This is a genomic window from Streptomyces sp. NPDC005303 (genome assembly GCF_040607335.1).
Lineage (GTDB): Bacteria > Actinomycetota > Actinomycetes > Streptomycetales > Streptomycetaceae > Streptomyces.
Window position 1 is genome coordinate 229,211 of sequence record NZ_JBEXGM010000006.1, and the last position, 55,734, is coordinate 284,944.

Below are 55,734 nucleotides of genomic sequence, written 5' to 3' on the forward strand. Positions count from 1 at the left end.
GCAGCGGACGGCCTCGGTGTCCGGATGCTCGGGACGCGGGCCCAGGCCGTGGACGTAGGAGACGGCGAGCGCGCGCTGCGGCTCGGAGTACGGGGAGCGCTCCGGGTCACGGGCGAACATCGACACCAGCTCGCCCTTGCCCGCCGAGACCAGCACGAGGTCGTACGTACGGGAGAAGTAGTCGAGGTCACCGACGGCCGCGCCGTGGATGACGAGCTGGCCGCCGCGCTGGGCGAACGTCTCCATCCAACCGGCCATCTTCACCCGCTGGTCGACCGACTGCGCATACCCGTCGAGCCTGCCCAGCCAGTCGATCGCGCGCTGCGAGGGCCCCGGGTCGAACGAGCCGGGGGCCGCCACCGAGACGCCGAGTCCCTCGATCTTCGGGGCCTGGGACTCCCAGAAGTTCAGCTGGAGATCGCGCTCGTGCTGGAGTGCCGTGTGGAACATGCACTGCGTCGACATGACCCGGCCGGAACGGATCTCGTCCGCCGTCCGGTTGGACATCAGGGTGACCTCGTACCCGTGCGACTGAAGGCCGAGGGCGAGCTGGAGTCCGGACTGGCCGGCTCCGACGACGAGTATCTTCCGCATGCGGGTGATGGCTCCTAACCAGGGCTACTCGGGGGTGACGTCCAGTGCGTGGCCGACGAGGGACAGGAGGGTCTCGACCACCGAGATCTTCCGCCGCGCGTCCATGATCATGACAGGTATGTGCGGGGGGATCGTCAAGGCCTCCCGCACGTCCTCCGGTTCGAAGCGGTCACTGCCGTCGAAGTGGTTGACCGCGACGACGTAGGGCATCCCGCAGCCGTCGAAGTAGTCCAGCGCCGGGAAGCAGTCCTTCAACCGCCTGGTGTCCGCGAGGACGACCGCGCCGATCGCGCCGCGCACCAGGTCGTCCCACATGAACCAGAACCGCTCCTGGCCCGGCGTGCCGAAGAGGTACAGGACCAGGTCGTCGTCGAGCGTGATGCGGCCGTAGTCCATGGCCACGGTGGTGGTGACCTTCTCCGGGGTGCCGGTGAGGTCGTCGACCTGCTCGCTGGCCTCGGTCATCAGCGCCTCCGTCTGGAGGGGCTCGATCTCCGAGACGGTGCCGACGAGGGTGGTCTTGCCGACGCCGAAGCCGCCGGCCACGACTATCTTCGTGGCGATGGGGGCCCGCGTGCGGTCCGTCTGCCATGACTTCAGGTTGTCGTCGGTCTCGACATCGACGAACGGGGTGACGCCGTACCCGGAGGAGGCGGCGGCGTCAGAGACGACGGAGTCCACTCAGCACCCTTTCCAGCAGAGCGCGGTCGGGACGGCCCGTACCGTGACCGGTCCCGGTGCCGTACACACGGATCTTTCCCTGGTCCGCCAGGTCGCTGAGGAGCACGCGGACCACACCGAGCGGCATCTTCAGCAGCGCGGCGATCTCGGCCACCGTGCGCATACGGCGGCACAGTTCGACGATGGCCCGCAGTTCCGGCATGACCGACCTCAGCGAGCCGTTGGTCAGCTCCTTGCGCTCCTCCGGGGCTTCGAGAGCCGCCACGAAGGTCTCCACGAGGAGGACGTGGCCGAAGCGGGTCCGGCCGCCGGTGAGCGAGTACGGGCGGACCCGGGCGGGCTTGCGGTCGCCGCCGCGGACCGGGAGCTCGGGCCTGTTCGTCATCGGGCGCTCCCTGTCGCGTCGTTCTCCAGCGACTGGCGTAGCTCGCTGCGGAGTTCGGGGGTCAGGACGTGGCCCGCGCGGCCGACGAACAGCGCCATGTGGTACGCCACCACGCTCATGTCGCAGTCCGCGGAGCCGTGCACACCGAGCAGCGAACCGTCGCTGATCGACATCACGAACAGGCTGCCCTCGTCCATCGCGATCATGGTGTGCCTGGTCGCGCCGAAGTCCATGAGCTTCGAGGCGCCGAGAGTGAGGCTGCCGATGCCGGACACGATGGTCGCGAGGTCGGCGGAGGAGCCGCGCGGACCGGAGGGTTTCCCCTCACGGGCCTCGCGTGCCTGCGCGTTCCGGTCGGCGTCGGAGGAGAGCAGGAGCAGGCCGTCGGAGGAGACCACGGCGACGGACTGGACGCCGGGGACCTCCTCGACGAGGTTGGTCAGCAGGAAGTGGAGATTGCGGGCTTCACGACTCAGTCCGAAGGTACTGGGCGCGGTCAACTGCTTGCCTCCTCGGCTGTGCCCCCCGTGGCTTCTTCGGATGCGGTGCGTTGTGTGCGGTGTTCTGCGGTAGGCAGCTTGGTCTCGCCGGTCTGTTCCTTGATCTCCGCCGCAACGTCGCGGTGGCCGGCCTCCGCCCCCCGGTGGAAGCCGCCGAGCCTGCGGCGGAGTGCGTCGGCGTCCACGGACGCGTTGCGCCGGCGTGGGGCCGGGGCGGTGGGTGCGGTGATCTTGGGGGTGCGCTTGGGGAGGCCCTTGTCGGTGAGGGGCTCCTCGTCGGCTCGGGTGTGTTCGGTCTCGGCCTCGCCGTCGGCCGCGGGGTCGGGCGCCGACGGCTCGTCCGGTACGGGGTCGGGCCGCACCGGGACGGGCACTTCCTGAGCCGGGTCGGGCATCTCCTGTGCCAGGACCGGCTCTTCCTGTGCCAGGACCGGCTCTTCCTGAGCCGGGTCGGGCTCCTCCTGTGCCGGGACCGGGGCCAGGAGTTCCATCGTCGTCTCGGCCGGGGATTCCGCCTCCGCGTGGCGTACGGCCTTCTCGGCCATGGCGACCAGGGGGTCGCCGTGCTGCGAACGGCCGTTCAGGACGTTGGAGTTGACCTCCGCGTCGGCGCCGGGAAGGGAGAAGGAGTGGGTCGCGCCGGTGACCGGGCCGGTGTCGGAGGCCGGTACGGCGGACGTGGGCGCGGCCGTGAGCAGGGTCTTCGGAAGGACCACCACCGCGGCCACACCGCCCTGTTTCTGCTCGCGCAGCTGCACGCGGACGCCGTGCCGGTGGGCGAGGCGGGCCACGACGTACAGACCGAGGCCGAGGCCCTCGTCGCCCTCGTCGTACGACTCGTAGGCGGCCTCGGGATCGAAGTCGGCGAGACGGGAGTTGAGGGTGGCCATCCGCTCGGCGGTCATGCCGATGCCCTCGTCCTGGACGGAGAGCATGACCTCGCCGCTCTCCAGGAGCCAGCCGGAGACCTCGACGGGCAGGTCGGGCGGGGAGAACGAGGTGGCGTTCTCCATCAGTTCGGCCAGCAGGTGCGAGAGGTCGTCCGCGGCGAAGCCGGCCACATGGGCGTGCGGGGGCAGTGCGGCGATGCGGACCCGCTCGTAGCGCTCGATCTCGCTGACCGCGGCGCGGACCACGTCGACGAGCGGCACCGGCCCAGCGCTCTGCTGCACGTGTTCGGTACCGGCCAGGACGAGGAGGTTCTCGCTGTGGCGGCGCATGACCGTGGCGAAGTGGTCCAGCTTGAAGAGGGTCGCGAGGCGCTCCGGGTCCTGCTCGCGCTCCTCCAGGCTCTCGATGACGCCGAGTTGACGCTCGACGAGGCCGAGGGTGCGCAGCGCCAGGTTGACGAAGGTGGCGCCGATGGTGGTGCGCAGCCGCTCCAGCTGGGCACTGGACTCGGCGAGTTCGCTCTTGAGCTGCTCGCGGGCGTCCGCCATCCTCTGCCGCTGGCCGACCAGGTGCTTGCGGTCGGACTCCAGGGTGGTGATGCGCTCGGCGAGCGCGACGGCGTGCGCGTGCAGGGCGTTGACGGAGCGGACGACCTGGGCGAACTCGTCGTTGCGGCCGGTGAAGGCGACCGCTTCCTCGGCGGTGGGGTCCTCGGCGCCGGCCAGGCGGGCGGAGCCGCGGCGCAGCACGGAGAGGGGGCGGGTCAGGGTGCGGGCCATGGCGGTGGCGACGCCGACGGCCAGCAGCATCAGCGCACCGAGGATCGCGACGCGCAGCTCCAGCGCGGTGACGTCGTCGTCGCGCAGCTGGGCGAGCTCCTTGACCCGGCGGTCGAAGAGCGCGGACTCCGCGCCGCGCATGAGGTCCACGCGGGCCGAGAGGGCCGCGTCGAGCTTGCCGGTGCCGGTGCCGAGTTCGCCGTCGGTGAGGGTGGGCTGGTCGGTGAGGGCGGCGAGGTACTTGTCGGCGGAGTTGACCTCGGGACCGGTGACCGTGGAGTCGTAGCTCGCCTTGGCGGCGGCGGGCGCGGAGTCCTGGAAGTCGGCGAGGGCCGCGTCGGAGCGCAGCCGGGCCTGCTGGGCGGCGGCGCTGAGCGCGTCGCGCTGAGCGGCATCGGCCTTCGAGGAGACCTTCTCGGTCTTCGTCAGGCCGGTGATCGGGTCGTAGACGCTCTGGGCCGTCGTCGGCACGCTGAGCGCCGCGAGCAGCAGTCCGCGGGTGGCGGCGGCCTGCTGTACGGCGGAGTCCAGCTCGGCGAGGGAGTAGGCGCCCGAGCCCGCGCGGGACGGCATCTTCTCGGCCAGTTGCTCGGCGAGCCGGTGCAGTTCGGTGATGGCGGCCGAGTAGGCGGTGTGTGCCTGGAGCGCGTTGTCCTTGCCGGTGAGCGCGGAGCGTCGTACGGCGGCGATGTCGTCGAGGTCGGCGCGCAGGGTGGCGGACAGGTCGCTGTCGGCGCGCAGTTCCTCGACCTGGCGGTCGACCCGGGCGCTCGACTGCTCGCCGGGCGCCTTGGACTTGGGACGCCCGGCCGCGATGTAGGGGGTGACCTCGTCGCGTTCGTCGGCGAGCGCGTGGGCGAGGTCGAGGGCGTCCTGGGTCTGCTCGGCGAGCGTCACCAGGTCCTGGGAGTCGTGGAGTTCACCGGAAGCGGTGACGAGGGAGGGGGCGCCGGCCCCGGCGATCGCGGCGGCCACGACGGCGACGGCGAGAATCAGCCGGGTACGGACGTGGGTGGGGCGGCCCTTGCCGACGGGAGTCTCGGGGGCGCCGGGCGTGGCGGCTGTGTGCTCCGCGCCGTTGCCGGAGGCCGTCTGCTTGCCTGTGCGACGAGGCCGCGTCTTCTGCACCGCTGCTCGCATTCCTGAACTCGTGATACCCATGGGCCCGGGGTGACGCTCAGTCAACTGGTGTGCACACCGGGGTACGGTTCCCGACCCTCCCAGCGCCGGTGGGCGGCGGGCACGCATCGCCTGAGCCGCCACCCGAAGGAGTGAACCCCGGACGGGAGTTGGCGGGCAAGTTCCTGCGGCACACGCGGAGACCCTGTGCGGCAGGCCGGTTGGACGTCGGCGAAGACCGATGGCAGTATTCGCCACCACGCTTGCGCACAGCCAGCCATTCCGTCCCAAACCTGGCGTCTGACCTGCGCAACTGCGTCAATTCCGCGACCGTTGCCATGCTTTGACGGAGCTTGTGAAGGGCTCGTGCAGACTGGCTGAATGCGTACGGAACTTGTCTCGGAACCCGGCGATGTCCAGCGGTCCAACGAGGACTTCGCGAGCGTCGCACTCCCCGCTTCCGGACGGGGCGGCGTACTGGTCGCCCTCGACGGGGTCACCCCGCCCACCGGTCCGACGGGCTGTCTGCATTCCGTCCCCTGGTTCACGGCCCGTCTCGGTGGTGCGCTGACCGAACTGGCCGTTTCGCTCATGGATGTTCCCCTGGCCGAGGTGCTGGCCCGGGCGATCGTGCGCACAGCGGAGACACATGGTGAAGGTTGTGACCTTTCTCACCCACGTACACCGCAGGCGACGGTGGTGATGGCGCGGTGGTCCCCCGAGTCGGTCGAGTACCTGGTCCTGTCGGACTCGGCACTGCTGGTGGAGGGGGCGGGCGGGGTGGTCACGCCGGTGCTGGACGACCGGTTGTCCCGTCTTCCACGCGCCTCGCTGACCACGGACGCGCTGATCGACGCCAACCTCCGCAACAAGGAGGGCGGCTTCTTCACGGCGGCGGCGGATCCGTCGGTGGCGGGGCGCGCGGTGACGGGGGTGCTGCCGCGGTCGTCGGTGCGCGGACTGCTGGCCCTGACGGACGGGGCGGCCCGGTGGGTGGAGAAGTTCCACGAGGGCGGCTGGGGGGACTGCTTCACCTTCGTACGCAAGCAGGGGGCGCAGGCTCTGGTGGACCGGGTCCGGCAGCTGGAACGGGCGGACGCGGAGACCCGCACGTATCTGGGCCGCGCCAAGACCCACGACGACGCGTCGGCGGTGTACGCGGAGCTGTGAAGGGCGGGCGGTGCGCTGCGGGCCCCCGGGCGTGGACAGGGTGAGCGACACCGGGTGCGGCAGATGATCTGCACGACCGTCGCCGCGTACGACTCCCTCCGCACGGCGGATCGCAAGCGGCCTGCGACCGGGTCACCGACTGCGTGACCGACTGCGCCGGCCAGGCACCGGCCCTACGCGACGCGGCCGAGGCGGACGCCCGCACGGCGCACTCGCCGGCATCGAACGGGCCCGGTCACGGCGGGCCCCCGTCCGGCGCAACATCACAACCCGCTCCGCTCGACCGCACCGGCCCGGCGCCACCACACCCACCCGCACGGAGCAGCCGGCGGCGCTCGACGGCATCGACCCGGCGCCACCACACCCACCCGCACGGAGCAGCCGGCGGCGCTCGACGGCATCGACCCGGCACCAGCAAGACGGGCATGACCGCAGCGGACCGTCACATGGCCTACTCGACAGCGCCCACCCGGCACCACCGCAACACCCACCCGGCCGAAGCAGCCGCCCGCCCTCGACGGCGTCCACCCGGCACCCCCACCACACCCGCCCGCCCGCCCGCCTTGCTCGACGCCTCGACCCGGCACCACCGCGAAGAACACCCGGCCGGAGCAGGCCCCCGACCGGCTCGCTCACAGCGCCCACCCGGCACCACCACACCCGGGCCCCCGGCCGGAGCGCACGCCCACGCAGTGCGCTCGACAACGCCAACCCCCGCCCGACCGAACAGCCACCCGCCATGCTCGACGCACCAGCACCAGCACCAGCACCGGCACCGCGGACGCCTGCCGGAGCACACCACCACCTGGCCCGCACGACAAGGCCCACCCGGCACCACTGCAACGCCCACCCGGCACCACCGCAACACCCACCCGGCCGAAGCAGACGCCCGCCCGGCTCGCTCGACGCCTCGACCCGACACCGCCGCGACGGGCACCCATAGGAACGGACCGCCGCCCGGCCTGCTCGGCCGCGACACAGCATGCGTCCGATCGGAGGAGCCGTCCGCCCCGCGCGCTCGACGGCTCCGGCCCGGCACCACCACGACATCCGCTCGGCCGGAGCAGCCGCCCGCGCTCGGCGGTATCGACCCGGCTCCACCCCCGCCGGGGCCCGAGCCACCTCGCCCGGCGGAACACCGTCCTCAGGGAGTGGCCTACCTCTCCATGCCCCGGTTCAGCTGGTGCAGCAGTCGGGCCAGTTCGGTCACCTCTCCCGGGTCCCAGTGCGCGAGGCGGCCCGCGTACCGGGCCCGGCGTGCGTCGCGGACCCTCTGTACCCGGGAGCGGCCCTCTTCCGTGAGGTCCACCAGCCAGGCGCGGCCGTCCGCCGGGTCGGGTTCGCGGGCGACGAGGCCCAGGTCGTCCAGGGCACGCAGCTGACGGGACATCGTGGCCTTGCCGACCCCGATGTACGCGGCCAGTTCGGTGGCTCGCTGGCGGCCGCATTCATCCAGACGGACGAGCAGCCCGTAGGCCGCCGACTCCAGGTCGGGGTGGACCTCCCGGGCCATCTCCCCCTGGTTGGCCCGGGCGCGGCGCAGCAGGACGGTCAACTCGCGTTCCAGCGCCAGGAATCCGGGCTGGTCCACACCGCTCGGCGCCGCGTCGGCCGCGCCCCGGCCACCACCGCCGTTTCCGTCTTCGTGCACGTCAGCCCCTGCCTGAATGTCCCGGTCGTGAAAGTTTCCGCCAAATTGCGACAGCACCGCAGCTCCGTAAGTATTTCGCAGGGCTGGACCAATGGCAGTCGCCGGTCCCTCTTCCCACCGCCTCGTCCCCGTGCGTGGCGTCCCCACCGAGCGGTGGCTGGCATGCCCACGTCAGCCCGACATGGCCTTCCCCTGTCCCCCCATCGGAACCACCGAGCACCACCGAGCACCGCCGTCGCATCACCGAGCACCACCGTCGCATCACCGATCTTCCGGAGGCACGCCATGCCCGCGCACAGACCCGAACAGATACGTCCCCGACGCCTCTTCCTCGTCGGACTCCTGCTCACCGCGTTCTCCCTGCTCCACACGGCCCCCGCCTCGGCCGCGGAATCCCCCGAGGCCACCGCCACCCCGGCCCGCGGCTCCGCCCACATGGGAATGGGCGTCGTAGCGCATGACGGCCAGGGCGGTCTGCCCGCCGAGACCCGCGCCACCCAGGCCGAGGGGGTCGACGTCGCCAGCTACCAGGGCAACGTCGCCTGGTCGACCCTGTGGAACAGCGGCGTCCGGTGGGCGTACACCAAGGCGAGCGAGGGGACGTACTACACGAACCCCTACTACTCCCAGCAGTACACCGGCTCCTACGGCGTCGGGATGATCCGCGGGGCCTACCACTTCGCCACTCCGGACACCACGAGCGGCGCAACGCAGGCCGACTATTTCGTCGACCACGGGGGCGCCTGGTCCAGGGACGGCAGGACACTGCCCGGTGTGCTCGACATCGAGTGGAACCCGTACGGCGACGCCTGCTTCGACAAGTCGCCGAGCGCGATGGTCACCTGGATCCGCGACTTCCTGAACCAGTACAAGGCGCGCACCGGCCGTCAGGCCGTCATCTACACCGCCACCACCTGGTGGAACCAGTGCACCGGCAACTACGGCGGCTTCTCCGCCAACCCGCTGTGGATCGCCCGGTACGCGTCGACGGCCGGCACCCTCCCGGCCGGCTGGAGCACGTACCTCATGTGGCAGTACACCTCCTCCGGCCCGACGGTCGGTGACCACGACCGCTTCAACGGGACGCTCGACCGGGTGCAGGCACTCGCCAACGGCTGACCCGCCCCGGGTACGGCGAAGGCCCGGGCCTCCCTCACGAGAACCCGGGCCTTCACCTCATCCGGCAGCGCCCGTCACGCCGCCACCGGAACCTCCGGCGCCGCCCCGTTGACGGCCGGGGACAGCGCCAGCTCCAGGACCTGGCGGACGTCGGTGACGGCGTGGACGTCGAGCTTGTCCAGCACCTCCGCCGGGACGTCGTCCAGGTCGGCCTCGTTGCGCTTGGGGATGATCACGGTCGTCACCCCGGCGCGGTGCGCGGCGAGCAGCTTCTGCTTCACGCCGCCGATCGGCAGGACCCGGCCGGTCAGCGAGACCTCACCGGTCATCGCCACGTCCGTGCGGACCAGGCGGCCGGAGAGCAGCGAGGCCAGCGCCGTCGTCATGGTGACGCCCGCGCTCGGGCCGTCCTTCGGGACCGCGCCCGCCGGGAAGTGGATGTGCACGCCCCGGTCCTTGAGGTCACCCACCGGCAGCTCCAGTTCCGCGCCGTGCGAGCGCAGGAAGCTGAGCGCGATCTGCGCGCTCTCCTTCATCACGTCACCCAGCTGGCCGGTCAGCGTCAGACCCGCCGCGCCCGTCTCCGGGTCGGCCAGCGACGCCTCGACGAACAGGACGTCCCCGCCCGCTCCGGTGACCGCGAGTCCGGTCGCGACACCGGGGACCGCCGTACGGCGCTCCGCGGGGTCCTGGGCCGACTCGGGCACGTGGTGCGGCCGGCCGATGAGACCGCGCAGTTCCTCGTCCGTGACGGTGAACGGCAGTTCCCGCTCGCCGAGTTCGTGCTGGGCCGCCACCTTGCGCAGCAGCCTCGCGACGGACCGCTCCAGGGTGCGCACGCCCGCCTCGCGGGTGTACTCGCCGGCGAGCTTGCGCAGCGCGCTCTCGTCGATGACCACCTCGTCCTTGGCGAGCCCCGCCCGCTCCAGCTGGCGCGGGAGCAGGTGGTCACGGGCGATGACGATCTTCTCGTCCTCGGTGTAGCCGTCCAGACGGACCAGCTCCATCCGGTCGAGCAGGGCCTCCGGGATGGCCTCCAGGACGTTCGCCGTCGCGAGGAACACCACGTCGGACAGGTCGAGTTCGACCTCCAGGTAGTGGTCGCGGAAGGTGTGGTTCTGCGCCGGGTCCAGGACCTCCAGGAGGGCGGCCGCGGGGTCGCCGCGGAAGTCGGAGCCCACCTTGTCGATCTCGTCGAGCAGGACGACCGGGTTCATCGAACCGGCCTCCTTGATCGCCCGTACGATCCGGCCGGGCAGCGCGCCGACGTACGTCCGCCGGTGACCGCGGATCTCCGCCTCGTCCCGGACACCGCCGAGGGCGACGCGGACGAACTTACGGCCCATGGCGTGCGCGACCGACTCTCCGAGCGAGGTCTTTCCGACGCCGGGAGGCCCGACGAGGGCGAGCACGGCACCGCCGCGCCGGCCGCCGACGACCCCGAGGCCCCGGTCGTTGCGGCGCTTGCGCACCGCCAGGTACTCGGTGATCCGCTCCTTCACGTCCTCCAGGCCCGCGTGCTCGGCGTCGAGGATCGCCTTGGCGCCCTGGATGTCGTACGCGTCCTCGGTCCGTTCGTTCCACGGCAGTTCGAGGACGGTGTCCAGCCAGGTGCGGATCCAGGAGCCCTCCGGGGACTGGTCGGAGGACCGCTCCAGCTTGTCGACCTCCTTGAGGGCGGCCTCCCGCACCTTCTCGGGCAGGTCGGCGGCCTCCACGCGGGAGCGGTAGTCGTCGGACTCCTCGCCCTCCTGCTCACCGTTGAGCTCGCGCAGCTCCTTGCGTACGGCTTCCAGCTGACGGCGGAGCAGGAACTCCCGCTGCTGCTTGTCGACGCCCTCCTGGACGTCCTTCGCGATGGTCTCGGCGACGTCCTGCTCGGCGAGGTGGTCGCGCAGCTGCTGGGTGGCGAGCTTGAGGCGGGCGATCGGGTCGGCCGTCTCCAGCAGTTCGACCTTCTGCTCGGTGGTCAGGAAGGGCGAGTAGCCGGAGTTGTCGGCGAGGGCGGACACGTCGTCGATGGCCTGCACCCGGTCCACGACCTGCCAGGCGCCGCGCTTGCGCAGCCAGGCGGTGGCAAGTGCCTTGTACTCCTTGACGAGTTCGGTCGCGTGGCCGGGCAGCGGGTCGGGGACGGTCTGGTCGACCGTGGTCCCCTCGACCCACAGGGCGGCGCCCGGGCCGGTGGTACCCGCACCGATCTTCACCCTGCTCCGGCCGCGGATGAGCGCGCCCGGGTCGCCGTCGGCCAGCCGGCCGACCTGCTCGACGGTGCCGAGCACACCGGTGCTCGCGTAGGTGCCGTCGATGCGTGGGACCAGAAGGACCTTGGGCTTTCCGGGTTCCGAGCGGGCGGCGGCCTGGGCGGCCTCCACCGCGGCGCGGACGTCGGTGTCGTTCAGGTCCAGCGGGACCACCATTCCGGGCAGCACGACCTCGTCGTCGAGCGGCAGCACAGGCAGAGTGAGCGGTGTGGACGTCGAAGCCATGATCTCCCCTTCGGCAGTCAAGTTGAGCTATGCCGACTCAATGCACAGAGGCCTTCGAATGTTCCCCATCCGCTTGCCTGTTCGCTGTCGGCGATCACGGCTGCCGGAATCGGCCTTCCGGGGCCTAGAGTCACCCCGTAATAGACACACACCGCAAGTGACCATTACCGGGGGTACCGTGGACGGAGTCGTACAGGCCTGGGTGACCGGCTGGGTCGTCTCCCGCGGGGCGGCGGCACCGGAGCGTGAGCCGTGGGGTTTCACCGTCGACGTGGGGCAGGTCGGGCAGGTGTCGCGGCACGTCTTCGACGCGCTGGGCGACAGCGTGGACGAGGAAGCCGTGCGCAAGGTCGCGGGCGGGGTGACGGGCGCCGGGGTGTGGCTCAAGGTGTTCCACGACCCGGAGGTGGTCGGGGGCTGGCTCGGCGAGGGCTGGTGGGTGGATCCCGAGCCGGGGTATCTGATGACGGTCCCGCTGGCCGGAGCGGAGGGCGGACATACGCACGCCCCCGAGGGCTACCGGAAGCGGGTCTGGTCCGTCGGCGGAGTCACGCGCGTGCTCGTCGCCGCCCCCGACGGCTCCCTCGCAGCGCGCGGCCAGACCGCCCCGACCGGCACCACGGCCGTCTTCGACCAGATCGTGACCGTGCCCGCTCATCAGCGCCGGGGGCTGGGCAGCGTCGTCATGCGCACCCTCCAGGCCGCGGCGGCGCGCACGGGGGCGGAGACCGGCGTCCTCGCCGGAACTCCGGCGGGACGGGCACTGTACGAGTCTCTGGGCTGGCATGTGGAAGCTCCGCTCACCAGTGCGAAGTTCGTGGGACCGGACGGGGCGTGACCGTCCGTCACCGCCCGCGGGAAACCCGGAGGCGGCCGGGGACGGCCTCTGTCATGCTGCGCCGGTGATCACCCCGATACCTTCGGTGGTTCCCGCCGGCCGCACGGCGGACAACGCCCGGCCGACGCCGGATCTTCCCGACGGCCCGGCACGCGCCCGTGGCGCGCCCTGGCCGCCGACGCCCCGGTGACCGCGAGCCACGCTGCGGCGGCACCCGCTGCCCACGCCCACCGAGGACGACGCCCGCGGCCGCACCGGACAGAGCGGGAGCGGCCGAAGACGGGTGCGATACGGGCCATGGCCGGGCCGGACACCGTCCCGGCCCCGATGCCGGGATCGACCCGGATCTGCGGCGCGGTCACGCCGGGATCACCTACGGGGCACCGGACGCGGGCCGCCGCCCGACCCACCGGGCGCCGGGCCTCCCGGGACCGCACCGCATCAGCTCAGCCACGCCGTCCACGCGAAACCTCCTGCCGCACCGGCAGAAGGCCGCCTCCGGCTGGAGGGCACCGTGTGCCACGCCCCCTTCCCCGCGGACGGCCGGCAGCACCAGCGACTCCACGCCCGCGTGCGGGGGCGACGACCACCGAGAGGACCAGGGGAACCAACGACCATGACCACCACGAACACAGCGCCCCTCCTCTCCGCCTACGACGACCAGATGCGCGGCGCTCCCCCCACCCTGCCCACCGGGGTGACGTGCGAGCAGGACGGGCCGCTGCTGCGGATCGTCGGCCAGTTCCGCGGGTTCGTGAGCGGGCCGCGTGACCTCGGCGTGGAGGGTGAGGCGCTGGACGAACTCATCGTGCGGCAGCGTGACTTCTTCGCGGCGCGCGGCGAGGCCGTCGAGTGGAAGACCCGCGCCCACGACACCCCGGCGGACCTCACCGCACGACTCCGCGCGGCCGGTTTCGTGCCCGAGGAGCGGGAGACGGTACTGGTCGCCCGGGCCGCCGGGACGGCCGTGGGAGAGCCCACGCTGCCGGACGGCGTCACCGTGCGCCGGGTCACGGCGGACGCGGACATGCGCCGGATCGCCGCGATGGAGTCGGTGGTGTGGGGCCAGGACCGGCGCTGGCTCGCCGACGATCTGATCGGCCGGGTCGCCACCGCGCCGGATGACATCGCGGTGTACGTGGCCGAGGCGGACGGCGAAGTGGTGTGCGCCGCCTGGCTGGTGTTCCGCGCGGGCACGGAGTTCGCGAGCCTGTGGGGCGGTGCCGCGCTCGCCGAGTGGCGGGGCAGGGGCATCTACCGTGCCCTGGTCGCCGTACGCGCCGCTCTCGCCGTCTCTCGCGGAGTCACCTGTCTGCACGTGGACGCGTCGGACGACAGCGCGCCCATCCTGCGCCGGCTCGGCTTCCACGCGGTGACCACGACCACGCCGTACGTCTGGACCCCACCGGCCGGCTAACCGGCCGGGAGGAGCTGCCGGGCCCGGTACCAGCGCCGCACCAGCGGCCAGGTCGCGACACCGATCGCCAGGGCGATCGGATGACCCCAGTCGGTCAGCGGGTCGGTGAACGCGATCAGGTCGATCACCAGCAGCCAGCCGAACAGGGCGAGCAACGGCCAGCGCAGCCACGGTCCGAGCAGCCCCGCCAGCGCGCCGAGGCTCGCGGCCACGCCGAAGCTGACGCCGTAGTCGAGGCGGTGCAGCGAGCTGGCGGGCAGATGCCCGACCAGGACCGCGAGGCCTGTCGGGACCTCCGTGGCGAGGGTCGCCCCGACATGGCCGAGCAGGAAGACACCGGCCGTGCGCACCCCGCCGATCCGGCGCTCCAGCGCGGTGAGGACGAACAGCAGGGCGAGGGCGTACGGCGAGAGGATCCCGCCCGCGATCCACCACGCGCTGGCCACCATCACCAGGACGGGCGTCCGCACCAGGTGGACGACATCGGTGCTGGAACCCTGGTGCAGGGCGTGCACCAGGGCGGGGTCCAGATGTGCGGCGACCAGTGAGACGAGGGCCAGGACGGCGCCGTAGCCGAAGGTGAACGGCGTCCCGGTGGGCGTGGGGAGCAGCCGCTGGAGCCGGGGAACGCGAAGACGGGGGTCGGCGGTGGCCGTTGCCCGTGGTGTCACCGGTGTCTCCGCGGGACCCGTCACACACCGTTCCCGTTGCCGGGGCATCCCGTCGAGCAGTCCGGCCACGTCCGGAACAGCCGCGTCGCAGACGGGTGTCTGCGGTGCGGGCGCGTCGGAAGGGGCGGGGGGCGCGGTCCGGTCCAAGGTGAGCTGCTCCTTCCGTCGCACCCCACCCTTCGCGCCCCACCCGCCCGCTGTCTGTGACCCGCGCCACCCCGGCCCCGATTCACAGGGTCTTCTCAAGTAGGCGCGGCCCGGACGCCCTAGCTGCCAGGATGGGCCGATGCCCACCTCGTACGACATTCCCGAAGTCCTGGACCGTCGCGAGGGCCCGTACGGAGAGGTCGTCCTGCGGCGCCACGGCGAGTTGCTCCAGATCATCGCCAACGGCTGCTTCCTGATGGACACCTCCGACGGGCGGTCGGAGCGGATGCTCGTCGACGTGGCGCTCGCCGCGCTCGACGACCGCCCCGCACCACACGTCCTCATCGGCGGCCTCGGCGTCGGCTTCTCGCTCGCACACGCGGCCACGAACCCGCGATGGGGCCGGATCACGGTCGTCGAGCGGGAACCGGCGATCATCGACTGGCACCGCACGGGCCCGCTCTCGGCACTCTCGGCAGAGGCACTGGCCGATCCCCGGACGAACATTGTGGAAACGGATCTAGTCGGATTCGTCAATGAGACATGCGCCACTTTCGACGCGTTGTGTCTCGACATCGACAACGGGCCCGACTGGACGGTCACGGACGGCAACCAGGGCCTCTACGCGCGTCCCGGACTCACAAGCTGCGCAAGGGTGTTGAAGCCGGGCGGCGTACTGGCCGTGTGGTCGGCCAAACCCTCTGCGGAATTTGAGCAATCCCTAGCAAATGCCGGGTTCCAGCAGGTACGTACCGAGGAGATCCCGGTTGCCCGGGGCGTACCCGACGTCGTGCATCTCGGCGTCCGACCTGGATAGCAAAGGGGTGATGTCTCCCCGTACTCTGCTCCCCTACGCCGATCATTCAAGCGTCAATCGCAGTCATGCGCAGACAAGGAATCACCCCACATGGTTCCGGAAAGCACTCCCCAGGGGCGGGCGATGGAGCAGACACACACCTCCCACAACGGTTCGACGGCTACCCCGGGCGCTCAGCGCCGGGTCCTGGTCGTCGAGGACGATCCGACGATCGTCGACGCCATCGCGACCCGCCTGCGCGCCGAGGGATTCCTCGTGCAAACGGCGGTCGACGGTCCGTCGGCGGTGGACACCGCAGAGGCCTGGCAGCCGGACCTGCTGATCCTCGACATCATGCTGCCCGGCTTCGACGGTCTGGAGGTCTGCCGCCGTGTGCAGGCCGCCCGTCCGGTGCCGGTGATGATGCTCACCGCGCGCGACGACGAGACCGACATGCTGGTCGGGCTCGGCGTCGGCGCCGACGACTACATGACCAAGCCGTTCTCGATGCGCGAGCTGGCCGCGCGCGTGCACGTCCTGCTGCGGCGGGTCGAGCGGGCCGCACTGGCCGCGGCGACGCCCAGAAGCGGCATCCTGCGGCTCGGCGAGCTGGAGATCGACCACGCGCAGCGCCGGGTGCGGGTGCGGAGCGAGGACGTCCACCTCACTCCGACCGAGTTCGACCTGCTCGTGTGCCTGGCGAACACCCCGCGCGCGGTGCTCTCCCGTGAGCAGCTGCTGGCCGAGGTGTGGGACTGGGCGGACGCCTCCGGCACCCGGACCGTCGACAGCCACATCAAGGCACTGCGCCGGAAGATCGGTGCCGAGCGGATCCGCACGGTGCACGGCGTGGGCTACGCCCTGGAGACGCCGACGCCATGAGCGAGGGTCCGGCCGCCCGCAGAAGCCCCAAGGAACCCTGGGGTGGCGTGAGCCCGTTCTCGATCAAGACCAAGCTGGGCGCGCTGGTCGTCATCGCGGTCCTCATCACCACCGGGCTGATGATGATCGCGATGCGCACGGCGACCGAGCTGCGCTTCATCACGGTCTTCTCGATGATCGCCACACTGCTCATTACGCAGTTCGTGGCGCATTCGCTCACCGCCCCCCTGGACGACATGAACGCGGTCGCCCGGTCCATATCGCACGGCGACTACACCCGCCGGGTCCGCGAGAACCGGCGGGACGAGCTGGGCGACCTGGCCCAGACGATCAACCGGATGGCGGACGACCTGGAGGCCCAGGAACGCCAGCGCAAGGAACTTGTGGCAAATGTCTCCCACGAGCTGCGCACGCCCATCGCGGGCCTGCGCGCCGTGCTGGAGAACATCGTCGACGGGGTCACCCAGGCCGACCCCGAGACCATGCGCACGGCCCTGAAGCAGACCGAGCGGCTCGGCCGGCTGGTGGAGACGCTGCTGGACCTGTCCCGCCTCGACAACGGCGTCGTACCGCTGAAGAAGCGCCGCTTCGAGGTGTGGCCGTATCTGTCGGGCGTGCTCAAGGAGGCCAACATGGTCGCCTCCGCGCGCGCGGGCATCGCGTCCGGGTCCGGCAGTCACACGCGCAACGACGTCCATCTGCACCTCGACGTGTCCCCACCGGAGCTGACCGCGCACGCCGACCCGGAGCGCATCCACCAGGTCGTGGCCAACCTGATCGACAACGCGGTCAAGCACAGCCCGGCACACGGGCGGGTGACGGTCAAGGCACGGCGTGGGGCACTGCCCGAGTCGCTGGAGCTGGAGGTGCTCGACGAGGGCCCCGGCATTCCGCGCTCGGAGTGGCACCGCGTCTTCGAGCGCTTCAACCGCGGTCAGGTCATGCGGCCGCACGGTCCGGGCAGTGACGGCGGCACCGGGCTCGGGCTCGCGATCGCCCGCTGGGCGGTGGATCTGCACGGCGGCCGGATCGGAGTGGCCGAATCCGAGCGGGGCTGCAGGATTCTTGTCACCCTTCCAGGCCTTCCCTCTCTGCCAAGTTGACGTAAAGTTCGAAGCGGAGCCACAAGATCCATCTGTGTCCGGCGCTGACGGACACGTGTGATCAGGCAGAGGGCCGCGCCGCAGTCGCGCAGGGCCCCGCTCGGCGCTTCCCTCAAGCGTGTTCATCTATCAGAACCACGCTTGTTTCCCGCCATTTTCACCCCCGAAACCCGCTCTTTGATGTGACTTACACGACGATGGACGGGCCCGGCCTGACCTTCACCGTCTCGGGGGCGTAGCCTTTATTTCCGCTGTCCATCACCTTGTGAAGCGGAAGAGGGCGGTTGCCGCCGTGTCGCCACAGTCCCCCAGTAACTCGAGCATCTCGACCGACGCAGACCAAGCGGGCAAGAACCCCGCTGCCGCGTTCGGCCCGAACGAGTGGCTCGTCGACGAGATCTATCAGCAGTACCTCCAGGACCCGAATTCGGTAGACCGTGCCTGGTGGGACTTCTTCGCCGACTACAAGTCGGGGGCCGCCGCTCCGGCTGCGGCGGGTACCGCGGCCGCGGGGGCCGCGGAGACCACCACCGCTCCGGCGGCCACCCCGGCTCAGGCCGCCCCGGCCCAGGCTCCCGCGCCGGCCCCGGCCGCTGCTCCGGCAGCCCAGCCGGCCGCCGCGGCTCCGGCCCCGGCCAAGGCCGCCCCGGCCGCCGCTCCGGCTCAGGCCGCTCCGGCCGCCAAGCCTGCGGCTGCGAAGCCCGCCGCGAAGCCGGCCGCCGAGGGTGCCTCCGCGGAGGGCCCGGAGATGGTGACCCTGCGCGGTCCCGCCGCCGCGGTCGCGAAGAACATGAACGCCTCCCTGGAGCTGCCCACGGCCACGTCCGTGCGCGCGGTCCCGGTGAAGCTGCTCTTCGACAACCGCATCGTCATCAACAACCACCTCAAGCGGGCCCGGGGCGGGAAGATCTCCTTCACGCACCTGATCGGCTACGCGATGGTGCAGGCCATCAAGGCCATGCCGTCGATGAACTGGCACTACGCGGAGAAGGACGGGAAGCCCACCCTCGTCAAGCCCGCGCACGTCAACTTCGGCCTCGCCATCGACCTGGTGAAGCCCAACGGCGACCGCCAGCTGGTCGTCGCGGGCATCAAGAAGGCCGAGACGCTGAACTTCTTCGAGTTCTGGCAGGCCTACGAGGACATCGTCCGCCGCGCCCGTGACGGCAAGCTGACGATGGACGACTTCTCCGGTGTGACGGTCTCCCTGACCAACCCCGGCGGCCTCGGCACCGTCCACTCGGTCCCGCGTCTGATGCCCGGCCAGTCGGTCATCATGGGCGTCGGCTCGATGGACTACCCGGCGGAGTTCCAGGGCACCTCCCAGGACACCCTGAACAAGCTCGGCATCTCGAAGGTCATGACGCTCACGTCGACCTACGACCACCGGGTCATCCAGGGCGCCGCCTCCGGCGAGTTCCTGCGCGTCGTCGCGAACTACCTCCTCGGCGAGAACGGCTTCTACGACGAGATCTTCGAGGCCCTGCGCATCCCCTACGAGCCGGTCCGCTGGCTCAAGGACATCGACGCCTCGCACGACGACGACGTCACCAAGGCCGCCCGCGTCTTCGAGCTGATCCACTCCTACCGGGTCCGCGGCCACGTCATGGCCGACACCGACCCGCTGGAGTACCGCCAGCGCAAGCACCCTGACCTGGACATCACCGAGCACGGCCTCACCCTGTGGGACCTGGAGCGGGAGTTCGCGGTCGGCGGCTTCGCCGGCAAGTCCCTGATGAAGCTGCGCGACATCCTCGGTGTGCTGCGCGACTCGTACTGCCGCACCACCGGCGTCGAGTTCATGCACATCCAGGACCCGAAGCAGCGCCGCTGGATCCAGGACCGCATCGAGCGCTCGCACACCAAGCCGGAGCGCGAGGAGCAGCTGCGCATCCTGCGTCGGCTGAACGCCGCCGAGGCCTTCGAGACCTTCCTGCAGACGAAGTACGTCGGCCAGAAGCGCTTCTCCCTGGAGGGCGGCGAGTCCGTCATCCCGCTGCTCGACGCGGTGCTGGACTCGGCCGCCGAGTCCCGCCTGGACGAGGTCGTCATCGGCATGGCCCACCGCGGCCGCCTGAACGTCCTGGCGAACATCGTCGGCAAGTCGTACGCGCAGATCTTCCGCGAGTTCGAGGGCAACCTCGACCCGAAGTCGATGCACGGCTCCGGCGACGTCAAGTACCACCTGGGCGCCGAGGGCACCTTCACGGGCCTGGACGGCGAGCAGATCAAGGTCTCGCTGGCCGCGAACCCCTCCCACCTGGAGACGGTCGACCCGGTCATCGAGGGCATCGTCCGCGCCAAGCAGGACATCATCAACAAGGGCGGCACGGACTTCACGGTCCTGCCGGTCGCCCTGCACGGTGACGCGGCCTTCGCGGGCCAGGGCGTGGTGGCCGAGACCCTGAACATGTCGCAGCTGCGGGGTTACCGCACCGGCGGCACGGTCCACATCGTCATCAACAACCAGGTCGGCTTCACGGCGGCGCCCGAGTCCTCGCGCTCCTCCATGTACGCCACCGACGTGGCCCGCATGATCGAGGCCCCGATCTTCCACGTGAACGGCGACGACCCGGAGGCCGTGGTCCGCGTCGCGCGGCTCGCCTTCGAGTTCCGCCAGGCGTTCAACAAGGACGTGGTGATCGACCTCATCTGCTACCGCCGACGCGGTCACAACGAGTCGGACAACCCGGCCTTCACCCAGCCGCTGATGTACGACCTGATCGACAAGAAGCGCTCGGTGCGCAAGCTGTACACCGAGTCCCTGATCGGTCGCGGCGACATCACCCTTGAAGAGGCCGAGCAGGCGCTGCAGGACTACCAGGGCCAGCTGGAGAAGGTCTTCACCGAGGTCCGCGAGGCCGTCACGGCCCAGCCGGCCGCCGGTCCCGTCTCCGACCCGCAGGCCGAGTTCCCGGTCGCCGTGAACACCGCGATCTCCTCGGAGACCGTGAAGCGGATCGCCGAGTCCCAGGTCAACATCCCCGACACCTTCCACGTCCACCCGCGTCTGCTGCCGCAGCTGCAGCGCCGGGCGTCGATGGTCGAGGACGGCACGATCGACTGGGGCATGGGTGAGACGCTGGCCGTCGGCTCCCTGCTGCTGGAGGGCACCCCCGTCCGCCTGTCCGGTCAGGACTCCCAGCGCGGCACCTTCGGCCAGCGCCACGCGGTCCTGATCGACCGGGAGACGGGCGAGGAGCACACCCCGCTCCAGTACCTCAACGAGGACCAGGCCCGCTACAACGTCTACAACTCCCTGCTGTCCGAGTACGCGGTCATGGGCTTCGAGTACGGCTACTCGCTGGCCCGCCCCGACGCGCTCGTGCTGTGGGAGGCGCAGTTCGGTGACTTCGTCAACGGCGCACAGACGATCGTCGACGAGTACATCTCGGCGGCGGAGCAGAAGTGGGGCCAGACGTCCGGCGTCACCCTGCTCCTCCCGCACGGCTACGAGGGTCAGGGCCCGGATCACTCCTCGGCCCGTGTCGAGCGCTTCCTCCAGCTCTGCGCCCAGAACAACATGACGGTCGCGATGCCGACCCTGCCGTCGAACTACTTCCACCTCCTGCGGTGGCAGGTGCACAACCCGCACCACAAGCCGCTGGTGGTCTTCACCCCGAAGTCGATGCTGCGCCTGAAGGCCGCCGCGTCGAAGACGGAGGAGTTCACGTCGGGTCAGTTCCGCCCGGTCATCGGCGACACGTCCGTGGACGCCGCCGCGGTCCGCAAGGTCGTCTTCGTGGCGGGCAAGCTGTACTACGACCTCGAGGCCGAGCGTCAGAAGCGCGGGATCACGGACACGGCGATCATCCGCATCGAGCGTCTGTACCCGCTCCCGGGTGCCGAGCTCCAGGCGGAGATCGCCAAGTACCCGAACGCCGAGAAGTACCTGTGGGCCCAGGAGGAGCCGGCGAACCAGGGCGCGTGGCCCTTCATCGCCCTCAACCTGATCGACCACCTGGACCTGGCGGTCGGCGCGGACATCCCGCACGGCGAGCGCCTGCGGCGGATCTCCCGCCCGCACAGCTCCTCCCCGGCCGTCGGTTCCGCCAAGCGGCACCAGGCGGAGCAGGAGCAGCTGGTGCGTGAGGTGTTCGACGCGTAACCCCTTACGCGGGCAGTACGTGACCGGGCCGCATCCCTCTTCGGAGGGGTGCGGCCCGGCCGTTTCGGCGCACTTATCCTTGAGCCATGTACTTCACGGACCGTGGCATCGAGGAACTGGAGAAGCGGCGCGGCGAGGAGGAGGTCAGCTTCGAGTGGCTCGCCGAGCAGCTGCGGACCTTCGTCGACCTCAACCCCGACTTCGAGGTGCCGGTGGAGCGACTGGCCACGTGGCTCGCCCGGCTGGACGACGAGGACGAGGACGACGAGTAGGGCCGATGCGGTGTGGGGCGCTCCTTCGGGTGCGCCCTTTGTGTTTGCACCGCTCGCGTTCGGTAGCGCGGGTGCCTCAGCTCGTACGACAACCCGAGCGCGCCCTACGCCGCCAACAGCGCCCCCGCCGTGAACCAGCGACCGACTGCGCTGTCCTCCTCAGGGCGCCCTTTTGTGTCCTGCGGCTCGAAGTCAGTCACGCGGGTGCCTCAGGCCGTACGACAGCCCGAGCGCGCCGTGCGCCAGCAGCAGCGCCCCCGCCGTGAACCAGCCGCCGCTGCGGTGTCGTAGGCCCCAGGCGGCCAGGGGGAGGCCAGCCGCCATCTGGGCCAGGGCGAGGGTGCGGGCCTTCGGGTCGCCGGACCAGGGGAGCCCGGGCGACAGTCGGCGGCCCGCCACCAGTTCGAGTTCGCTGCGGACCGTGCCCCCTCCCCCCTCCCCCTCGACCGCGCGGGCGTCCGGCCGCTCCCGGGCCGCCTCGCGGAGGCGGTCGGTCGGTTCGCCGGGAGCGAGGTCGGCGGGGAGGTCCAGGCCCACGCGCGTGAGGACCGCGAGCACGCCGCGCAGGCGGGCTCGGGCATCGGAGCCGGGGTCCGGTTTCGTGAGGTGGTCGAGGGACTGGACGTCCAGGACCGGGTCGAGGGCCAGGCGGGACGCGAAGGTGCGCATGGCCTCGTCCTCCCCGGCCGGCGTGCCGTTGGTGAGCCAGATGTAGCCGACGGGGCGGCGGAAGCCGGACGCGAGGGTGTAGCCGGCGCGGTCGGCGTCCCACCACAGGGCGAGAACGGGCCAGGGAGCGCCGACGGCCAGGGCGGTGGCCCAGCCGGTCATGACCCGGTCGACCGTCTCCTCACCGTGCAACCACGGCCTGCCCTCCGGCACCAGAACGCTCCAGCCCTCCCCCGCGTGCGTGAGCAGCATCCGCTCGCGCAGCAGCCGGGCCGCGGGGGCGACGGAATCCGGCTCGGCCCGGCAGAGCAGCACGGCACCGGGGGCGGGGCCGGTGCGACCGGTACGGGAGGAGGTGGCTTCCGTCGACATGGTCACACGCTAGGGCGATATGCGGCGATTGGTCGCATTAGCAGCGTTGGGGGTCCCCGGAAAGAGTGTCTTGACTTTCGACCGCCACGATATATCGTGAATTGCAAGAGACGCGATATGGCGCGTTACTACGGGGAGGTCCGCACCGTGCCCAAGTCCGAGTGGTCCGTCGCTGAGCCCAACAAGCTCGACTTCGACGTCCCTGTGAGCGATCTGCACGTCCGCATCGTCAACGGAACAGTCAACGTCGTGGGCATCGACGAGAGTTCCACCCGCGTGGAGGTCTCCGAGATCGAGGGGCCGCCCCTGATCGTCACGCTGGAGGGCAACACCCTCACCGTGGCCTACGAGGACCTGCCCTGGAAGGGCTTCCTCAAGTGGCTCGACCGCAAGGGCTGGCGGCGCAGCGCGGTCGTCTCGCTGGCCGTGCCGGCCGACACCCGCGTCGAGGTGGGTGTGGTCAGCGCCGCGGCCGTCGTGTCCGGGATGCGCGGCCCGTCCGTGGTGAAGGGGGTCAACGGCGACACGACCCTCGTCGGCCTCTCCGGCCCCGTCCGCGCCGACACCGTCTCGGGGAACCTGGAGGCCCAGGCCGTCACCGGCGACCTGCGCTTCAACTCCGTCTCCGGGGATCTCACCGTCGTGGAGGGCTCCGGCCCCTCCGTGCGGGCCGACTCGGTCAGCGGCTCGATGATCGTCGACCTCGATCCGGAGGGCCCCTCCGACGTCCGGCTGACCAGTGTCTCGGGTGAGATCGCCATCCGGCTCGCCCAGCCCGCGGACGCGGAGGTGGAGGCCAACACCGCGAGCGGGACGATCTCCAACGCCTTCGACGGCCTGCGCGTGCACGGCCAGTGGGGTGCCCACAAGGTCACGGGCCGCCTCGGGGCCGGTACCGGCAAGCTCCGCGCGACCACCGTCTCCGGCTCCATCGCCCTCCTGCACCGCCCACCCCGGGAGGACGAGGAGGAGCCGTGGGAGACGGATCCCTTCGTGAAGGACGGTGACACGGGTGCCGCACCGGCCGACACCACCGACCCGCTGGACGGCGAGCGCCGCACGTCGGGGGACAATCCCCTTTCCGGCCAGGACGAGGCCCCCACCCCGGCGGACGACCCCACGGACGCCCCGGCGAGCGACCCGACCCGCGGCCCGGCCGACGGCACGACCGACAAGAAGGTGCTCTGACATGCCCCCCGTCTTCGCCCACGGCCGCCTGCGTCTCTACCTGTTGAAGCTGCTGGACGAGGCCCCGCGCCACGGCTACGAGGTGATCCGGCTCCTGGAGGAGCGCTTCCAGGGCCTGTACGCCCCCTCCGCGGGCACCGTCTACCCCCGGCTGGCCAAGCTGGAGGCGGAGGGCCTGGTCACCCACACCACCGAGGGCGGCCGCAAGGTGTACGCCATCACCGACGCGGGCCGCGCCGAGCTGGCCGACCGCAGCGGCGAACTGGCCGACCTGGAGCTGGAGATCCGCGAGTCGGTCGCCGAGCTCGCCGCCGAGATCCGGGCCGATGTGCGGGGCGCGGCAGGTGATCTGCGGCGCGAGATGCGGGCGGCCGCCACCGAGGCCCGCCGGGACTCCGGCAGTGGCTCCAAGGACACCGGGGGCGAACACGGGGGCCCCTTCGGGGACTTCACGGACTACACCGACAAGGAGGCGTGGCGCGCTGCCAGGGAGGAGATGCGCCGCGTCAAGCAGGAGTGGAAGGAGCAGGCCCGGCGTGCCAAGGACGAGAGCCGCCGCGCCCGTGACGAGGCCCAGCGGGCCCGCCGCCAGGCCAAGGAGGCCCAGGACCGGGCCCGGGAGCAGGCACAGGAGGAGGTGCAGCGGATCGCCCGGCGGGTGCAGGAGCAGGTGCAGGACCACTTCGCGCGCGGCGACTGGCCGACGGGCGTGCGCGAGGGCCTGACCGAACTGGCCAAGGAGTTCGGCGAGTTCGGGAAGGACTACGGCAAGGAGTTCGGCAAGGACTTCGGCTTCGGCCGGGGTGGCGCGAGGTCCGAGAAGGCCGAGGGGACGCCGCCCGGTCCCCAGTACTCGTACACCCCGGAGGACTTCCCCGCCGAGTACGAGCCCTCGTGGGCCCACGAGGACCCGACCGGGGACCCGGCCCGCGACCTGGACCGCCTCCTCGACCGCTTCCGCGACGACATCCGTGACGCCGCCCGCGACCACGGCATCACGGCCGACCAGTTCCACGACGCCCGACGCCACCTGTCGACGGCGGCGGCGCACATAGGGGCACTCCTGCGGGCACCGAAGGCGTGAACCGAGCGGACTCCTGCGGTACGACAGCTTCGGGCGCCGCACAGCTGTCGTACCGCCGGGGCGCTCGCCCTCAGCCGGCCTTCGCCTCTCCCCCGCCGTAGAGGACGCGCACGACCGACTCATGGGTCACCCCGTGATCGGCGAGAACCTCCGCGGACACCCCGGGCCTGACGGTCAGCGCCAACAGGATGTGCTCGTCGCCGATATGGCGGTCCCGTCGGGCCACGGCGATCCGGAGAGCCTTCTCGAGGATCTCCTTGGCGCCCTGCCCGAAGGACCGCCGCCCGGACCGCGCCCCCTTGTCCTTCCGGTCGCCGGACATCGCCCCGACGCCGTGCACCTCCTCCACCCGGGCGACGATCTCCGAGACGTCGATACCGAGCCCGGCCAGCGCCTCGGCGTCCGCCTGGGACAACCCGGCCCGCCGCCGCGCCTCGCCCAGCGCCTCCCGTACGGCGTTCCCGTGCTCGGCCAGCCCGAGAGCGGCCAGGGCGAAGGAGGCCCGACCGGCCTCCCGGTCCAGCAGGGCGAGGAGCAGGTGCTCGGCGTCCACCGGCCCCGCCCCTGCCCGCTCGGCATGTTCGACCGCGCCCACGACCACGGCCCGGGCGTCTTTCGTGAACCGTTCGAACATCAATGCCTCCCGTACTTCTTGTGCACGGCCTGCCTGCTCACTCCGAGTTCCGCGGCGATCTCCTGCCACGACCAGCCCTGATTGCGCGCGCTGCGCACCTGCACCGACTCCAGTTGCTCCAGCAGCCTGCGCAGCGCGGCGACGGCACACAGTCCGACCCGGGGGTCTCGATCACCGGCGCGCTCGGCGAGATCCGTTGCTTCGGTCATGATGTCAATGTACGTTGACAGGCCCCATCCGTCAACCACAGTTGACAAACGTCGGCGGCCGATCCGCACCCGGACCGGCCGCCGACAAGAAGGAAAAGGAAGGGATCAGCCGTTCGTGAGCACGACCTTCCCGAACTGCTCACCGGACGCGACCCTCTCGAAGCCCTCGCGAGCACGGTCCATGGGCAGCACCTCGTCGATGACGGGCCGCACACCCGTGGCCGCGCAGAACGAGAGCAGATCCTCCAGCTCGTCCTTGGTGCCCATGGTCGAGCCGACGACCTTGAGCTCCAGGAAGAAGATCCGGGTCAGTTCGGCGTGCGAGGGGCGGTCGCCGCTCGTGGCACCGGAGATGACGAGCGTGCCGCCGGGCTTGAGCGACTTCACGGAGTGCGACCATGTGGCCGCGCCCACCGTCTCGATGACGGCGTCCACCCGCTGCGGCAGCCGCGCGCCCGACTCCAGCGCCTCCACGGCTCCGAGCTCCATGGCACGCTTGCGCTTGGCCTCGTCCCGGCTCGTGGCGAAGACCCGCAGCCCCGCGGCCTTCCCGAGCACGATCGCGGCCGTGGCGACACCACCGCCCGCGCCCTGCACCAGCACGGAGTCACCGGGCCGGACCCCGGCATTCGTGAACAGCATCCGGTACGCGGTCAGCCAGGCCGTGGGCAGACAGGCGGCCTCCGCGAAGGACAGCTCCTTCGGCTTCGGCAGCACGTTCCAGGTCGGCACGGCCACCTGCTCGGCGAACGTCCCCTGGTAGCGCTCGGTGAGGATGGACCTCGGTTCCTTGGGGCCGACCCCGTGCCCGCTCTGCCCGATGACGGAGTGCAGGACGACCTCGTTGCCGTCCTCGTCGACACCGGCGGCGTCACAGCCGAGGATCATCGGCAGCTTGTCCTCCGCGAGGCCTACGCCGCGCAGGGACCAGAGGTCATGGTGATTGAGGGAAGCGGCCCTGACATCGACGACGCTCCAACCCGGGCGGGCTTCGGGGGCCGGGCGCTCCCCCGACTCCAGTCCCGAGAGCGGGTTGTCGCGGTCGATTCGGGCGGCGTAGACAGCGAACATGACCTTGACGATAGGGTCCGCCGACGGCGCGGGGAACCGGGACGCGTTGTGACACATACCCACTTGCGGAAGCGCACTTCAGGATGTGCCGGGTCAGGATGTCGGGCGAGTGCCGGTGCGTTGTGGCTGGTCGCGCAGTTCCCCGCGTGGCCGCTGCGCTGGGCTTGAACCGGGCGCCTAGGGGGTGGTGCCGGGTCAGGATGTCGGGCGAGTGCGGGTGCGTTGTGGCTGGTCGCGCAGTTCCCCGCGTGGCCGCTGCGCTGGGCTTGAACCGAGCGCCTAGGGGGTGGCGCCAGGTCAGGATGTCGGGCGAGCGCGGGTGCGTTGTCGCTGGTCGCGCAGTTCCCCGCGCCCCTAGGGGGTTGCAGTCACCTGCGCCACGGTCTGGACGTTCGCCGGACCGTGCGCCACGACGGGCTGGCCCCGACCCACCCACCGAGGCTGCAACGGGCCGCCGCAGGCATCAGGGGCGCGGGGAACTGCGCAAAAACGCCCGCCCCCACCGAACCCGCACCCGCCCCACAACCGAAGCCGACACTCGATCAGCCGCACCCGATGGCAAAGAAATGGCCCCGCCCGGAAACCCACCCGGACGGGACCACCTCACGCCGAACAGCACTCAGCGACGAGCAACGCCCTCCGCCCGAGCCGCCGCGGCAACCGCCGCCGTGACCGCAGGAGCCACCCGCTCGTCGAACGGGGACGGGATCACGTAGTCCGCCGCCAGATCGTCACCGACCACCGACGCCAGCGCCTCGGCCGCCGCGATCTTCATGCCCTCGGTGATCCGCGAGGCCCGCACCTGCAGCGCCCCCGCGAAGATGCCCGGAAACGCCAGCACGTTGTTGATCTGGTTCGGGAAGTCGGACCGCCCGGTGGCCACCACGGCCGCGTACTTGTGCGCGACATCGGGGTGCACCTCGGGGTCCGGGTTGGCCATCGCGAACACGAAGGCGCCCTTCGCCATGGAGGCGACCGCGGACTCCGCGACCGTACCGCCGGACACGCCGATGAAGACGTCCGCGCCCGCCAGCGCGTCCTCCAGCGACCCGGACAGGCCGGCCTTGTTGGTGAACCCGGCCAGTTCCCGCTTCACGGACGTGAGGTCGTCCCGCTCGGCGGACACGACACCCTTGCGGTCGGCGACGGCGACGTCCCCGATGCCCGCCTCGACGAGCATCTTGGCGATGGCCACGCCCGCCGCGCCCGCACCGGAGATCACCGCACGAAGATCTCCGATCGACCGCCCGCTCAGCCGGGCCGCGTTCCGCAGGGCGGCCAGCGTCACGACCGCGGTCCCGTGCTGGTCGTCGTGGAAGACGGGAATGTCGAGCCGCTCCTGGAGCCGCCGCTCGATCTCGAAGCACCGGGGCGCCGAGATGTCCTCGAGGTTCACGCCGCCGAAGGAGGGCGCGAGACGGACCACGGTCTCGATGATCTCGTCGACGTCGGTGCAGGCCAGCGCAAGCGGAACCGCGTCCACCCCGCCGAACTGCTTGAACAGGATCGCCTTGCCCTCCATCACGGGGAGGGAGGCCTCGGGCCCGATGTCACCGAGCCCCAGCACGGCCGTACCGTCCGTCACGACGGCGACGACCGACGATTTCCACGTGTAGTCGTGGACGAGGTCCGGCTGCTCGGCGATGGCGCTGCACACCTTCGCCACGCCGGGCGTGTACGCGAGGGACAGGTCGTCCTTGTCACGGATCGGCACGGTGGCCTGCACAGCCATCTTGCCGCCGCGGTGCAGCGCGAACGCGGGGTCGAAGGAATCGAGGGGCTCCGCCCCTCCGTCCTGTCCCGTATCGCTGTCGCTGCGAGGATTGACGATCTCCGCTGCCACTTTGTCTTACCCCTTAGGTCTTCATGTTTTTGAGGGTGGCCACTCCTGGTTGAGAAGTGGGCGGGCACCGCGTACGGCCCTGTTCACTGATGCGTACGGGCCGGTACACGACGGGCGCGCCGCACACGCGCCCTGAGCCCCGGATGAGGGGTGTAAAGAACCTTCTTACCGGACGACCGGCGTCGAGGACGAGTCCAATACGTCCAAGGTCACACGCCGACCCGTAAATCGATCATCGATCACCGGAGGCCGGTGACATGAATCATGGAGGGCCATCCGGACAAACCATCAGCAGGCCCTTGACGATCACCGGAGAGCCACTCGGGCGACCGGCGACCGCCCCGGCCGGGTCCCCCACGTGGTGACCCACACCGGAGATCTTCCGGCCGGAATGCCAGATTCCCGCAGATGGTCCGGTCGTGATGTACGGACATGGTGCGGTTCGGGGGTCACCCGTTATGCGATTTTGACATGACCGGCCCCCTGAATGGTCCAGTCCGAATGGCAAGATGCCGTCATCACACGAGGTCGCGACACTCGAAGGCGTGTGCTCTCGTCGACCTGAGGAATGAAGGCAGCGCTGCCGGACCGATCGGCAGCCGCCCCGCCCATCGGCAACTCCACCCATCCGCCGGAGGAACCCACCATGACCGCAAGCTCCACCCGTCGTACGACCGCCGCGCGCACCAGGACAGCCGCGGTAGGTGCGATCGCGGTCGCCGGCGCTCTGATTCTCACCGGCTGCGGTGACCAGACGGACAGCGGCGGCTCCAGTTCGGAGTCGTCGGCCTCCTCGTCGGCGCCGCTCGCGAGCAAGCTGCCCGCCGACATCCGCAAGGCCGGAGTCATCAAGGTCGGCTCGGACATCGCGTACCCGCCGGTCGAGTACATCGAGAACGGCAAGGCCGTCGGCATCGACCCGGACATCGCGGACGCGCTCGGCAAGCAGCTGGGGGTGAAGTTCGACTTCCAGAACGGCAAGTTCGACAACCTGATCGTGGGCCTTCAGGCCAACCGCTTCCAGGTGATCATGTCGGCGATGAACGACACCAAGGACCGCCAGAACGGCGTCGACTCCGACACCGGTCAGAAGGCCGGCAACGGTGTCGACTTCGTCGACTACTTCACCGCCGGTACGTCGATCCTGGTGCAGAAGGGCAACCCCAAGGGCATCAAGTCGCTGGACGACCTGTGCGGCAAGGTCGTGGCCCTGCAGAAGGGCACGACGTCCGAGGGCATCGCCAAGACGCAGAGCAAGAAGTGCACGACGGACGGCAAGAAGGCCATCGATCTGCAGACCTTCGACACCGACCCCGAGGCGCTGCTTCGTCTGAAGCAGGGCGCGTCCGTCGCCGACCTCAACGACTTCCCGGTGGCGGCCTACAACGCGAAGACCTCCGGCGGCGGCAAGGACTTCGAGGTCGTGGGCGACCAGATCGAGGCGGGGCCGTACGGCATCGCCGTCAGCAAGGACAACACCCAGTTGCGTGACGCCCTCCAGGCCGCCATGAGCGCGATCATCAAGAACGGCGACTACGCCAAGGTCATGCAGAAGTGGAACGTCGCGGACGGCGCGGTGACCGAGTCGAAGATCAACGGCGGCTCCTGATCCCGGCGCGACACTGAAGGGCAGTCATCGTGACTGACACTCTCGACAAGTCTCCGGCGGCGTCGGTGCCGCCGGAGCAGATCAAGGCCATCCCGGTGCGCCACTACGGGCGCTGGGTGGCCGGTGCCGTGGTCATCGCCATCGTGGTGCTGATCGGGGTGGCCTTCTCCAACGCGAAGATCAACTACAGCATCATCCCGCAGTACCTGTTCGACCCGACCATCGTCTCCGGCGCCTGGACGACCCTGTACATCTCGGTGCTGGCCATGGTGCTGGGCGTCGCCCTCGGCGTGATCCTCGCCGTGATGCGGCTGTCGTCGAACCCGGTCACCAGCACCGTGGCCTGGTTCTACATCTGGTTCTTCCGCGGTACGCCGGTCCTGGTCCAGCTGCTGCTCTGGTACAACATCTCGCTCGTCTTCCCCATCCTGAACCTGGGGTTCTACAAGGACGAGATGAACCAGGTCATGACGCCCGTTCTGACAGCCCTGCTCGGACTCGGGCTGAACGAGGCCGCGTACATGTCGGAGATCGTCCGAGCCGGCATCCAGTCGGTCGACGAGGGGCAGACGGAGGCGTCGCACGCGCTGGGCATGACCCATGCCAAGACGCTGCGCCGGGTGGTGCTTCCGCAGGCCATGCGGGTCATCGTGCCGCCCACCGGCAACGAGTACATCAACATGCTGAAGACCTCTTCGCTGGCTTACGCCGTCCAGCTTCCCGAGCTGATCAAGAAGGCCACGGACATCTCCAGCACCTCACTGGCGGTCGTCGAGATGTACTTCGTCGCCTGCATCTGGTACCTGTTCCTGACCACGATCTTCAGCATCGGGCAGTACTACGTCGAACGCCGTTACGCCCGCGGTTCGACGCGCAACCTGCCGCCGACCCCGCTGCAGCGGCTGAGGAAGAACCTCCGCATGTTCGGTTCGTTCCGCCGTCCGGAGGTGGCCCGATGAGCAAGCTTTCCCAGGACATCACCGACAGCGTCGAGGGCCGGCTCATGGTCAAGGCCGAGGGCGTGCACAAGTCCTTCGGCGCGGCGCACATCCTCAAGGGCATCGATCTGGAGGTGAGCTCGCGCGAGGTCGCCTGTCTGGTCGGCCCGTCCGGCTCGGGCAAGTCGACCTTCCTGCGATGCATCAACCACCTGGAGAAGATCAACGCCGGTCGGTTGTACGTCGACGGCCGGCTGGTCGGCTACCGGCAGAGCGGCGACAAGCTGTACGAGCTCAAGGAGAAAGAGGTGTCGGCGCAGCGACGGGACATCGGCATGGTGTTCCAGCGCTTCAACCTCTTCCCGCACATGACGGCGCTGGAGAACGTCATGGAGGCGCCGCTCCAGGTCAAGCGCGAGTCCAAGGCGATCGCCCGGGAGCGGGCGCAGCGGCTGCTCGACCGGGTCGGCCTCGGCGACAAGACCGGTCACTACCCGTCCCAGCTCTCCGGCGGCCAGCAGCAGCGCGTCGCCATCGCCCGTGCGCTGGCCATGGAGCCGAAGCTGATGCTCTTCGACGAGCCGACGTCGGCGCTCGACCCGGAGCTGGTCGGCGAGGTCCTGGACGTGATGCGGGACCTCGCGGAGGACGGCATGACGATGATCGTCGTGACCCACGAGATGGGCTTCGCCCGCGAGGTCGGCGACTCGCTGATCTTCATGGACGACGGCATGGTGGTCGAGGCCGGCCATCCGCGCGAGGTCCTGACGAACCCTCAGCACGAGCGGACACAGGCGTTCTTGTCCAAGGTGCTCTGAGCCGCGAAGGAAATACTCCACATGTGGGCTCCGCGTCGGGAATTCCGACGCGGAGCCCACATGAATGAGCGAAGTCAGTAGTGCCATTCCGGCCACTGAAGCCCAGAATCAATACCTCAGATGAAGCTCAAAATTCTTGCAGCCCAGCGATCAAGGTATGTACGGTCAACGCAAGCTGAATTGGTGAAGCAGTTCACCAATTCGGATCCGTCCCTGACCAAGGATGTATGCATGCGAGCAGTACGAAGGATGGTTACGGCTTCTGCGACGGTAGTGGCTTCGTTGGGGGCGCTGATTGCCGCTGGTACGCCGAGCCAGGCGGCCACCATCACCGAATTCTGCAACCACCCTGGCGCCTACGTCCCGGGGTGCTTCTACTCGACGGGTGACATCTTCACCGTCCAGGACCTGCGCGCTGATGGAATGCGCGCCGTCCTTGAGTGGGACACGGACTACGGAGACAGTGGCGAATGCCACGACGCCAACGGCGCCAACAACCCTCCCACGAGGTGCGATGTGGATCTTCGGGAAGGGCGCACTCTGACATTCCACACGGTGGTCCGGGACGGGGCGAACGGAAAGGACCAGTTCGCGTCCCTTCCGATGCTTGCTTACACCTCCGGCCGATAGACGAAAACTGCGCGGCGTTTTAAGGTCGCGGTCGACAGGAGCCTACGGCTCAGGGGTGGTACGGGTCTTCCGTGCCACCCCTTGCGCGCATTTCCGAAAGGTGGCACCGCCCGCTGCCGGGCACGAGTCCCGCGAGAGCGCCCGCACCGCGTGTCCGGTGTCGCCGTCCACCAACTGCCTGGATTCCGCGGACACTTCGCCGTACGCCTGCTCGGGTCGGCGTCGAATCTCCGCCTCTCCTCCCGGATGGCTTACCTGAGCGCGAGCAGCAGGGTGTCCGAGGGTGAGCACCACACCGGCCGCGCCTCCGCGAACCCCTTCTCGCGCAGCACGCGTGCGTGCCACGCGGCGGACGGCATGTCCCCGTCGGCGTGCTCGCCGTAGATCTCGAAGCGGCGTGCCGTCGGCCCGGCGAGGACGGGGTCCTCGGCGGCGACCTGCCACCATGCGGCCCAGTCGAGGGCGCCGTCCCGCTGGGCCTGGTCCATCTGCGCGTGACGTTGGGCGCGTTCGGCCGCGTTGATGCGGGGTGTGGTCTCGTCGATCATGTGGTCGGCGTTCATGAAGACCCCGCCGTCGCGGACGAGTCGGGCGATCTGCCCGTAGAGGGCCGCGAGGGGTTCGCTGTGCAGCCAGTGCAGGGCCGTGGCGGTCAGTACGGCGTCGTACGAGTCGTACGGCAGCCTTGCGGGCCAGTCGGGGTCCTTGAGGTCGGCCGTCACGAGGGTGACCCGCTCGTCGTCCGCGAACGTGCCCTCGGCGATGGTGAGGAGCGCGGGGTCGAGGTCCACGCCGGTACTGGTGGCCTCGGGGAACCGGGCGAGCAGCCTGGCCGTGATACTTCCCGTGCCGCACGCGAGGTCGAGCACGCGCGGCCGGGGCCCGGCGAGGGCCTCGACCATGTCCAGCATGACCCGGAACCGCTCCTCGCGGTCGGGCATGTACCACTCCTGCTGCCGGTCCCAGCTCTCCTGCCAGGCCTGCCAGTCGGTTCCGACACCGGTTGCCATGGGATCCCCCTGTCCGCTCACTGTCGTAATACCCTGGAAGCACGATCAGCTGTTACCCGACCGCACCACGACGATAGAACGCCTCCGTAAGGACTACAAGTGGAACTGGCCTATTACTCGGACTACGCCGTACGTCTGGTCAACAGCGAGGACCCGGCCCGCGGCAAGGACGCGCTGACCTCGGTGGAGGCGGTCCGCGACCTGTTCGGGGGCAACGGCACGGGCGCCCGCCGGGCCACCGAAGCCGATGTCACCCGGTTCCGGTCGGTCCGGGCGCGGCTGCGCTCGGTCTTCGAGGCGGCGGCCGGCGGCGACGAGACGCTCGCCGTGGACCTGCTGAACTCCCTGCTGCTGGAGTTCCCGGTGAGCCCGCAGATCTCCGGGCACGACTTCCGCGACGACGACGGCCGCCCGCTGTGGCACATGCACCTGGCGGACCATCCGTCCAACGCCACCGCCGGGTACGCGGCCATCGCGGCGATGGGCCTGGCGTTCCATCTCACCGAGTACGGAGTGGACCGGCTGGGCCTGTGCGAGGCGTCCCCCTGCCGCAACGCCTACCTCGACACCTCCACCAACCGCTCCCGGCGCTACTGCTCGGACCGCTGCGCGACCCGCGCCAACGTGGCCGCCTACCGGGCCCGCAAGCGCCTGGAGGCCGAGCGGTCGGGCAGGACGGGCCGCACGGCGGACAGCGCCCAGCGCACAGCGGCCACCGGCGAGCGCTGACCGGGCTTGAGCGGCCGGTACCGCAGCCGGGCCTTGCCGAGCACGAGGTCCTCCGGTACGACGCCGTAGTCCGTGCTGTCGCCGCCCGCGAACGCGTTGTCCCCGAGCACCCACCAACCGCCCTCGCGCCGCTCCACGGCCCGCTTGACGACGAGCAGGTCCTGCTGGAACGGATGCCGCAGGACCACGATGTCACCGGGGCCGACCCTGGCCCCCCAGTGCACGACCAGCTGGTCCCCGTGCTGGAGCGTGGGCACCATCGACGGCCCGGTCACCTCGGCCACCCCCACGAAGGGCAGCAACGGCCTCCCCCGCTCGGTCTCCTGCGACAGCTCCGGCATCCCCGGCACCTCCCCGGTACGTTCATCCACCAGTCTCAGTCTGACCCCGGACTTTTGCCCTAAGCCCATGGGGGCACCCGCCTTTTCGACTCTCGCAGGGAGTAATGTCGCACCTGAGAAGACGATCACGAGGAAGGAACGCTCCATGCTTTCCCGCCTGTTTGCCCCCAAGGTCAAGGTCAGCGCGCACTGCGACCTGCCCTGCGGTGTGTACGACCCGGCCCAGGCCCGCATCGAGGCGGAGTCGGTGAAGGCCGTGCAGGAGAAGATGGCCGCCAACGACGACCCGCACTTCCAGGCTCGTGCCACGGTCATCAAGGAGCAGCGCGCCGAGCTCGCGAAGCACCACGTTTCCGTGCTCTGGAGCGACTACTTCAAGCCCCCGCACTTCGAGAAGTACCCGGAGCTGCACCAGCTGGTCAACGACGCCCTCAAGGCCCTCTCGGCCGCCAAGGCCTCGACCGACCCGGCCACCGGCCAGAAGGCCCTGGACTACATCGCGCAGATCGACAAGATCTTCTGGGAGACCAAGAAGGCCTAGTCCGACGCGCGTACGGAAAGGGGCTCAGCCGGTTGCTGCCGGCCGAGCCCCTTTCCGCGCCCGTCGCCGGTCGCCCCTCGCCCCTCGCCGATCGACGCAGTCCCCCAGCACGTCCCCGGCCGGTCCGCCGACCGCCACCGCGACCGGCATCGGCCAACCCGTGGGGCGGCGACAGCGGCGACAGCCGTGGACCGCCCAGCCGTCGTCCGGTGAAGTACGCCGTGATGTCGGCGACCGACACCGCCAGTGCCCGCAGCACCTTTCCGGGTGCGGGCCAGGCGGTCAGCACCACCCCCGTCACGGCCGCGGCCGACAGCGCGATCACCCCGACCACGACAGCGCCGGCCGCGCGGCCGCGATGCCCCGGTCCCTAGACCTCGCCCGCCTCCAGCAGTCCCGCCGCCTCGCCCACGATCCGCGGATCGGGCGTGCCGACGACCTCCTCGTCCTTGTCGGAGTAGTCGAAGCGGGCCAGCACACTGCGCATGGCCTCGACCCGGGCCCGCTTCTTGTCGTTGCTCTTGACCACCGTCCAGGGCGCGAACTGGGTGTCCGTCTCACGGAACATGGCGACCTTGGCGGCGGTGTAGTCGTCCCAGCGGTCCAGGGAGGCGAGGTCCATGGGGCTGAGCTTCCACTGCCGTACGGGGTCGATCTGGCGGATGGTGAAGCGGGTGCGCTGCTCGCCCTGGGAGACCGAGAACCAGAACTTCAGCAGGTCCACGCCGTCGTCCACCAACATCCGCTCGAACAGCGGGGCCTGCCGCATGAAGCGCCGGTACTCGTCGTCCGTGCAGAAGTCCATGACCCGCTCCACGCCGGCCCGGTTGTACCAGGACCGGTCGAACAGCACGATCTCCCCCGCGGTCGGCAGATGTTCGACGTACCGCTGGAAGTACCACTGCCCGCGCTCGCGCTCGGTCGGCTTCTCCAGCGCCACCACCCGGGCGCCCCGGGGGTTCAGGTGCTCCGTGAAGCGCTTTATGGTGCCGCCCTTGCCGGCCGCGTCCCGTCCCTCGAAGACGATGACGAGTCGGCGCCCGGTCTCCTTGATCCAGCTCTGGAGCTTCAGCAGTTCGATCTGCTGGAGCCGTTTGTGCCAGTCGTACTCCTTGCGCTCCATGCGGTGCGCATAGGGGTAGTTCTCCCGCCAGGTGTCGATCGGGCTGCCGTCCGGGCGGATGAGCACGGGGTCGTCGGGGTCGGTGTAGTCGACCTTCAGGTCGGTCAGCAGAGGTGTCACCCTTGCTCCCCTCTCATCTCGGTGGGTCAGTGGAACTGCGGCACGATCAGGTAGATGCCGTACGCCACCACCGCCGCGCAGGCGAGGAAGCACAGGCCGGCCTGGGTGATGCCGAGCGTGGACGTACCACCACCGCCATCCTCCCTCGCCCCCTCGAAACGGGCGAGACCGAGTACCCCGAGGGCGAAGACCACCACCACGGCGATGGTGACGCCGACGCTCACCGCGGTGACCTGGCCGAGTGCGGTCCAGTCGATGCTCATGACAGGAACTCCTAAGGGGGCTCAGGCGGCCGTGCCGACGCGGGCCGGCGGCTCGGTGCGGAGGGTGACCTCGTGGGCGTCGTTGACGTTGTGCGCGCTCACCGGGTTGCGGCGGGAGATGAGCACGATGCCCGTGGCGACGGCGGCACCGACCAGCGCGACGACGACCGTGCCGAAATTGCCGCCGTGCTTCACGGCACTCGCGGAGAGGCCGCCGACCAGCGCGGCAGCCGGCAGGGTGATCAGCCAGGCCGCGACCATGCGCCCGGCGATGCCCCAGCGCACCTCCGCCAGCTTCCGGCCGAGGCCCGCGCCGAGGATGCTGCCCGAGGCGACCTGCGTGGTCGACAGGGCGAAACCGAGGTGGGCGGAGGTCAGGATGACCGTGGTGGACGCGGTCTCGGCGGCGAAGCCCTGCGGGGACTGGATCTCGGTGAGGCCCTTGCCCATGGTGCGGATGATCCGCCAGCCGCCGAGGTAGGTGCCGAGCCCGATCGCGAGACCGGCGGAGGCGATGACCCAGACCGGCGGACCGGCGTCGTGGCCGAGCGCACCCGCCGAGATCAGGGTCAGTGTGATGACGCCCATGGTCTTCTGGGCGTCGTTGGTGCCGTGCGCGAGGGAGACGAGGGACGCGGAGGCGATCTGGCCGAGCCTGAAGCCCTTGGTCACCGAGTCCTTGCGGGCGCGGGCGGTGAGCTTGTACGCGAGGTAGGTGGCGATCAGCGCCGCCACGCCCGCCACCACCGGGGAGGCCACCGCCGGGATCAGGATCTTCTCGACAACCTTGTCGAAGTGCACGCCGTGGGAGCCCGCGCCCACCCACACCGCGCCGATCAGCCCGCCGAACAGGGCGTGCGACGAGCTCGACGGCAGACCGACCAGCCAGGTCAGCAGGTTCCACAGAATCGCTCCGACCAGCCCCGCGAAGATCATCCCGGGCGAGACCAGAGCGTCGTCCACGATGCCGCCGGAGATCGTCTTGGCGACCTCGGTGGACAGGAAGGCGCCGACGATGTTCAGGGCGCCGCTCACCAGGACCGCTGTCCTGGGTTTCAGCGCGCCGGTCGCGATGGACGTCGCCATCGCGTTCGCGGTGTCGTGGAATCCGTTGGTGAAGTCGAAGGCCAGAGCCGTGACGATGACGACCGCCACGAGGAACGTGATGTGGTCCATGCCTCCCATGGGAGCAAGCGCTTCCGTACGGCAGGAGAACGTGAGGCAAAGCCCGTTCCAGATCCCCGCACCCAGCTGGTGACCATCGTGCGATGCTGGCGTGATGGTGAGCATCGAGGACCTGGTGCGGCTGCGGCAGGCGCGGGACCGGATGGACCGCGAGTACACCGAGCCGCTCGACGTACCGGCGCTCGCCCGCACCGCGCTGATGTCACCGGGCCACTTCCAGCGCAGTTTCCGCGCCGAGTTCGGCGAGACACCGTACGGCTATCTCATGACCCGGCGCATCGAGCGCGCGAAGGCGCTGCTGCGGCGGGGCGACCTGTCCGTCACCGAGGTCTGCATGGCCGTGGGGTGCACCTCCCTCGGCTCCTTCAGCTCGCGCTTCACGGAGCTGGTGGGCGAGACGCCGAGCGCTTACCGGGCCCGCTCCCACGAGGAGACCGTCGGGATCCCCCCGTGCGTGGTCCGCAGGCACACCAGGCCCCGACGGGCCTAACGTGAAGCCATGGACATCAAACTCAAGAACTGCTTCATCGCCGTGGACGACCACGACAAGGCGATCGCGTTCTACCGGGACGTCCTGGGCATGGAGGTGCGAGGCGACGTCGGGTACGAGGGCATGCGCTGGGTGACGGTCGGCTCGCCGCTCCAGCCGGACGTGGACATCGTGCTGGAGCCGCCGGCCGCGGACCCGGACTCGTCCCCCGCGGACAAGGAGGCGATGGCACGGCTGCTGGCGAAGGGGCTGCTGCGGGGGGTCAACTTCACGACGACCGACTGTGACGCGTTGTTCGCGCGCGTGCGGGAGTCCGGGGCCGAGGTGATCCAGGAGCCCACGGACATGCCGTACGGGGTGCGCGACTGCGCTTTCCGGGATCCGGCGGGGAACATGCTGCGGTTCATGGAGGCACCGAAGTAGCGGCGCCTACGATCACCGCATGACTACCCGCTGGACGTACGCCTTCGTCGACCGGCCCGTTCCCCGGTTCGCCCAGGCCTGTGACTTCTGGACCGCCGTCACGGGCACACACCTGTCCGAGTTCCGCGGTGAGCGGCGGGAGTTCGTGAGCCTCCTGCCGGCCGACGGGTCCGACGCCTGCGTCAAGGTGCAGGCCGTCGCCTCCGGGCCCGGTGGTGCCCATCTCGACTTCTGCGTGGACGACGTGCGGAAGTTCGCGAAGGCGGCGGAGTCCCTCGGCGCTCATGCGGTCGCCGACCAGGGGACGTTGATCGTCCTGCGCTCCCCCGCCGGTCAGCTGTTCTGCGCCGATCCCTGGCGCGGCCAGTCGGCCCGCCCGCCGGTGTTCCGCGGCAGCCGTCTCGACCAGGTCTGCCTGGACGTCCCACCCTCCCTCCACGAGGCCGAAGTCGCCTTCTGGGCCGCCCTGTTGCCCGACTGGGAGTCCCTGCCCGGCTCGCGCCCCGAGTTCCATGTCCTCAAGCCGCCGTCCGGCCTCCCGGTCCGCATCCTCCTCCAGCGCCTCGACGAGGAACGCCCCGCCTCCGCCCATCTGGACCTGGCCTGCGCGGACGTCGAGGCGACGCGGGCCGAACACGAGCGCCTGGGCGCCGAGTTCGTCGCCCGGGGCCGAAACTGGACGGTGATGAGGGATCCGGCGGGCGGGCTGTACTGCCTGACGGGGCGGGACCCGGAGACGGGTGGGCTGCCTAGCCCGAGATGAACGCGCAGGCCACTATGAGCCGGTCGCCGTCGGGGTCGGTGGTGGGGCTCGGGCACGTGCTCTCCCACCCCTCCGGGAGCTCGGGCGTCGGACTGCTCTCCTCCCAGCCGTACGGCCCCGGCGGCTCCGCCGAGTCCTGCAGCCAGAGCGTGAGCCCGCCGGCGACGACCACGAGAGCCGCCCACACCAGCAGGGCCCAGCGCCATAACCGGCGGCGACCGCTCACCCCCACGGCTCCACGTCGACGACCGCGGCCACCGGGAGGGGCCCGTAGATGTGCGGGAACTCCTCGGCGCCGGGCTTGGGGGCCTCGTACTTCAGCGGTACGTCGAGACGGGCGGGGTCGATGACGAGGAGCACCAGGTCCGGAACACCGGCGAAGAAGCGCGCGGCCGTGCCCGGAAGTTGCTCTCGCGTCGAGCAGTGGATGAAGCCCTCCTCCTGGAGGGTGCGGCCGCGTGTCGAGATCTCGTACGTGCCGCGGGCGCGGGCCTCCTCCCAGAGGGAGCGTTCGGTCAGGTGCACGATGTGATGGGTTGTGGACATGCCGTCACGTTAAGGCCTGAGCCGGGCCGCCCGCCTCTGCAAATAGCGCTGCTCGGGCAGGCTCAGGGTCTTGGCGGCGGCCGACTCGTACGCGGCCCGCGCCTGCTCGTACGCACCCGCCCGTTCCAGCAGATGCCCGCGTACGGCCTCCAGGCGGTGCCCCAACTCTCCGGTGAGGGCGTCCAGTTCCGCGAGCCCGGCCCGCGGACCGCGCACCATGGCGACCGCGACCGCCCGGTTCAGCCGCTCCACGGGCCCCGGAACGAGCCGAACGAGAACGTCGTAGAGCCCGAGGATCTCCCGCCAGTCGGTCGCCTCCGGCGAGGGCGCCTCGTCGTGCACGGCGGCGATGGCCGCGCGGATCTGGTAGGGCCCGGCGTGGCGGCGGGCCAGCGCACCGGTGACCAGCGCCACGCCCTCCTCGATCGCGGCCTTGTCCCAGCGGGTGCGGTCCTGTTCGTCGAGGGGGACCAGGTCGCCGCCAGGGCCGGTGCGGGCGTCGCGGCGGGCGTCGGTGAGGAGCATCAGGGCGAGCAGGCCCGCGATCTCGCAGTCGTCGGGGAGCAGCCGGTGGACCGTGCGGGTCAGGCGGATCGCCTCGCCGGCGAGGTCACGCCGCTGGAGGGCAGGTCCGGAGGTCGCCGTATGGCCCTCGTTGAAGATCAGGTAGAGGGTGTGCAGGACGGCGGGCAGCCGTGCCTCCCAGTTGTCGGGGCGCCCGAAGCCGACGCCCCGCACCTTCTGCTTGGCCCGGCTGATGCGCTGGGCCATGGTCGCCTCGGGGACGAGATACGCCCGGGCGATCTCCGCCGTGGTCAGTCCGCCGACCGCGCGCAACGTGAGCGCGATCTGCGCGGAGGGGGTGAGCTGGGGATGGCAGCACAGGAACAGCAGGGACAAGGTGTCGTCGGGGCGGGGCGCACGGTCGGCGAGGGCGGTGTCCCGCACGCTCAGCGCGGCCGCCCTCTCCTCCCGCGCCCGCCGCGCCTCCTCCGCGCGCAGCATGTCGGTCAGCCGCCGCGAGGCCACCTTGATGAGCCACCCGCGCGGATTGTCCGGCACCCCCGTCGACGGCCACTGCCGGGCCGCGGCGAGCAGTGCCTCCTGTACGGCGTCCTCGGCGGCGTCGAAACGGCCGTACCGCCTGACCAGCGCGCCGAGGACCTGCGGCGCGTGCAGGCGCAACAGGTCCTCGGTATCGCTCGTCGGCCGCACGGTTCTCAGATGTCCCCGGCGCCGTCCAGGATGGGCCGGATGACCACCGGGTACTCGGGGGCGCCGGCGGGCTGGGGGCACTGGGCGATGCGTTCGGCGATCTCGGTGACGCGCTCCAGGCTCTCGCACTCCAGCACCCAGTAGCCGCACAGCAGCTCCTTGGTCTCGCTGTACGGCCCGTCGGTGATCACGGCCTGGCCGTCCGCGCCCCGGCTGACGTGCCGGACCTGCGCGGGCTCGGCGAGGCCCTGGCCGTCGAGGAACTCGCCGGTCTCGGACAGGTCGTCGTTGACGGCGCTCATGAAGGCGTACATCGTCTGGATCTCCTGCTCGCTCCAGGCCGGGGAGTGCTCGGAGCCCTTGCCGCGCATGGCGTCGTAGTCGGCCTGCGTTCCCTGCACCATGACCAGGTACTTCATGATTCCGCTCCTTCGGCTTCGGTCGGCTCGGCCGCCCGTCGTGGGCGGCTCTCACAGGGGACGTCGGAGCCGGAGACGGATTCTCGACAGAGTTCAGGAACTTTTTCCGGCGGGCGCGCCGCCGTGGTCCTCGCCGGACTCGGCGGTCCGGCCGGCGTACGCCTCGCACTCGGGGTTGCGGCACGGGCCGCCCTTCCATACGGGGACCCACGCACCCAGCGTCTTGTGACGCCGTACGACCGACTCGACCGGCTGCCCGCAGACGGGACAGACGTGTTCGTCGCTGCCCATGCCCTCAGGGTAGGACGAAGCGGCCGCGGGCGCCTGCCGCTGTCGGCTCCACTTCTGTCGGCCCGGCCTCCGTCAGCGCTACCGAGGTCGTCGATCCCGCCGTGGAGTTCACCCGCGAGTCGGGAGCCGCCGCACAGGCGGATGCCGAACTCGCCGTCCTCCGCCTTCAGTTCGCGCACCTCGGCGACAGGTCGTCGCCGATGATCCCGACATGCGGGTCGGGCGACTCGGTGAGGGTGCGCGAGGCGCCGTACTCGCGCAGATGGTCGTAGTGACCGGGTTCCGGTGGGCCTGGTGGAACGGATCGTGGAGGCGGTCGTCCCGGTGACCTGGTCAGGGGGACGGGGAAGTGCGCGGCCGGTATCGCCTCAGCCGCGCCGCGCGACGTCCCCTCCGGCACTACCGCGAAGCGCGCGGCTCGCGCCACATGGGCCACATCCGCGGCCCGTCGGGCAGGTCGAGCGGCGGGTCCATCGGCTCGAACCCGAGCCGCTCGTACAGCTCACGGCTCCGCGCACTGCTCGCCTCCAGATACGCCGGCACGCCCTCCCGGTCACACCGGTCCAGAACCGACCCGATGAGCGCGCTCCCGAGCCCCTCCCCCTGCCGCTCGGGGGCCACGCCGATCATCCACAGGTACTCATGGGCCCGCCCGGCCGGATGCACCTCGGCCGTGAGCCGCCCGATGAGCTCGATGCGCTCATTGCCCGGATCGAGAGCCTCGCGCAGTGCGGCGAAGTCATCCTCGCCCTCGTGCTCGTCACCGCCTTCCGCCGGTACCGGCAGCCACAACGCGCACGCGGTCCCGTCCTCCGTGACGTCCACCCGGCCCTCTGCCATCACGATGTCCACGAACGCCGCCATCAACCGGGGGTGCGTCGTACGGCGGTACTCCTCTCCCGGGAAGATCCACCCGCTGACCGGATCGTCCTGGAAAGCCGAGTCCAGCAACCGCGTCACCAGTTCGCGATCGCCGCTGCCGGCAGCCCGTATCGCCACGCCCATGCCCCACCCCTTCAACTCAACAACCTTTGACCACAAGGGTTTTGAGACTATCCGGAGAGCATGCGGGGGCGGGCCCCGCACACCGTGGGGATGTGCGGGACCCGTCGGCCGAAGCCCCCGGGGTCCGCGCGGGATCAGGAACCGCGCGGCGCCGGGCGCTCCGGGGTCCTCAGGCGCTGCGCCGCGTCACGAACTCCGCGAGGGAGAGCAGCCCGCCCGCCGCCTCCGGGTCGGGCACCGCACGGGCCAGCTCGTCCATCGCCCGGGCCATCCGGTCGGCCGCCTGCGCCTGCGCCCAGTCACGGCCACCGGCCTCCTCGACGGCCAGCACCGTACGCGCCAGGTCCGCTTCGGCGTAGGGCGCCGCGTACAGCTCGGCCAGTTCCGCGGCCGAGGCCGTACCGGAGGTGAGGGCGGCGACCACCGGGAGGGACTTCTTGCGGGCGGCGAGGTCCGCGCCGACCGGTTTGCCGGTACGGGCCGGGTCGCCCCATATGCCGATCACGTCGTCGATGAGCTGGAAGGCGAGGCCCGCCTCCCGGCCGAACGCGTCCATCGCCCCGACGTCCTCGGCGGACGCGCCCGCGTACAGCGCGCCGAGCGCACAGGCACACCCGAGCAGCGCGCCCGTCTTGGCCTCCGCCATCACGAGGACCTGGTCGAGGGTGACCTCGTCGGGAGCGAGCTCCTGCATGGCGGTGTCCTCGTGCTGGCCCTCGCACAGTTCGACGACACAGGCCGCGAGCCGGGCCGCGGCCGCTGTCGCCGCGGGGTGCGGGTCCTCGGCCAGCAGCCGGAGCGCCAGCGCCTGGAGGGCGTCCCCGGCCAGGATCGCGTCGGCGTCGCCGAACACGGTCCACGCGGTGGGGCGGTGCCGGCGGGTGGTGTCGCGGTCCATCACGTCGTCGTGCAGCAACGTGAAGTTGTGGACCAGCTCCACCGCCACGGCCGCCCGGACGGCCGCCGCCCGCGCCCGGTCCCCACCGAGAGCGGCGGCCGCGGTGAGGACGAGTGCGGGCCGGATCGCCTTGCCCGCGTTGCCCGCCGCCGGAGTGCCGTCGGCGTGCTCCCAGCCGAAGTGGTGGAGCGCGACCCTGCGCAGGGAGCCGGGCAGCGACTCCAGGGCGGACCGCAGCTCGGGGTCCACCGACGCCCGGGACCGCTCCAGGATCACCGCGGCCTCGTGCCCGTCGAGCGAACGCGTCTCGGCCCGGGCATCGGGTCCGTCGAACGCACGACTCTGGGGCGGCACCTCGGGCCCGTGACACAGATGTGCCTCGGGCCTCGCGTCGGGCCCGTGAGGCGGCTTTGCCTCGGCTCTGTCGTCGGACTCGTGACGCGGCTTGGCCTGGGCACTGTCGTCGGGCTCCTGACGCGACTTGGCCTGGGCACTGTCGTCGGGCTCCTGACGCGGATGTGCCTCGGCCCTGGCGTCGAACCTGCCCGTCCCTGCGGCCGGTGTGACGTCCCCGGTCCGCCCGGCGATCGGCGCCCCGGTCCCCCCAGTGACCGGTGCCTCCGCCCCTCCGGCCGCCTGTCCCCGCGCCTCCTTCCTCCCTGTCGCCGGTGCCTTCCTTTCTGTCGCCAGTGTCTGCGTTCCCGTCGTGAACTCGGCCATGGAACCCCCCTCGGTCAGTCCGCGGACGGTGGCGCTTCCGCTGTGGGCGGCCGCGCTCCTGCCGGGTGCCGCCACCCCGGTGTCCGACCGGGGTGGCCCCGCCCCGGTGGGCGGGGGCACGGCTCCCCGGCGCGGGAAGGTCACCTCCAGCGGCCGATCTCGACGTTCTCCAGGACTCCGAGCGCGTCCGGCACCAGCACGGCCGCCGAGTAGTAGGCCGTCACCAGGTACTTGATGATCGACTGTTCGTTGATGCCCATGAACCGCACCGACAGGCTCGGCTCGATCTCGTCCGGGATACCGGCCTGCTGAAGGCCGATGACGCCCTGGTCGGCCTCTCCGGTACGCATGGCGATGATCGAGGTGGTCCGCTCCGGGGTGACCGGGATCTTGTTGCACGGATAGATCGGCACCCCGCGCCAGGTGGGGATGCGGTTGCCGCCCACGTCGATGGTCTCCGGGACCAGTCCGCGCTTGTTGAGCTCACGGCCGATCGCGGAGATCGCGCGCGGGTGGGCGAGCAGCAGCTTGGTGCCCCGGCGGCGGCTGAGCAGTTCGTCGAGATCGTCGGGGCTGGGCACGCCGTCGTGCGGCTGGAGCCGCTGGTCGTACTCGCAGTTGTTCAGCAGTCCGAACTCGCGGTTGTTGACGAGTTCGTGCTCCTGGCGTTCCTTGAGGGCCTCGACGGTCAGCCGGATCTGCTGTTCCGTCTGGTTCATCGGCTGGTTGTAGAGGTCGGCGACACGCGTGTGGATGCGCAGGACGGTCTGGGCGATGCTCAGTTCGTACTCGCGGGGCCGGGCGTCGTAGTCGACGAAGGTGTGCGGGATGTCGGGCTCACCCGCGTGGCCCGCCGCGAGGTCGATCTCTTTCTCGCCGTATTTGTTGGTGGGCTGCGAGGGGATCGCGCGCTGTTCCCGGAGGTGCTCGCGCAGGGCTTCGGCACGCTCCGCCACCTGGTCGACATCCTGGCGGGGCAGCACGAGGACCGTGCAGGCGGTGGCCGCGCGGGCGGTGTACTCCCAGATGGCGTCCGGGTCGAGGAGCGCCTGGTCGCCGAAGTAGGCGCCGTCGGCGAGGACCCCGAGGACCGCGTCGTCGCCGTAGGGGCCGGTGCCGACCTTCTCCACCCTGCCGTGCGCCAGCAGATACACCTCGTCGGCCTGGGCGCCGAACGACGCGATCACCGAACCCTGGGTGAACTCCCGCTGCTGGCAGCGCCGGGCGAGCTCGGAGAGCACGTCGTCGTCCTCGTAGGACCTGAGTGCCGGCAGCTCGCGCAGCTCGTCGGGGATCACCTCGACCCGGTCCCCGGTCTTCACGAAGGTCACCCGGCCGTCGCCCACGGCGTAGCTCAGGCGCCGGTTCACCCGGTACGTGCCGCCCTGTACGTTCACCCAGGGCAGCATGCGCAGCAGCCAGCGGGAGCTGATCTCCTGCATCTGAGGTGCGGACTTGGTGGTGGTGGCCAGGTTCCGCGCGGCCGCTGTGCCGAGGCTCTGCTGCGGCCGGTCCTGCTCGGTGCGGACCTCTTCGCCTACCGACATAAGGAATTGCCCTCCCGGTACATGCCCGGACGCGATCTGCGCTCGGGCACCGATGTGCATGAGCAAGCCTTCCTCACGGAACGTGCCGGTGCTATTACCCGAAAGAGGGGGAATGGATCACCGCGGGGCTGGGCATATGCGCGTCTCCTATCCACTGACGTCCCGTCAATCCCGTCCGCTGAACGGAATTCGACTGTCCGAATCAGCTCGCACGCTGTGCGAACCAGGAGTCGGAGTCCGCCGCTTTCGGTACAAGCACCGGTAGGGGCCGGCCGCGGTCGGCGGGCGGCCCGCGATGCGAAGGAGGGAGCCATGGCCTCACCCATGTCCGCGGGCAGATTCCTGGCCGTCCTGCGGGCGGAGGGCGCCACCGTCGTCGAGGTCGGCGACTGGGAGCACCACAACCGCAACCATGTCGGAGCGTGGGGACCGGTGCACGGCGTGATGATCCACCACACGGTGACCAAGGGCAGCGCGGCGACGGTGGAGCTGTGCCGCAAGGGCTACACCGACCTGCCGGGCCCGCTGTGCCACGGCGTCATCACCAAGGACGGCACCGTCCACCTCGTCGGCTACGGCCGCGCCAACCACGCGGGGCTGGGCGACGACGACGTCCTGCGCGCGGTGATCGCCGAGAAGGCTCTCCCTCTCGACAACGAGGCCAACACCGACGGCAACCGCCACTTCTACGGCTTCGAGTGCGAGAACCTCGGCGACGGCGAGGACCCCTGGCCGGCGGCCCAGCTGAAGGCGATCGAGCAGGTCTCCGCAGCGGTGTGCCGGCACCACGGCTGGACGGAACGGTCGGTCATCGGCCACCTGGAATGGCAACCGGGCAAGGTGGATCCGCGGGGCTTCACCATGGCCTGGCTGCGCGGCCGGATCCGGGAGCGCCTGAAGTGACCGCGCAGGTCACAATGGGCGCGTGACCGGTCTCGACACCCTGCGCCCCCGCCTGCCCTCGCCCCTGCAGGAGCTGTCGGACCCCCGCTTCGCCCGGCAGGGCGTGCGTCTTCTCCTCAAGCGCGACGACCTGATCCACCCCGAGCTCATCGGCAACAAGTGGCGCAAGCTCGCGCCGAACCTCACCGCGGCGGCCGGCCGCACGGTCGTCACCTTCGGCGGCGCGTACTCCAACCACCTGCGCGCCACGGCCGCCGCGGGCCGCCTCCTCGGCCTGCCCACGGTCGGCGTGGTCCGCGGTGACGAACTCGCCGACCGCCCCCTGAACCCCTCCCTCGCCCGATGCGCGGCCGACGGGATGCGACTGCACTTCGTCGACCGGCCGACGTACCGCCGCAAGACCGAACCGGACACCCTCGCGCGCGTACTGCGCGCGGCGGACGCCGAGGGCGCGTACGTCGTCCCGGAGGGCGGCAGCAACACCCTCGCCGTACGAGGATGCCGCGCACTCGGCGAGGAGCTGTCGGGGCGGGCCGACGTCGTCGCGATCGCCTGCGGCACCGGCGGTACCCTCGCGGGCCTGGCGGCCGGACTGGCCCCTGACCAGCGCTGCCTGGGCGTCCCGGTTCTCAGGGGCGGCTTCCTGACCGCCGACATAAAGTCCCTGCAACACCGTGCCTTCGGTGCCCGACGCGGCGCCTGGGCACTCGACGACCGCTTCCACTTCGGCGGCTACGCCCGCACGACAGCCGCACTGGACGCCTTCGCCACGGACTTCGAGAACCGCCACGGCGTGCCCGTGGAACGTCTTTATGTCGCCAAGTTGCTCTATGGATTGGTCACCCTCGCCGAGGAGGGCGCCTTCACGCGCGGGGCGACGCTCGCGGCGGTGGTCACGGGCCGCCCCTTCCCCTGACCTTCACTCGCCCTACTCAGCCGCCTCCCGATAGGCCGCCGCCTCCTCCAGGTCCAGTCTGCGCAGCAGTGTCCGCAGCATCTCGTCGTCGATGTAACGCAGGTCCCGCAGTTTCACGAACACCGTGCGCTCGGCGCCGATCATCTCCCCGGACAGCCGGCGGTAGGTGTCGTCGACGGTCTCGCCGGTGAGGGGGTTGGACTGGCCGAGGCGTTCCCAGACGGCGTTGCGGCGGCGGTCCAGGACCATGCGCAGGCGGTCGGCGAGGGGTGGTGGGAGGGCGTTGCGCTCGTCGGCGAGGAGTTCGTCCAGACGCCGTTCGGCGGCCCGTGAGGCCTGCGCCTGGGCGTTGGCCTCGGCGAGGGTCTCGGCCTGCTGGTCGCGGCCGGGGAGCTTCAGCAGGCGGATCAGCGGAGGCAGGGTGACGCCCTGGACGACGAGGGTGCCGATGACCGTCGTGAAGGTCAGGAAGAGGATCAGGTTGCGGCCCTCGAAGGGCTCGCCGTCGTGCAGGTGCTCCGGGATGGAGAAGGCGATCGCCAGCGAGACCACCCCCCGCATCCCGGCCCAGGCGATGACGAAGGGCGCCTTCCAGGTGGGGTTGTCCTCGCGCGCGCGGATCCGCGCGGAGAGGCGCGGCAGGAAGGTCGCCGGATAGACCCACACGAACCTCGACACGACGACCACGAGGAAGACGGCGACCGCGTACCAGACGGCGCGGCCGCCCTCGTACTCCCCGAGGCCCTTCAGCACGACGGGCAGTTGGAGTCCGATGAGGGCGAACACCGACGACTCCAGGACGAAGGCGACCATCTTCCAGACGGCGTCCTCCTGGAGGCGCGTCGCGAAGTCGACCTCCCACGCGCGGTGTCCGAGGAAGAGGGCCACCACGACCACCGCGAGCACCCCGGACGCGTGGAACTGCTCGGCCGCCGCGTAGGCGACGAACGGGATCAGCAGGGAGAGGGTGTTCTGGAGCAGCGGCTCCTTGAGGTGGGTCCGCAGCCAGTGGATCGGCACCATCAGCACCAGGCCGACCGCGACCCCGCCGACCGCCGCGAGCAGGAACTCGCCGATGCCCCCCGCCCAGGTGGCGCCCTCCCCGATCGCGGCCGCGAGCGCGACCCGGTAGGCGGTGATCGCCGTCGCGTCGTTCACCAGGGACTCGCCCTGGAGGATGGTCGTGATCCGGGAGGGCAGCCCCACGCGACGTGCCACCGCCGTCGCCGCGACCGCGTCCGGCGGCGCCACCACCGCGCCCAGCACGAGCGCCCCGGTCAGCGAGAGACCCGGCACGATCCGGTACGCCGCCCAGCCGACGACGATGGTCGCGAAGAGCACGTACCCCACCGACAGCAGCGCCACGGGCCGCATCTGCGCCCGGAGGTCGAGATAGGAGCTGTCGGTGGCCGCGGAGTGCAGCAGCGGCGGCAGGATGAGGGGCAGGACCACGTCCGGGTCGAGCGTGTACTCGGGGACTCCGGGGACGTACGAGATCAGCAGGCCCGCCGCGACCAGCAGCAGCGGCGCCGGAACCGGGGTGCGCCGGGCTGCCGCGGCGATCGCCGCGCTCCCCGCCACCAGCAACAGCAGTGGCATCACGTCCATGACCCTCGCCCACCCTCGCTCATCGTCGTGCGCCCGCCCTCTTTTTCCGCCCGGCCGCCCGCGCGGCCGTCGTAACCTGGCAATCATGAAACAGTGCACGCACGCGGACGCGCTGCCGCACCCGGAGCCCGAGCCGCTCAGCGACACCTGCCCGGAGTGCTTGAGGGACGGTACCCACCCGGTACAACTGCGCCTGTGTCTGTCCTGCGGTCACGTCGGCTGCTGCGACTCCTCGCCGGGACAACACGCTACGAAGCACCACAAGGACTCCGAGCACCCGGTCATGCGGACCCACGAACCGGGTGAGAACTGGCGTTGGTGCTTCGTGGACCACGTCCTTGTGTGACCCTGGACCCTCGGGTTCCAGGACGGTTCGACCGTCTGACGTCTGGGTACGTCAACCCGGCGCGCGTTCTTCCCAATTGGAGCCGCAAACCCCTAGACACGGAGCGTGTCCACAGTTTTACTGTGAGTGACGGCAAGGGGTTGGGGTCCCGGGGACAGGAAAGTCGAGAGCGCGGTAGCGTCACCGCTGAACCACACGTCGCGTTACTCCGGGGGGCGACCCTCGGCCCCCGTAAAGCTTGTACCACCTTGGAGGTGAGGGTGTCCCAGATCGCAGGCGAGCCCGCGACCCAGGACTTCGTGGAAGTCCGGCTGCCGGCCGCGGGTGCCTACCTGTCGGTGCTGCGGACGGCCACGGCCGGCCTCGCAGCCCGTTTGGACTTCACCCTCGACGAGATCGAGGACCTGCGCATCGCGGTGGACGAGGCCTGCGCGATCCTGCTCCAGCAGGCCGTGCCCGGCTCGGTGCTCAGCTGTGTCTTCCGACTCGTCGACGACTCGCTGGAGGTCACCGTCTCGGCCCCGACCACGGACGGTCACGCACCGTCACGGGACACCTTCGCCTGGACCGTCCTCTCGGCCCTCGCGGGCAAGGTCTCGTCGGCCGTGGACGAGGACAAGACCGTTTCGATCAGCCTCTACAAACAGCGCGGCGCGGGACCCGGGCCGGCGTGAGGAACGGGGACGGGCCGGTGCGGGACGAAGAGCGCGGCACACGGGAGCTGCCGGCCGAGGGCGGGCACCGCCCTGTCGGTCCGAGCGGCGCCGACGGCCTGGGCGACGACAGCTCCGGCGGTTCCCGCCGCATGGCGGACGGCATCGACGGCATCCCCGAGCAGCCCCGGCCGCATCCGGAGGAAGACGTCGCCGACACGACGGCGACCGGCTTCCTGGACGACGGGCAGCATGATCGGAAAGGTGCCGTGCAGGATGCGCCTCCCGCAGAGCGGGCCGGGGTCCTCCCGGAGCGGACGGAGGCGACGGCTCGTGGAAGGGCGACGGGCGGGACGATGAGCGAGCACGAGCGAAACGCAGAGGACGGCGCGCCGGGCGCGAACAACACGCCGGTCCCGCGGCACGATCCACAGGACCGCAGCGGGGCACGTGCCCTGTTCGTCGAACTGCGCGCGCTGAAGGACGGCAGCCCGGAGTACGCGGAGCTGCGCAACCAGCTGGTCCGGATGCACCTGCCGCTCGTCGAGCACCTCGCGCGCCGCTTCCGCAACCGCGGCGAGCCGCTGGACGACCTGACCCAGGTCGCCACCATCGGGCTGATCAAGTCGGTCGACCGTTTCGACCCGGACCGCGGGGTGGAGTTCTCGACCTACGCGACCCCCACGGTGGTCGGCGAGATCAAGCGCCACTTCCGTGACAAGGGCTGGGCGGTCCGGGTGCCCCGGCGCCTTCAGGAACTGCGACTGGCTCTGACGACGGCCACCGCGGAGCTCTCGCAGCGGCACGGCCGCTCCCCCACGGTCCACGAGCTGGCCGAGAAGCTGGCCATCTCGGAGGAGGAGGTCCTGGAGGGCCTGGAGTCCGCCAACGCGTACTCCACGCTGTCCCTGGACGTCCCCGACACGGACGACGAGTCCCCGGCCGTCGCGGACACGCTGGGTGCCTACGACGAGGCGCTGGAGGGCGTCGAGTACAGGGAGTCGCTGAAGCCGCTGCTCGAGGATCTCCCCCCGCGCGAGAAGCGAATCCTTCTCCTCCGCTTCTTCGGCAACATGACCCAGTCGCAGATCGCGCAAGAGGTAGGCATCTCCCAGATGCACGTCTCCCGCCTGCTGGCCCGCACCCTGGCCCAGCTCCGGGAGAAGCTGCTGGTGGAGGAGTAGGCCGACCCCGGCCCACCCCCCAGCGAGGTCCGAGTGTCCGGCGCACTGCCGGACCCGGGCCCCGGCCGACCGGCCGCAGCCTGGCCTGGTACCCACTGCTTCGTCACCTACCCGGCCGCTGAGGTCCTGAGACGACGACCGGCTGTGCCGGCCGCGGATCCGACGCCGCGTATCCGGAGCCGTACCCCGAAGCCCCCGTCATACCGCGCGGTCCGAGCCGACCGCCGCAGCTCACTCACCGCCCCGCGCCTGGGGGTACACCTACTACTTGCCGTCCTGTGCCCGTCCCGGCCCCCTGATGCCGAGCGCCTGGGTGGTCGCCGGGTTGATCAGCAGGATCAGCGCGGCCACCGCGACGACCGCGAGGGCGATGCCCGCCGGGATCGCCACGCTGTCGGCCTGGAGGAGGTTGTACGCGACGGGCAGGGCCATGATCTGGGTGACGACGGCCGGACCCCGGCTCCAGCTGCGCCGGCCGAGCAGCCCGCGTGCGGCGAGGAGCGGCAGCAGCGCGAGGACGATCAGCGTGACGCCCCCGGTGACGGCCGACTGCCGGTCGTCCGGGTCGCCGGCCAGGCCCTCCACGAGCATCCAGACGCCTCCCGCCACGAGCGCGAGCCCTTCCAGGGCGGCCAGGGCGGCGGCGTACGTCAGGCGCCGCGGTCGCGGACCGGCGGTTTCGGGGGAAGAGGCGGTGGCGGGGGTCTGCTCGCTGCTCACCCCTGAAGGGTAGCCCTCGCACCTGGTGCCGCCGCGGGTGAGGCGCGGGCAACGCACACGGCCGCGCGCGGGTTGCCTCACGCCCCCGTGGCAAGGTTCACGCGCCGAAGTCTTACGTGATCCCTACCTCGACCTGTGCCCGGTACCACCCAGTAGGTACGCTGCAACCCATGCGTGCACTTCTCGTGGTCAATCCGGCGGCAACCACCACAAGCGCACGTACGCGCGATGTCCTGATCCATGCGCTGGCGAGCGAGATGAAACTGGAAGCGGTCACCACCGAGTACCGCGGCCACGCACGCGACCTGGGCCGGCAGGCGGCGGAGAGCGAGGACATCGACCTGGTCGTGGCCCTGGGCGGCGACGGCACGGTCAACGAGGTCGTCAACGGCCTCCTGCACGCGGGCCCCGACCCCGAGCACCTCCCCGGCCTCGCCGTGGTCCCCGGTGGCTCCACCAACGTCTTCGCCCGCGCCCTCGGCCTGCCCAACGACGCCGTCGAGGCCACCGGCGCCCTCCTGGACGCCCTGCGCGAAGGCAGCGAGCGCACGGTCGGCCTGGGTCTGACCGCGGGGACGCCCGGCACCGAGGACGAGGCCGTGCCGGAGCGCTGGTTCACCTTCAACGCGGGACTCGGATTCGACGCCGGTGTGGTCGGCCGGGTCGAGCAGCAGCGGGAGCGCGGCAGGAAATCCACACACGCTCTCTACGTCCGTCAGGCATTGCGCCAGTTCTTCGGCGAGGCGCACCGCCGGCACGGGACGATCACCATGGAGCGTCCGGATGCGGAGCCGGTGACCGATCTGGTCCTTTCCATAGTCTCGAACACCTCTCCGTGGACCTTCCTGGGCAATCACCCGATGTACGCGTCACCTAAGGCGTCGTTCGACAAGGGCCTCGACGTACTCGGTCTCAGCCGTATGACGACGCCCGCGATGGCCCGATATGGCACCCAGTTGCTCACTTCGTCCCCCGAACGCGGCCCTCATGGCAAGCACGCCGTGTCCTTGCACGACCTGGACCAGTTCACCTTGCATTCGAAGGTGCCCCTACCCCTCCAGATGGACGGCGACCACCTCGGACTGCGTACGAGCGTGACGTTCACAGGCGTACGCCGTGCACTGCGTGTGATTGTGTGAGCAGAAGGGGCTAAAGTCCTTTCACTCGAACGTTTAGACCAGGGTCCACCCCATGGAAGTACGGCTGTGACCTAGTCGACACCGAGGAATCAAAAAAAACTTTCCGGAAGGGGTTGTATCCGCCGCTGAGGTTTGCGAGTCTCTACGTGGCGGTCGGGACAGCCCGCAACATCAGCGTCCACAGGCCACCGGAACCCCTCTTCAATCCACAGGACCACGCCGGGGAAGACTCGGCGATCGGCCCTTCACTTGTTGAGGGATTCGTGAAAGCGTTCACATTCACAAGCAACTTGCACGTAATACCAAGGAGAGGTAGCAGCCATGGACTGGCGTCACAACGCCGTTTGCCGCGAGGAAGACCCCGAGCTCTTCTTCCCCATCGGCAACACCGGTCCTGCGCTGCTGCAGATCGAGGAAGCCAAGGCCGTCTGCCGTCGCTGCCCCGTTATGGATCAGTGTCTGCAGTGGGCGCTCGAGTCCGGTCAGGACTCCGGCGTCTGGGGTGGTCTCAGCGAGGACGAGCGTCGCGCCATGAAGCGCCGTGCCGCCCGCAACCGGGCCCGTCAGGCATCCGCCTGACATATCCACCCCGCACAGCCTGAGCTTGGCGGCGCGTACACCGCGTACGCTTCTCCCGCCCCCGAGCCGCAGCGCGCAGTACCCCCGATGCGCAGCACACGCTGGCAACGAGCATTTGAGCCCCGGACCCCTGAACGGTCCGGGGCTTTTTGCTGTGCCCCGGACCGTTCAGGGGTTTGGAGTCGCTCGCGCAGACCGTGCGCGCCTTACTTGTGCGCCCGCACCGGCACATCCAGGATCACCCGGGTGCCACCCTCCGCGGCCGGGACCATGTCGAACGTGCCGCCCAACTCGCCCTCCACCAGCGTCCGTACGATCTGCAGTCCGAGGTTGCCCGAGGTGTGCGGGTCGAACCCCTCGGGCAGACCGACGCCGTCGTCCTGGACGGTGACGAGGAGGCGGGCCTCCTTGGTGGTGCCGCCGCGGACGGCCGCGACCTCGACCGTGCCGGTCTCGCCCTCGCGGAAGCCGTGCTCCAGGGCGTTCTGGAGGATTTCCGTGAGGACCATGGACAGGGGGGTGGCGACCTCGGCGTCCAGGATGCCGAAGCGTCCGCTGCGCCGGCCGGTGACCTTGCCCGGGGAGATCTCGGCGACCATGGCGAGGACGCGGTCGGCGATCTCGTCGAACTCCACGCGCTCGTCCAGGTTCTGAGACAGCGTCTCGTGCACGATCGCGATGGAGCCGACCCGCCGTACCGCCTCTTCGAGGGCCTCCCGGCCGCGGTCGGACTCGATGCGCCGGGCCTGGAGGCGCAGCAGGGCCGCCACCGTCTGGAGGTTGTTCTTCACCCGGTGGTGGATCTCCCGGATGGTCGCGTCCTTGGTGATCAACTCGCGCTCGCGGCGGCGCAGTTCGGTCACGTCGCGCAGCAGGACCAGTGAGCCGATGCGGGTGCCCTTGGGTTTGAGCGGGATCGCCCGGAACTGGATGACCCCGTCGTGCGCCTCGATCTCGAACTCACGGGGCGCCCAGCCGCTGGCGACCTTGGCGAGCGCCTCGTCCACCGGGCCGCGGGTCGGGGCGAGTTCGGCGGTGGTCAGGCCGAGGTGCTGGCCCACGAGGTCGGAGGCGAGGCCCATGCGGTGGTAGGCGGACAGGGCGTTCGGAGAGGCGTACTGGACGATGCCGTCCGCGTCCAGGCGGATCAGGCCGTCACCGACTCGGGGTGCGGCGTCCATGTCCATCTGCTGGTTGGGGAACGGGAAGGAGCCGGCCGCGATCATCTGGGCCAGGTCGGACGCGCTCTGCAGATAGGTCAGTTCGAGCCGACTCGGGGTGCGGACGGTCAGCAGGTTGGTGTTGCGCGCGATGACACCGAGGACGCGCCCCTCCCGTCGTACCGGAATCGACTCGACGCGGACCGGGACCTCCTCGCGC

56 protein-coding genes and 1 pseudogene (2 of these 57 only partly in view) are annotated in these 55,734 nt (G+C 70.5%); 27 read left to right on the top strand and 30 right to left on the bottom strand.

All coding sequences use genetic code 11. The features are described from left to right. The 5 genes in view from ABZT93_RS12370 to ABZT93_RS12390 are tightly spaced (at most 24 nt apart) and all read right to left on the bottom strand, a layout consistent with a single transcriptional unit that may run on beyond the window. A protein-coding gene (locus ABZT93_RS12370; protein WP_356102716.1) for a styrene monooxygenase/indole monooxygenase family protein crosses the window boundary here: on the bottom strand, positions 1 to 594 show its 5' portion. 660 nt of this gene lie to the left of the window's left edge; only the first 594 of its 1,254 coding nucleotides appear in the window; the start codon lies at positions 592 to 594; its stop codon lies beyond the left edge, outside the window. Positions 595 to 618: 24 nt separating this feature from the next. Next, positions 619 to 1,275, bottom strand: a complete 657-nt coding sequence (locus tag ABZT93_RS12375) for an ATP/GTP-binding protein (RefSeq protein WP_356102719.1) — start codon at positions 1,273 to 1,275, stop codon at positions 619 to 621. Then, positions 1,256 to 1,660 (bottom strand): DUF742 domain-containing protein, encoded by a 405-nt coding sequence (locus ABZT93_RS12380; RefSeq protein ID WP_355750922.1) that lies wholly within the window; start codon positions 1,658 to 1,660, stop codon positions 1,256 to 1,258. Before ABZT93_RS12380 ends, ABZT93_RS12375 begins: the two co-directional genes overlap by 20 nt. Beyond that, complete coding sequence (locus tag ABZT93_RS12385; protein ID WP_356102721.1) at positions 1,657 to 2,160, bottom strand: roadblock/LC7 domain-containing protein; 504 nt, start codon at positions 2,158 to 2,160, stop codon at positions 1,657 to 1,659. The genes ABZT93_RS12380 and ABZT93_RS12385 overlap by 4 nt, the downstream gene beginning before the upstream one ends. Beyond that, positions 2,157 to 4,958, bottom strand: a complete 2,802-nt coding sequence (locus ABZT93_RS12390; protein WP_356102723.1) for a nitrate- and nitrite sensing domain-containing protein — start codon at positions 4,956 to 4,958, stop codon at positions 2,157 to 2,159. The genes ABZT93_RS12385 and ABZT93_RS12390 overlap by 4 nt, the downstream gene beginning before the upstream one ends. Before the next feature lie 372 nt (positions 4,959 to 5,330). Between ABZT93_RS12390 and ABZT93_RS12395 the strand changes: the two genes are divergently transcribed. Continuing rightward, positions 5,331 to 6,119 (top strand): hypothetical protein, encoded by a 789-nt coding sequence (locus ABZT93_RS12395; protein ID WP_356102725.1) that lies wholly within the window; start codon positions 5,331 to 5,333, stop codon positions 6,117 to 6,119. Between the two features lie 1,156 nt (positions 6,120 to 7,275). Here the strand turns inward: ABZT93_RS12395 and ABZT93_RS12400 are convergent. Then, positions 7,276 to 7,770, bottom strand: coding sequence for a MarR family transcriptional regulator (locus ABZT93_RS12400; RefSeq protein WP_356102727.1), 495 nt, complete (start codon positions 7,768 to 7,770; stop codon positions 7,276 to 7,278). Positions 7,771 to 8,055: 285 nt separating this feature from the next. Between ABZT93_RS12400 and ABZT93_RS12405 the strand changes: the two genes are divergently transcribed. After that, positions 8,056 to 8,889, top strand: coding sequence for a lysozyme (locus ABZT93_RS12405; protein WP_356102729.1), 834 nt, complete (start codon positions 8,056 to 8,058; stop codon positions 8,887 to 8,889). Positions 8,890 to 8,963: 74 nt separating this feature from the next. Here the strand turns inward: ABZT93_RS12405 and lon are convergent, their stop codons facing one another. Further along, complete coding sequence (lon, locus tag ABZT93_RS12410) at positions 8,964 to 11,378, bottom strand: endopeptidase La (protein ID WP_356102731.1); 2,415 nt, start codon at positions 11,376 to 11,378, stop codon at positions 8,964 to 8,966. 178 nt (positions 11,379 to 11,556) lie between these two features. On the opposite strand from lon, the gene ABZT93_RS12415 reads away from it, so the two are divergent. Beyond that, positions 11,557 to 12,216, top strand: coding sequence for a GNAT family N-acetyltransferase (locus ABZT93_RS12415; RefSeq protein WP_356102936.1), 660 nt, complete (start codon positions 11,557 to 11,559; stop codon positions 12,214 to 12,216). A 616-nt stretch (positions 12,217 to 12,832) separates the two neighbouring features. Continuing rightward, positions 12,833 to 13,633 (top strand): GNAT family N-acetyltransferase, encoded by an 801-nt coding sequence (locus ABZT93_RS12420; protein ID WP_356102733.1) that lies wholly within the window; start codon positions 12,833 to 12,835, stop codon positions 13,631 to 13,633. Here ABZT93_RS12420 and ABZT93_RS12425 read toward each other — a convergent pair. Then, positions 13,630 to 14,451 carry a rhomboid-like protein gene (locus ABZT93_RS12425; RefSeq protein ID WP_356102735.1) on the bottom strand — a complete coding sequence of 274 codons (822 nt, stop codon included), beginning with the start codon at positions 14,449 to 14,451 and terminating at the stop codon, positions 13,630 to 13,632. The two genes, ABZT93_RS12420 and ABZT93_RS12425, sit on opposite strands and share 4 nt — an antisense overlap. Before the next feature lie 139 nt (positions 14,452 to 14,590). Between ABZT93_RS12425 and ABZT93_RS12430 the strand changes: the two genes are divergently transcribed. From ABZT93_RS12430 to ABZT93_RS12450, 5 genes are all read left to right on the top strand, one after another. Then, positions 14,591 to 15,268 carry a spermidine synthase gene (locus ABZT93_RS12430; RefSeq protein WP_356102737.1) on the top strand — a complete coding sequence of 226 codons (678 nt, stop codon included), beginning with the start codon at positions 14,591 to 14,593 and terminating at the stop codon, positions 15,266 to 15,268. A gap of 123 nt (positions 15,269 to 15,391) precedes the next feature. Next, positions 15,392 to 16,129 (top strand): response regulator transcription factor, encoded by a 738-nt coding sequence (locus ABZT93_RS12435; protein WP_031038660.1) that lies wholly within the window; start codon positions 15,392 to 15,394, stop codon positions 16,127 to 16,129. Then, a complete protein-coding gene (locus tag ABZT93_RS12440; RefSeq protein ID WP_356102739.1) occupies positions 16,126 to 17,232 on the top strand; it encodes an ATP-binding protein in 1,107 nt (368 codons plus the stop codon). Before ABZT93_RS12435 ends, ABZT93_RS12440 begins: the two co-directional genes overlap by 4 nt. A 292-nt stretch (positions 17,233 to 17,524) precedes the next feature. After that, positions 17,525 to 21,340, top strand: coding sequence for a multifunctional oxoglutarate decarboxylase/oxoglutarate dehydrogenase thiamine pyrophosphate-binding subunit/dihydrolipoyllysine-residue succinyltransferase subunit (locus tag ABZT93_RS12445; RefSeq protein WP_356102741.1), 3,816 nt, complete (start codon positions 17,525 to 17,527; stop codon positions 21,338 to 21,340). An 86-nt stretch (positions 21,341 to 21,426) separates the two neighbouring features. Further along, positions 21,427 to 21,612 (top strand): DUF6104 family protein, encoded by a 186-nt coding sequence (locus ABZT93_RS12450; RefSeq protein WP_356102743.1) that lies wholly within the window; start codon positions 21,427 to 21,429, stop codon positions 21,610 to 21,612. Positions 21,613 to 21,804: 192 nt separating this feature from the next. Here ABZT93_RS12450 and ABZT93_RS12455 read toward each other — a convergent pair whose 3' ends face one another. Next, the gene (locus tag ABZT93_RS12455) at positions 21,805 to 22,653 is read right to left on the bottom strand and encodes a hypothetical protein (protein ID WP_356102745.1); all 849 of its coding nucleotides are present in this window, start codon (positions 22,651 to 22,653) and stop codon (positions 21,805 to 21,807) included. A 117-nt stretch (positions 22,654 to 22,770) separates the two neighbouring features. Here ABZT93_RS12455 and ABZT93_RS12460 point away from each other — a divergent pair, with 117 nt between their 5' ends. Together ABZT93_RS12460 and ABZT93_RS12465 are read left to right on the top strand one after the other, a co-directional pair. After that, a complete protein-coding gene (locus tag ABZT93_RS12460) occupies positions 22,771 to 23,841 on the top strand; it encodes a DUF4097 family beta strand repeat-containing protein (protein WP_356102747.1) in 1,071 nt (356 codons plus the stop codon). 1 nt (position 23,842) lies between these two features. Continuing rightward, entirely contained in the window at positions 23,843 to 24,925 is a 1,083-nt protein-coding gene (locus ABZT93_RS12465; protein ID WP_356102749.1) for a helix-turn-helix transcriptional regulator, read from the top strand. 70 nt (positions 24,926 to 24,995) lie between these two features. On the opposite strand, the gene ABZT93_RS12470 is transcribed toward ABZT93_RS12465, so the two are convergent. The 4 genes from ABZT93_RS12470 to ABZT93_RS12485 all read right to left on the bottom strand — a co-directional run bounded on the left by ABZT93_RS12470 (position 24,996) and on the right by ABZT93_RS12485 (position 28,682). Then, on the bottom strand, positions 24,996 to 25,559 hold the full coding sequence (locus ABZT93_RS12470; protein WP_356102751.1) for a Clp protease N-terminal domain-containing protein: 564 nt from the start codon (positions 25,557 to 25,559) through the stop codon (positions 24,996 to 24,998). After that, the gene (locus tag ABZT93_RS12475) at positions 25,559 to 25,768 is read right to left on the bottom strand and encodes a helix-turn-helix domain-containing protein (RefSeq protein ID WP_356102753.1); all 210 of its coding nucleotides are present in this window, start codon (positions 25,766 to 25,768) and stop codon (positions 25,559 to 25,561) included. The genes ABZT93_RS12470 and ABZT93_RS12475 overlap by 1 nt, the downstream gene beginning before the upstream one ends. A 105-nt stretch (positions 25,769 to 25,873) precedes the next feature. Then, positions 25,874 to 26,839, bottom strand: a complete 966-nt coding sequence (locus ABZT93_RS12480; RefSeq protein ID WP_356102755.1) for a zinc-binding dehydrogenase — start codon at positions 26,837 to 26,839, stop codon at positions 25,874 to 25,876. Positions 26,840 to 27,458: 619 nt separating this feature from the next. Next, entirely contained in the window at positions 27,459 to 28,682 is a 1,224-nt protein-coding gene (locus ABZT93_RS12485; protein WP_356102757.1) for an NADP-dependent malic enzyme, read from the bottom strand. A gap of 646 nt (positions 28,683 to 29,328) precedes the next feature. Here ABZT93_RS12485 and ABZT93_RS12490 point away from each other — a divergent pair. The 4 genes from ABZT93_RS12490 to ABZT93_RS12505 all read left to right on the top strand — a co-directional run bounded on the left by ABZT93_RS12490 (position 29,329) and on the right by ABZT93_RS12505 (position 32,677). Continuing rightward, entirely contained in the window at positions 29,329 to 30,291 is a 963-nt protein-coding gene (locus tag ABZT93_RS12490) for an ABC transporter substrate-binding protein (protein ID WP_356102759.1), read from the top strand. A 29-nt stretch (positions 30,292 to 30,320) separates the two neighbouring features. After that, positions 30,321 to 31,250 carry an amino acid ABC transporter permease gene (locus tag ABZT93_RS12495; protein ID WP_356102761.1) on the top strand — a complete coding sequence of 310 codons (930 nt, stop codon included), beginning with the start codon at positions 30,321 to 30,323 and terminating at the stop codon, positions 31,248 to 31,250. Continuing rightward, entirely contained in the window at positions 31,247 to 32,047 is an 801-nt protein-coding gene (locus tag ABZT93_RS12500; RefSeq protein WP_356102763.1) for an amino acid ABC transporter ATP-binding protein, read from the top strand. Before ABZT93_RS12495 ends, ABZT93_RS12500 begins: the two co-directional genes overlap by 4 nt. 183 nt (positions 32,048 to 32,230) lie before the next feature. Next, a complete protein-coding gene (locus ABZT93_RS12505) occupies positions 32,231 to 32,677 on the top strand; it encodes a hypothetical protein (protein WP_356102765.1) in 447 nt (148 codons plus the stop codon). A gap of 251 nt (positions 32,678 to 32,928) precedes the next feature. Here the strand turns inward: ABZT93_RS12505 and ABZT93_RS12510 are convergent, their stop codons facing one another. Next, on the bottom strand, positions 32,929 to 33,687 hold the full coding sequence (locus ABZT93_RS12510; RefSeq protein WP_356102766.1) for a class I SAM-dependent methyltransferase: 759 nt from the start codon (positions 33,685 to 33,687) through the stop codon (positions 32,929 to 32,931). Positions 33,688 to 33,786: 99 nt separating this feature from the next. Between ABZT93_RS12510 and ABZT93_RS12515 the strand changes: the two genes are divergently transcribed. Beyond that, on the top strand, positions 33,787 to 34,416 hold the full coding sequence (locus tag ABZT93_RS12515; RefSeq protein ID WP_356102768.1) for a CGNR zinc finger domain-containing protein: 630 nt from the start codon (positions 33,787 to 33,789) through the stop codon (positions 34,414 to 34,416). On the opposite strand, the gene sodX is transcribed toward ABZT93_RS12515, so the two are convergent. Then, the gene (sodX, locus tag ABZT93_RS12520) at positions 34,320 to 34,757 is read right to left on the bottom strand and encodes a nickel-type superoxide dismutase maturation protease (protein ID WP_356102939.1); all 438 of its coding nucleotides are present in this window, start codon (positions 34,755 to 34,757) and stop codon (positions 34,320 to 34,322) included. The two genes, ABZT93_RS12515 and sodX, sit on opposite strands and share 97 nt — an antisense overlap. A 145-nt stretch (positions 34,758 to 34,902) precedes the next feature. On the opposite strand from sodX, the gene sodN reads away from it, so the two are divergent. After that, positions 34,903 to 35,298 (top strand): superoxide dismutase, Ni, encoded by a 396-nt coding sequence (gene sodN, locus ABZT93_RS12525; RefSeq protein ID WP_020123534.1) that lies wholly within the window; start codon positions 34,903 to 34,905, stop codon positions 35,296 to 35,298. A gap of 370 nt (positions 35,299 to 35,668) precedes the next feature. Here sodN and ppk2 read toward each other — a convergent pair whose 3' ends face one another. The 3 genes from ppk2 to ABZT93_RS12540 are packed head-to-tail and all read right to left on the bottom strand — an operon-like array spanning position 35,669 to position 37,980. After that, the gene (gene ppk2, locus ABZT93_RS12530; RefSeq protein WP_356102770.1) at positions 35,669 to 36,541 is read right to left on the bottom strand and encodes a polyphosphate kinase 2; all 873 of its coding nucleotides are present in this window, start codon (positions 36,539 to 36,541) and stop codon (positions 35,669 to 35,671) included. Between the two features lie 26 nt (positions 36,542 to 36,567). Then, a complete protein-coding gene (locus ABZT93_RS12535; protein WP_329267201.1) occupies positions 36,568 to 36,804 on the bottom strand; it encodes a hypothetical protein in 237 nt (78 codons plus the stop codon). Between the two features lie 21 nt (positions 36,805 to 36,825). After that, complete coding sequence (locus ABZT93_RS12540; protein ID WP_356102772.1) at positions 36,826 to 37,980, bottom strand: inorganic phosphate transporter; 1,155 nt, start codon at positions 37,978 to 37,980, stop codon at positions 36,826 to 36,828. A gap of 103 nt (positions 37,981 to 38,083) precedes the next feature. Here ABZT93_RS12540 and ABZT93_RS12545 point away from each other — a divergent pair, with 103 nt between their 5' ends. From ABZT93_RS12545 to ABZT93_RS12555, 3 genes are read left to right on the top strand one after another with little or no spacing between them, the layout of a single operon-like run. Then, positions 38,084 to 38,479 carry a helix-turn-helix transcriptional regulator gene (locus ABZT93_RS12545; RefSeq protein ID WP_356102774.1) on the top strand — a complete coding sequence of 132 codons (396 nt, stop codon included), beginning with the start codon at positions 38,084 to 38,086 and terminating at the stop codon, positions 38,477 to 38,479. Between the two features lie 9 nt (positions 38,480 to 38,488). Then, positions 38,489 to 38,902 (top strand): VOC family protein, encoded by a 414-nt coding sequence (locus ABZT93_RS12550; protein WP_356102776.1) that lies wholly within the window; start codon positions 38,489 to 38,491, stop codon positions 38,900 to 38,902. A 19-nt stretch (positions 38,903 to 38,921) separates the two neighbouring features. Beyond that, entirely contained in the window at positions 38,922 to 39,665 is a 744-nt protein-coding gene (locus ABZT93_RS12555; protein ID WP_356102778.1) for a VOC family protein, read from the top strand. On the opposite strand, the gene ABZT93_RS12560 is transcribed toward ABZT93_RS12555, so the two are convergent. The 9 genes and pseudogenes from ABZT93_RS12560 to ABZT93_RS12600 form a co-directional block, all read right to left on the bottom strand. Beyond that, positions 39,652 to 39,852 carry a hypothetical protein gene (locus tag ABZT93_RS12560; protein ID WP_356102780.1) on the bottom strand — a complete coding sequence of 67 codons (201 nt, stop codon included), beginning with the start codon at positions 39,850 to 39,852 and terminating at the stop codon, positions 39,652 to 39,654. The two genes, ABZT93_RS12555 and ABZT93_RS12560, sit on opposite strands and share 14 nt — an antisense overlap. A 35-nt stretch (positions 39,853 to 39,887) precedes the next feature. After that, positions 39,888 to 40,211: a DUF952 domain-containing protein gene (locus ABZT93_RS12565; protein WP_356102782.1), complete on the bottom strand. Its 324-nt coding sequence runs from the start codon at positions 40,209 to 40,211 to the stop codon at positions 39,888 to 39,890. A gap of 9 nt (positions 40,212 to 40,220) precedes the next feature. Next, complete coding sequence (locus ABZT93_RS12570) at positions 40,221 to 41,426, bottom strand: sigma-70 family RNA polymerase sigma factor (RefSeq protein WP_356102784.1); 1,206 nt, start codon at positions 41,424 to 41,426, stop codon at positions 40,221 to 40,223. A 5-nt stretch (positions 41,427 to 41,431) separates the two neighbouring features. Then, positions 41,432 to 41,845, bottom strand: a complete 414-nt coding sequence (locus ABZT93_RS12575; RefSeq protein ID WP_356102786.1) for a YciI family protein — start codon at positions 41,843 to 41,845, stop codon at positions 41,432 to 41,434. A gap of 93 nt (positions 41,846 to 41,938) precedes the next feature. Continuing rightward, positions 41,939 to 42,136 carry a hypothetical protein gene (locus ABZT93_RS12580; RefSeq protein WP_356102789.1) on the bottom strand — a complete coding sequence of 66 codons (198 nt, stop codon included), beginning with the start codon at positions 42,134 to 42,136 and terminating at the stop codon, positions 41,939 to 41,941. An 83-nt stretch (positions 42,137 to 42,219) separates the two neighbouring features. Continuing rightward, positions 42,220 to 42,407: pseudogene (locus ABZT93_RS12585) on the bottom strand (dihydrofolate reductase); the annotation flags it as partial. Positions 42,408 to 42,535: 128 nt separating this feature from the next. After that, the gene (locus tag ABZT93_RS12590; protein ID WP_356102792.1) at positions 42,536 to 43,141 is read right to left on the bottom strand and encodes a GNAT family N-acetyltransferase; all 606 of its coding nucleotides are present in this window, start codon (positions 43,139 to 43,141) and stop codon (positions 42,536 to 42,538) included. A gap of 169 nt (positions 43,142 to 43,310) precedes the next feature. Then, on the bottom strand, positions 43,311 to 44,393 hold the full coding sequence (locus tag ABZT93_RS12595; RefSeq protein WP_356102795.1) for a family 2 encapsulin nanocompartment cargo protein polyprenyl transferase: 1,083 nt from the start codon (positions 44,391 to 44,393) through the stop codon (positions 43,311 to 43,313). A gap of 506 nt (positions 44,394 to 44,899) precedes the next feature. Then, entirely contained in the window at positions 44,900 to 46,306 is a 1,407-nt protein-coding gene (locus ABZT93_RS12600) for a family 2B encapsulin nanocompartment shell protein (RefSeq protein WP_356102798.1), read from the bottom strand. Between the two features lie 312 nt (positions 46,307 to 46,618). Between ABZT93_RS12600 and ABZT93_RS12605 the strand changes: the two genes are divergently transcribed. Together ABZT93_RS12605 and ABZT93_RS12610 are read left to right on the top strand one after the other, a co-directional pair. Then, complete coding sequence (locus tag ABZT93_RS12605; RefSeq protein WP_356102801.1) at positions 46,619 to 47,209, top strand: N-acetylmuramoyl-L-alanine amidase; 591 nt, start codon at positions 46,619 to 46,621, stop codon at positions 47,207 to 47,209. Between the two features lie 22 nt (positions 47,210 to 47,231). Then, positions 47,232 to 48,125, top strand: coding sequence for a pyridoxal-phosphate dependent enzyme (locus ABZT93_RS12610; RefSeq protein ID WP_356102804.1), 894 nt, complete (start codon positions 47,232 to 47,234; stop codon positions 48,123 to 48,125). A 12-nt stretch (positions 48,126 to 48,137) separates the two neighbouring features. Here ABZT93_RS12610 and ABZT93_RS12615 read toward each other — a convergent pair whose 3' ends face one another. Then, a complete protein-coding gene (locus ABZT93_RS12615) occupies positions 48,138 to 49,733 on the bottom strand; it encodes a Na+/H+ antiporter (RefSeq protein WP_356102807.1) in 1,596 nt (531 codons plus the stop codon). Between the two features lie 85 nt (positions 49,734 to 49,818). On the opposite strand from ABZT93_RS12615, the gene ABZT93_RS12620 reads away from it, so the two are divergent. The 3 genes from ABZT93_RS12620 (at position 49,819) to ABZT93_RS12630 (ending at position 51,916) form a co-directional block, all read left to right on the top strand. Then, a complete protein-coding gene (locus tag ABZT93_RS12620; RefSeq protein ID WP_355751043.1) occupies positions 49,819 to 50,079 on the top strand; it encodes a UBP-type zinc finger domain-containing protein in 261 nt (86 codons plus the stop codon). A gap of 260 nt (positions 50,080 to 50,339) precedes the next feature. Then, positions 50,340 to 50,753 carry an anti-sigma regulatory factor gene (locus tag ABZT93_RS12625; protein ID WP_004925829.1) on the top strand — a complete coding sequence of 138 codons (414 nt, stop codon included), beginning with the start codon at positions 50,340 to 50,342 and terminating at the stop codon, positions 50,751 to 50,753. 17 nt (positions 50,754 to 50,770) lie between these two features. Then, a complete protein-coding gene (locus ABZT93_RS12630; RefSeq protein ID WP_356102809.1) occupies positions 50,771 to 51,916 on the top strand; it encodes an RNA polymerase sigma factor SigF in 1,146 nt (381 codons plus the stop codon). A 264-nt stretch (positions 51,917 to 52,180) separates the two neighbouring features. Here ABZT93_RS12630 and ABZT93_RS12635 read toward each other — a convergent pair whose 3' ends face one another. Next, a complete protein-coding gene (locus ABZT93_RS12635) occupies positions 52,181 to 52,636 on the bottom strand; it encodes a hypothetical protein (RefSeq protein ID WP_356102811.1) in 456 nt (151 codons plus the stop codon). 170 nt (positions 52,637 to 52,806) lie between these two features. On the opposite strand from ABZT93_RS12635, the gene ABZT93_RS12640 reads away from it, so the two are divergent. Further along, positions 52,807 to 53,775: a diacylglycerol kinase family protein gene (locus ABZT93_RS12640; RefSeq protein WP_356102814.1), complete on the top strand. Its 969-nt coding sequence runs from the start codon at positions 52,807 to 52,809 to the stop codon at positions 53,773 to 53,775. Positions 53,776 to 54,096: 321 nt separating this feature from the next. After that, positions 54,097 to 54,354 (top strand): WhiB family transcriptional regulator, encoded by a 258-nt coding sequence (locus tag ABZT93_RS12645; RefSeq protein ID WP_006142322.1) that lies wholly within the window; start codon positions 54,097 to 54,099, stop codon positions 54,352 to 54,354. A gap of 206 nt (positions 54,355 to 54,560) precedes the next feature. Here the strand turns inward: ABZT93_RS12645 and ABZT93_RS12650 are convergent, their stop codons facing one another. After that, positions 54,561 to 55,734 carry the 3' portion of a PAS domain-containing sensor histidine kinase gene (locus tag ABZT93_RS12650; protein WP_356102942.1) on the bottom strand. Its footprint extends 293 nt past the window's final position, so the window shows 1,174 of its 1,467 coding nt (coding positions 294–1,467); the start codon falls outside the window, past its right edge; its stop codon occupies positions 54,561 to 54,563.

Coding starts and splice junctions, on each gene's coding strand:
- ABZT93_RS12500 (WP_356102763.1), top strand. CDS start 31,247: ATGAGCAAGCTTTCCCAGGACATCACCGACAGCGTCGAGGGCCGGCTC.
- ABZT93_RS12590 (WP_356102792.1), bottom strand. CDS start 43,141: ATGGGCGTGGCGATACGGGCTGCCGGCAGCGGCGATCGCGAACTGGTG.
- ABZT93_RS12640 (WP_356102814.1), top strand. CDS start 52,807: ATGCGTGCACTTCTCGTGGTCAATCCGGCGGCAACCACCACAAGCGCA.
- ABZT93_RS12420 (WP_356102733.1), top strand. CDS start 12,833: ATGACCACCACGAACACAGCGCCCCTCCTCTCCGCCTACGACGACCAG.
- ABZT93_RS12550 (WP_356102776.1), top strand. CDS start 38,489: ATGGACATCAAACTCAAGAACTGCTTCATCGCCGTGGACGACCACGAC.
- ABZT93_RS12645 (WP_006142322.1), top strand. CDS start 54,097: ATGGACTGGCGTCACAACGCCGTTTGCCGCGAGGAAGACCCCGAGCTC.
- ABZT93_RS12395 (WP_356102725.1), top strand. CDS start 5,331: ATGCGTACGGAACTTGTCTCGGAACCCGGCGATGTCCAGCGGTCCAAC.
- ABZT93_RS12430 (WP_356102737.1), top strand. CDS start 14,591: ATGCCCACCTCGTACGACATTCCCGAAGTCCTGGACCGTCGCGAGGGC.
- ABZT93_RS12455 (WP_356102745.1), bottom strand. CDS start 22,653: ATGTCGACGGAAGCCACCTCCTCCCGTACCGGTCGCACCGGCCCCGCC.
- ABZT93_RS12470 (WP_356102751.1), bottom strand. CDS start 25,559: ATGTTCGAACGGTTCACGAAAGACGCCCGGGCCGTGGTCGTGGGCGCG.
- lon (WP_356102731.1), bottom strand. CDS start 11,378: ATGGCTTCGACGTCCACACCGCTCACTCTGCCTGTGCTGCCGCTCGAC.
- ABZT93_RS12620 (WP_355751043.1), top strand. CDS start 49,819: ATGAAACAGTGCACGCACGCGGACGCGCTGCCGCACCCGGAGCCCGAG.
- ABZT93_RS12605 (WP_356102801.1), top strand. CDS start 46,619: ATGGCCTCACCCATGTCCGCGGGCAGATTCCTGGCCGTCCTGCGGGCG.
- ABZT93_RS12540 (WP_356102772.1), bottom strand. CDS start 37,980: ATGGACCACATCACGTTCCTCGTGGCGGTCGTCATCGTCACGGCTCTG.
- ABZT93_RS12545 (WP_356102774.1), top strand. CDS start 38,084: ATGGTGAGCATCGAGGACCTGGTGCGGCTGCGGCAGGCGCGGGACCGG.
- ABZT93_RS12380 (WP_355750922.1), bottom strand. CDS start 1,660: ATGACGAACAGGCCCGAGCTCCCGGTCCGCGGCGGCGACCGCAAGCCC.
- ABZT93_RS12565 (WP_356102782.1), bottom strand. CDS start 40,211: ATGTCCACAACCCATCACATCGTGCACCTGACCGAACGCTCCCTCTGG.
- sodX (WP_356102939.1), bottom strand. CDS start 34,757: ATGCCGGAGCTGTCGCAGGAGACCGAGCGGGGGAGGCCGTTGCTGCCC.
- ABZT93_RS12450 (WP_356102743.1), top strand. CDS start 21,427: ATGTACTTCACGGACCGTGGCATCGAGGAACTGGAGAAGCGGCGCGGC.
- ABZT93_RS12580 (WP_356102789.1), bottom strand. CDS start 42,136: ATGGGCAGCGACGAACACGTCTGTCCCGTCTGCGGGCAGCCGGTCGAG.
- sodN (WP_020123534.1), top strand. CDS start 34,903: ATGCTTTCCCGCCTGTTTGCCCCCAAGGTCAAGGTCAGCGCGCACTGC.
- ABZT93_RS12435 (WP_031038660.1), top strand. CDS start 15,392: ATGGAGCAGACACACACCTCCCACAACGGTTCGACGGCTACCCCGGGC.
- ABZT93_RS12535 (WP_329267201.1), bottom strand. CDS start 36,804: ATGAGCATCGACTGGACCGCACTCGGCCAGGTCACCGCGGTGAGCGTC.
- ABZT93_RS12475 (WP_356102753.1), bottom strand. CDS start 25,768: ATGACCGAAGCAACGGATCTCGCCGAGCGCGCCGGTGATCGAGACCCC.
- ABZT93_RS12480 (WP_356102755.1), bottom strand. CDS start 26,839: ATGTTCGCTGTCTACGCCGCCCGAATCGACCGCGACAACCCGCTCTCG.
- ABZT93_RS12575 (WP_356102786.1), bottom strand. CDS start 41,845: ATGAAGTACCTGGTCATGGTGCAGGGAACGCAGGCCGACTACGACGCC.
- ABZT93_RS12465 (WP_356102749.1), top strand. CDS start 23,843: ATGCCCCCCGTCTTCGCCCACGGCCGCCTGCGTCTCTACCTGTTGAAG.
- ABZT93_RS12555 (WP_356102778.1), top strand. CDS start 38,922: ATGACTACCCGCTGGACGTACGCCTTCGTCGACCGGCCCGTTCCCCGG.
- ABZT93_RS12510 (WP_356102766.1), bottom strand. CDS start 33,687: ATGGCAACCGGTGTCGGAACCGACTGGCAGGCCTGGCAGGAGAGCTGG.
- ABZT93_RS12405 (WP_356102729.1), top strand. CDS start 8,056: ATGCCCGCGCACAGACCCGAACAGATACGTCCCCGACGCCTCTTCCTC.
- ABZT93_RS12440 (WP_356102739.1), top strand. CDS start 16,126: ATGAGCGAGGGTCCGGCCGCCCGCAGAAGCCCCAAGGAACCCTGGGGT.
- ABZT93_RS12600 (WP_356102798.1), bottom strand. CDS start 46,306: ATGTCGGTAGGCGAAGAGGTCCGCACCGAGCAGGACCGGCCGCAGCAG.
- ABZT93_RS12615 (WP_356102807.1), bottom strand. CDS start 49,733: ATGGACGTGATGCCACTGCTGTTGCTGGTGGCGGGGAGCGCGGCGATC.
- ABZT93_RS12490 (WP_356102759.1), top strand. CDS start 29,329: ATGACCGCAAGCTCCACCCGTCGTACGACCGCCGCGCGCACCAGGACA.
- ABZT93_RS12460 (WP_356102747.1), top strand. CDS start 22,771: ATGGCGCGTTACTACGGGGAGGTCCGCACCGTGCCCAAGTCCGAGTGG.